The 57,671-nt window shown below is 36.6% G+C and carries 66 protein-coding genes and 1 riboswitch (1 of these 67 running past the window's edge); of the genes, 43 read left to right on the plus strand and 23 right to left on the minus strand.

The window, feature by feature from the left end; all coding sequences use genetic code 11:
• Positions 1–150 precede the first annotated feature (150 nt).
• From ABH968_RS08745 to ABH968_RS08755, 3 genes are all read right to left on the minus strand, one after another.
• Positions 151–381 carry a hypothetical protein gene (locus ABH968_RS08745; protein ID WP_370043664.1) on the minus strand — a complete coding sequence of 77 codons (231 nt, stop codon included), beginning with the start codon at positions 379–381 and terminating at the stop codon, positions 151–153.
• Positions 382–525: 144 nt separating this feature from the next.
• Complete coding sequence (locus ABH968_RS08750; protein ID WP_370043665.1) at positions 526–1,263, minus strand: cyclase family protein; 738 nt, start codon at positions 1,261–1,263, stop codon at positions 526–528.
• Between the two features lie 100 nt (positions 1,264–1,363).
• A riboswitch (SAM riboswitch) is annotated at positions 1,364–1,468 on the minus strand.
• A gap of 147 nt (positions 1,469–1,615) precedes the next feature.
• The gene (locus ABH968_RS08755; RefSeq protein ID WP_370043666.1) at positions 1,616–2,026 is read right to left on the minus strand and encodes a YuzC family spore coat inner layer protein; all 411 of its coding nucleotides are present in this window, start codon (positions 2,024–2,026) and stop codon (positions 1,616–1,618) included.
• 157 nt (positions 2,027–2,183) lie between these two features.
• Between ABH968_RS08755 and ABH968_RS08760 the strand changes: the two genes are divergently transcribed.
• Positions 2,184–2,735: an SMI1/KNR4 family protein gene (locus ABH968_RS08760; protein ID WP_370043667.1), complete on the plus strand. Its 552-nt coding sequence runs from the start codon at positions 2,184–2,186 to the stop codon at positions 2,733–2,735.
• Between the two features lie 63 nt (positions 2,736–2,798).
• Here the strand turns inward: ABH968_RS08760 and ABH968_RS08765 are convergent, their stop codons facing one another.
• Positions 2,799–3,983 carry an MFS transporter gene (locus ABH968_RS08765; protein WP_370043668.1) on the minus strand — a complete coding sequence of 395 codons (1,185 nt, stop codon included), beginning with the start codon at positions 3,981–3,983 and terminating at the stop codon, positions 2,799–2,801.
• 110 nt (positions 3,984–4,093) lie between these two features.
• On the opposite strand from ABH968_RS08765, the gene ABH968_RS08770 reads away from it, so the two are divergent.
• A complete protein-coding gene (locus ABH968_RS08770) occupies positions 4,094–4,477 on the plus strand; it encodes a winged helix-turn-helix transcriptional regulator (protein WP_370043669.1) in 384 nt (127 codons plus the stop codon).
• Between the two features lie 82 nt (positions 4,478–4,559).
• Here ABH968_RS08770 and ABH968_RS08775 read toward each other — a convergent pair whose 3' ends face one another.
• Positions 4,560–5,405 (minus strand): aldo/keto reductase, encoded by an 846-nt coding sequence (locus ABH968_RS08775; RefSeq protein WP_370043671.1) that lies wholly within the window; start codon positions 5,403–5,405, stop codon positions 4,560–4,562.
• Positions 5,406–5,633: 228 nt separating this feature from the next.
• Here ABH968_RS08775 and ABH968_RS08780 point away from each other — a divergent pair, with 228 nt between their 5' ends.
• The 9 genes from ABH968_RS08780 to ABH968_RS08820 all read left to right on the plus strand — a co-directional run bounded on the left by ABH968_RS08780 (position 5,634) and on the right by ABH968_RS08820 (position 13,804).
• On the plus strand, positions 5,634–6,443 hold the full coding sequence (locus ABH968_RS08780; RefSeq protein ID WP_370043672.1) for a GNAT family N-acetyltransferase: 810 nt from the start codon (positions 5,634–5,636) through the stop codon (positions 6,441–6,443).
• A gap of 79 nt (positions 6,444–6,522) precedes the next feature.
• On the plus strand, positions 6,523–6,969 hold the full coding sequence (locus ABH968_RS08785; RefSeq protein WP_370043673.1) for a VOC family protein: 447 nt from the start codon (positions 6,523–6,525) through the stop codon (positions 6,967–6,969).
• Positions 6,970–7,290: 321 nt separating this feature from the next.
• Positions 7,291–7,959, plus strand: coding sequence for a response regulator transcription factor (locus ABH968_RS08790; protein ID WP_370043674.1), 669 nt, complete (start codon positions 7,291–7,293; stop codon positions 7,957–7,959).
• Positions 7,956–9,317 carry a HAMP domain-containing sensor histidine kinase gene (locus ABH968_RS08795; RefSeq protein WP_370043675.1) on the plus strand — a complete coding sequence of 454 codons (1,362 nt, stop codon included), beginning with the start codon at positions 7,956–7,958 and terminating at the stop codon, positions 9,315–9,317. Before ABH968_RS08790 ends, ABH968_RS08795 begins: the two co-directional genes overlap by 4 nt.
• A 429-nt stretch (positions 9,318–9,746) precedes the next feature.
• Positions 9,747–10,658: an ABC transporter ATP-binding protein gene (locus ABH968_RS08800; protein WP_370043676.1), complete on the plus strand. Its 912-nt coding sequence runs from the start codon at positions 9,747–9,749 to the stop codon at positions 10,656–10,658.
• Positions 10,655–11,365: an ABC transporter permease gene (locus tag ABH968_RS08805; RefSeq protein ID WP_370043677.1), complete on the plus strand. Its 711-nt coding sequence runs from the start codon at positions 10,655–10,657 to the stop codon at positions 11,363–11,365. Before ABH968_RS08800 ends, ABH968_RS08805 begins: the two co-directional genes overlap by 4 nt.
• The gene (locus ABH968_RS08810) at positions 11,366–12,100 is read left to right on the plus strand and encodes an ABC transporter permease (protein WP_370043678.1); all 735 of its coding nucleotides are present in this window, start codon (positions 11,366–11,368) and stop codon (positions 12,098–12,100) included.
• Positions 12,101–12,212: 112 nt separating this feature from the next.
• Positions 12,213–13,475: an erythromycin esterase family protein gene (locus ABH968_RS08815; protein ID WP_370043679.1), complete on the plus strand. Its 1,263-nt coding sequence runs from the start codon at positions 12,213–12,215 to the stop codon at positions 13,473–13,475.
• A 170-nt stretch (positions 13,476–13,645) separates the two neighbouring features.
• Positions 13,646–13,804: a DUF1540 domain-containing protein gene (locus tag ABH968_RS08820; protein WP_082172635.1), complete on the plus strand. Its 159-nt coding sequence runs from the start codon at positions 13,646–13,648 to the stop codon at positions 13,802–13,804.
• 46 nt (positions 13,805–13,850) lie between these two features.
• Here the strand turns inward: ABH968_RS08820 and ABH968_RS08825 are convergent, their stop codons facing one another.
• Together ABH968_RS08825 and ABH968_RS08830 are read right to left on the minus strand one after the other, a co-directional pair.
• Positions 13,851–14,096, minus strand: a complete 246-nt coding sequence (locus ABH968_RS08825) for a group-specific protein (protein ID WP_370043681.1) — start codon at positions 14,094–14,096, stop codon at positions 13,851–13,853.
• 80 nt (positions 14,097–14,176) lie between these two features.
• Positions 14,177–15,514 carry an aminotransferase-like domain-containing protein gene (locus ABH968_RS08830; RefSeq protein WP_370043682.1) on the minus strand — a complete coding sequence of 446 codons (1,338 nt, stop codon included), beginning with the start codon at positions 15,512–15,514 and terminating at the stop codon, positions 14,177–14,179.
• A 115-nt stretch (positions 15,515–15,629) separates the two neighbouring features.
• Here ABH968_RS08830 and ABH968_RS08835 point away from each other — a divergent pair, with 115 nt between their 5' ends.
• Together ABH968_RS08835 and ABH968_RS08840 are read left to right on the plus strand one after the other, a co-directional pair.
• Entirely contained in the window at positions 15,630–16,541 is a 912-nt protein-coding gene (locus tag ABH968_RS08835) for a DMT family transporter (RefSeq protein WP_370043683.1), read from the plus strand.
• On the plus strand, positions 16,538–17,401 hold the full coding sequence (locus tag ABH968_RS08840; RefSeq protein ID WP_370043685.1) for a DMT family transporter: 864 nt from the start codon (positions 16,538–16,540) through the stop codon (positions 17,399–17,401). The genes ABH968_RS08835 and ABH968_RS08840 overlap by 4 nt, the downstream gene beginning before the upstream one ends.
• A gap of 82 nt (positions 17,402–17,483) precedes the next feature.
• Here ABH968_RS08840 and ABH968_RS08845 read toward each other — a convergent pair whose 3' ends face one another.
• On the minus strand, positions 17,484–18,578 hold the full coding sequence (locus ABH968_RS08845; RefSeq protein WP_370043686.1) for a sensor histidine kinase: 1,095 nt from the start codon (positions 18,576–18,578) through the stop codon (positions 17,484–17,486).
• Complete coding sequence (locus ABH968_RS08850) at positions 18,569–19,294, minus strand: response regulator transcription factor (protein WP_370043687.1); 726 nt, start codon at positions 19,292–19,294, stop codon at positions 18,569–18,571. Before ABH968_RS08850 ends, ABH968_RS08845 begins: the two co-directional genes overlap by 10 nt.
• A 157-nt stretch (positions 19,295–19,451) precedes the next feature.
• Between ABH968_RS08850 and ABH968_RS08855 the strand changes: the two genes are divergently transcribed.
• From ABH968_RS08855 to ABH968_RS08875, 5 genes are all read left to right on the plus strand, one after another.
• Positions 19,452–20,375: an ABC transporter ATP-binding protein gene (locus ABH968_RS08855; protein ID WP_370043688.1), complete on the plus strand. Its 924-nt coding sequence runs from the start codon at positions 19,452–19,454 to the stop codon at positions 20,373–20,375.
• Positions 20,368–21,066: an ABC transporter permease gene (locus ABH968_RS08860; RefSeq protein WP_370043690.1), complete on the plus strand. Its 699-nt coding sequence runs from the start codon at positions 20,368–20,370 to the stop codon at positions 21,064–21,066. The genes ABH968_RS08855 and ABH968_RS08860 overlap by 8 nt, the downstream gene beginning before the upstream one ends.
• Positions 21,067–21,088: 22 nt before the next feature.
• The gene (locus ABH968_RS08865; protein WP_370043691.1) at positions 21,089–21,961 is read left to right on the plus strand and encodes a DUF4097 family beta strand repeat-containing protein; all 873 of its coding nucleotides are present in this window, start codon (positions 21,089–21,091) and stop codon (positions 21,959–21,961) included.
• A gap of 138 nt (positions 21,962–22,099) precedes the next feature.
• Positions 22,100–22,642: a histidine phosphatase family protein gene (locus tag ABH968_RS08870; protein ID WP_370043692.1), complete on the plus strand. Its 543-nt coding sequence runs from the start codon at positions 22,100–22,102 to the stop codon at positions 22,640–22,642.
• Between the two features lie 69 nt (positions 22,643–22,711).
• Positions 22,712–23,368 carry a uridine kinase family protein gene (locus ABH968_RS08875; RefSeq protein WP_370043693.1) on the plus strand — a complete coding sequence of 219 codons (657 nt, stop codon included), beginning with the start codon at positions 22,712–22,714 and terminating at the stop codon, positions 23,366–23,368.
• 55 nt (positions 23,369–23,423) lie between these two features.
• Here ABH968_RS08875 and ABH968_RS08880 read toward each other — a convergent pair whose 3' ends face one another.
• The 3 genes from ABH968_RS08880 to ABH968_RS08890 form a co-directional block, all read right to left on the minus strand.
• On the minus strand, positions 23,424–24,074 hold the full coding sequence (locus ABH968_RS08880; protein WP_370043695.1) for an SIMPL domain-containing protein: 651 nt from the start codon (positions 24,072–24,074) through the stop codon (positions 23,424–23,426).
• Positions 24,075–24,385: 311 nt separating this feature from the next.
• On the minus strand, positions 24,386–24,688 hold the full coding sequence (locus ABH968_RS08885; protein WP_249074861.1) for a YunC family protein: 303 nt from the start codon (positions 24,686–24,688) through the stop codon (positions 24,386–24,388).
• Between the two features lie 506 nt (positions 24,689–25,194).
• Positions 25,195–25,317 (minus strand): hypothetical protein, encoded by a 123-nt coding sequence (locus tag ABH968_RS08890; RefSeq protein ID WP_256469487.1) that lies wholly within the window; start codon positions 25,315–25,317, stop codon positions 25,195–25,197.
• Positions 25,318–25,623: 306 nt separating this feature from the next.
• Here ABH968_RS08890 and ABH968_RS08895 point away from each other — a divergent pair, with 306 nt between their 5' ends.
• Positions 25,624–26,361: a polysaccharide deacetylase family protein gene (locus tag ABH968_RS08895; RefSeq protein ID WP_370043696.1), complete on the plus strand. Its 738-nt coding sequence runs from the start codon at positions 25,624–25,626 to the stop codon at positions 26,359–26,361.
• A 98-nt stretch (positions 26,362–26,459) separates the two neighbouring features.
• On the opposite strand, the gene ABH968_RS08900 is transcribed toward ABH968_RS08895, so the two are convergent.
• On the minus strand, positions 26,460–26,717 hold the full coding sequence (locus ABH968_RS08900; protein WP_370043697.1) for a hypothetical protein: 258 nt from the start codon (positions 26,715–26,717) through the stop codon (positions 26,460–26,462).
• Positions 26,718–26,824: 107 nt separating this feature from the next.
• Here ABH968_RS08900 and ABH968_RS08905 point away from each other — a divergent pair, with 107 nt between their 5' ends.
• Positions 26,825–27,616 carry a DUF2268 domain-containing putative Zn-dependent protease gene (locus ABH968_RS08905; RefSeq protein WP_370043699.1) on the plus strand — a complete coding sequence of 264 codons (792 nt, stop codon included), beginning with the start codon at positions 26,825–26,827 and terminating at the stop codon, positions 27,614–27,616.
• 332 nt (positions 27,617–27,948) lie between these two features.
• Here ABH968_RS08905 and ABH968_RS08910 read toward each other — a convergent pair whose 3' ends face one another.
• From ABH968_RS08910 to ABH968_RS08920, 3 genes are all read right to left on the minus strand, one after another.
• Complete coding sequence (locus tag ABH968_RS08910; protein WP_370043701.1) at positions 27,949–29,271, minus strand: CitMHS family transporter; 1,323 nt, start codon at positions 29,269–29,271, stop codon at positions 27,949–27,951.
• A gap of 105 nt (positions 29,272–29,376) precedes the next feature.
• Positions 29,377–30,090, minus strand: a complete 714-nt coding sequence (locus tag ABH968_RS08915; protein ID WP_370043703.1) for a response regulator — start codon at positions 30,088–30,090, stop codon at positions 29,377–29,379.
• Positions 30,059–31,597: an ATP-binding protein gene (locus ABH968_RS08920; RefSeq protein WP_370043704.1), complete on the minus strand. Its 1,539-nt coding sequence runs from the start codon at positions 31,595–31,597 to the stop codon at positions 30,059–30,061. Before ABH968_RS08920 ends, ABH968_RS08915 begins: the two co-directional genes overlap by 32 nt.
• A 478-nt stretch (positions 31,598–32,075) precedes the next feature.
• On the opposite strand from ABH968_RS08920, the gene ABH968_RS08925 reads away from it, so the two are divergent.
• Positions 32,076–32,588, plus strand: a complete 513-nt coding sequence (locus tag ABH968_RS08925; protein ID WP_370043705.1) for a DNA-deoxyinosine glycosylase — start codon at positions 32,076–32,078, stop codon at positions 32,586–32,588.
• Between the two features lie 71 nt (positions 32,589–32,659).
• On the opposite strand, the gene ABH968_RS08930 is transcribed toward ABH968_RS08925, so the two are convergent.
• Positions 32,660–33,520, minus strand: coding sequence for an endo alpha-1,4 polygalactosaminidase (locus ABH968_RS08930; RefSeq protein WP_370043707.1), 861 nt, complete (start codon positions 33,518–33,520; stop codon positions 32,660–32,662).
• A 160-nt stretch (positions 33,521–33,680) separates the two neighbouring features.
• On the opposite strand from ABH968_RS08930, the gene ABH968_RS08935 reads away from it, so the two are divergent.
• Complete coding sequence (locus tag ABH968_RS08935) at positions 33,681–34,124, plus strand: hypothetical protein (RefSeq protein WP_370043709.1); 444 nt, start codon at positions 33,681–33,683, stop codon at positions 34,122–34,124.
• Between the two features lie 875 nt (positions 34,125–34,999).
• The gene (gene abc-f, locus ABH968_RS08940) at positions 35,000–36,631 is read left to right on the plus strand and encodes a ribosomal protection-like ABC-F family protein (protein ID WP_370043710.1); all 1,632 of its coding nucleotides are present in this window, start codon (positions 35,000–35,002) and stop codon (positions 36,629–36,631) included.
• 242 nt (positions 36,632–36,873) lie between these two features.
• Here abc-f and ABH968_RS08945 read toward each other — a convergent pair whose 3' ends face one another.
• Positions 36,874–37,365, minus strand: a complete 492-nt coding sequence (locus tag ABH968_RS08945) for an SRPBCC family protein (protein WP_370043711.1) — start codon at positions 37,363–37,365, stop codon at positions 36,874–36,876.
• A 15-nt stretch (positions 37,366–37,380) separates the two neighbouring features.
• The gene (gene pdxR, locus ABH968_RS08950; protein ID WP_370043712.1) at positions 37,381–38,781 is read right to left on the minus strand and encodes a MocR-like pyridoxine biosynthesis transcription factor PdxR; all 1,401 of its coding nucleotides are present in this window, start codon (positions 38,779–38,781) and stop codon (positions 37,381–37,383) included.
• A gap of 115 nt (positions 38,782–38,896) precedes the next feature.
• Between pdxR and ABH968_RS08955 the strand changes: the two genes are divergently transcribed.
• Together ABH968_RS08955 and ABH968_RS08960 are read left to right on the plus strand one after the other, a co-directional pair.
• Complete coding sequence (locus ABH968_RS08955; protein ID WP_370043713.1) at positions 38,897–39,856, plus strand: proline dehydrogenase family protein; 960 nt, start codon at positions 38,897–38,899, stop codon at positions 39,854–39,856.
• 97 nt (positions 39,857–39,953) lie between these two features.
• The gene (locus ABH968_RS08960; RefSeq protein ID WP_370043715.1) at positions 39,954–40,313 is read left to right on the plus strand and encodes a YybH family protein; all 360 of its coding nucleotides are present in this window, start codon (positions 39,954–39,956) and stop codon (positions 40,311–40,313) included.
• Here ABH968_RS08960 and ABH968_RS08965 read toward each other — a convergent pair.
• Entirely contained in the window at positions 40,310–41,104 is a 795-nt protein-coding gene (locus ABH968_RS08965) for a sulfite exporter TauE/SafE family protein (RefSeq protein ID WP_370043717.1), read from the minus strand. The two genes, ABH968_RS08960 and ABH968_RS08965, sit on opposite strands and share 4 nt — an antisense overlap.
• 259 nt (positions 41,105–41,363) lie before the next feature.
• Here ABH968_RS08965 and ABH968_RS08970 point away from each other — a divergent pair, with 259 nt between their 5' ends.
• From ABH968_RS08970 to ABH968_RS09035, 14 genes are all read left to right on the plus strand, one after another.
• Positions 41,364–42,176 (plus strand): alpha/beta fold hydrolase, encoded by an 813-nt coding sequence (locus tag ABH968_RS08970; RefSeq protein WP_370043718.1) that lies wholly within the window; start codon positions 41,364–41,366, stop codon positions 42,174–42,176.
• Between the two features lie 43 nt (positions 42,177–42,219).
• Positions 42,220–42,786 carry a nucleotidyltransferase family protein gene (locus ABH968_RS08975; protein WP_370043719.1) on the plus strand — a complete coding sequence of 189 codons (567 nt, stop codon included), beginning with the start codon at positions 42,220–42,222 and terminating at the stop codon, positions 42,784–42,786.
• A 23-nt stretch (positions 42,787–42,809) separates the two neighbouring features.
• Positions 42,810–43,292 carry a DinB family protein gene (locus ABH968_RS08980; protein WP_370043720.1) on the plus strand — a complete coding sequence of 161 codons (483 nt, stop codon included), beginning with the start codon at positions 42,810–42,812 and terminating at the stop codon, positions 43,290–43,292.
• The gene (locus ABH968_RS08985) at positions 43,274–44,104 is read left to right on the plus strand and encodes an AraC family transcriptional regulator (RefSeq protein WP_370043722.1); all 831 of its coding nucleotides are present in this window, start codon (positions 43,274–43,276) and stop codon (positions 44,102–44,104) included. The genes ABH968_RS08980 and ABH968_RS08985 overlap by 19 nt, the downstream gene beginning before the upstream one ends.
• A 221-nt stretch (positions 44,105–44,325) precedes the next feature.
• Complete coding sequence (locus ABH968_RS08990) at positions 44,326–45,309, plus strand: ABC transporter substrate-binding protein (protein ID WP_370043723.1); 984 nt, start codon at positions 44,326–44,328, stop codon at positions 45,307–45,309.
• Positions 45,310–45,594: 285 nt separating this feature from the next.
• Complete coding sequence (locus tag ABH968_RS08995) at positions 45,595–46,602, plus strand: FecCD family ABC transporter permease (RefSeq protein WP_370043724.1); 1,008 nt, start codon at positions 45,595–45,597, stop codon at positions 46,600–46,602.
• The gene (locus ABH968_RS09000; RefSeq protein WP_370043725.1) at positions 46,595–47,626 is read left to right on the plus strand and encodes a FecCD family ABC transporter permease; all 1,032 of its coding nucleotides are present in this window, start codon (positions 46,595–46,597) and stop codon (positions 47,624–47,626) included. The genes ABH968_RS08995 and ABH968_RS09000 overlap by 8 nt, the downstream gene beginning before the upstream one ends.
• A gap of 29 nt (positions 47,627–47,655) precedes the next feature.
• Entirely contained in the window at positions 47,656–48,438 is a 783-nt protein-coding gene (locus ABH968_RS09005; protein ID WP_370043850.1) for an ABC transporter ATP-binding protein, read from the plus strand.
• The gene (locus tag ABH968_RS09010) at positions 48,435–49,214 is read left to right on the plus strand and encodes an alpha/beta hydrolase (RefSeq protein WP_370043726.1); all 780 of its coding nucleotides are present in this window, start codon (positions 48,435–48,437) and stop codon (positions 49,212–49,214) included. The genes ABH968_RS09005 and ABH968_RS09010 overlap by 4 nt, the downstream gene beginning before the upstream one ends.
• A gap of 634 nt (positions 49,215–49,848) precedes the next feature.
• Positions 49,849–50,079 (plus strand): GNAT family N-acetyltransferase, encoded by a 231-nt coding sequence (locus ABH968_RS09015; RefSeq protein WP_370043851.1) that lies wholly within the window; start codon positions 49,849–49,851, stop codon positions 50,077–50,079.
• A 12-nt stretch (positions 50,080–50,091) separates the two neighbouring features.
• Positions 50,092–50,298: a hypothetical protein gene (locus tag ABH968_RS09020; protein ID WP_370043856.1), complete on the plus strand. Its 207-nt coding sequence runs from the start codon at positions 50,092–50,094 to the stop codon at positions 50,296–50,298.
• A gap of 136 nt (positions 50,299–50,434) precedes the next feature.
• Positions 50,435–50,869 carry a hypothetical protein gene (locus ABH968_RS09025; RefSeq protein WP_370043727.1) on the plus strand — a complete coding sequence of 145 codons (435 nt, stop codon included), beginning with the start codon at positions 50,435–50,437 and terminating at the stop codon, positions 50,867–50,869.
• A gap of 92 nt (positions 50,870–50,961) precedes the next feature.
• Positions 50,962–51,444 carry a hypothetical protein gene (locus ABH968_RS09030; protein WP_370043728.1) on the plus strand — a complete coding sequence of 161 codons (483 nt, stop codon included), beginning with the start codon at positions 50,962–50,964 and terminating at the stop codon, positions 51,442–51,444.
• Positions 51,445–51,593: 149 nt separating this feature from the next.
• Complete coding sequence (locus ABH968_RS09035) at positions 51,594–52,106, plus strand: YfiT family bacillithiol transferase (protein ID WP_370043729.1); 513 nt, start codon at positions 51,594–51,596, stop codon at positions 52,104–52,106.
• Positions 52,107–52,371: 265 nt separating this feature from the next.
• Here ABH968_RS09035 and rpmG read toward each other — a convergent pair whose 3' ends face one another.
• Positions 52,372–52,521, minus strand: a complete 150-nt coding sequence (gene rpmG / locus ABH968_RS09040; protein ID WP_370043730.1) for a 50S ribosomal protein L33 — start codon at positions 52,519–52,521, stop codon at positions 52,372–52,374.
• A 169-nt stretch (positions 52,522–52,690) separates the two neighbouring features.
• Between rpmG and ABH968_RS09045 the strand changes: the two genes are divergently transcribed.
• On the plus strand, positions 52,691–53,884 hold the full coding sequence (locus ABH968_RS09045) for a GTP-binding protein (protein WP_370043731.1): 1,194 nt from the start codon (positions 52,691–52,693) through the stop codon (positions 53,882–53,884).
• A gap of 24 nt (positions 53,885–53,908) precedes the next feature.
• Here ABH968_RS09045 and ABH968_RS09050 read toward each other — a convergent pair whose 3' ends face one another.
• Positions 53,909–54,451: an isoprenylcysteine carboxyl methyltransferase family protein gene (locus ABH968_RS09050; RefSeq protein ID WP_370043732.1), complete on the minus strand. Its 543-nt coding sequence runs from the start codon at positions 54,449–54,451 to the stop codon at positions 53,909–53,911.
• Position 54,452: 1 nt separating this feature from the next.
• Positions 54,453–55,535 carry a type III polyketide synthase gene (locus ABH968_RS09055; protein WP_370043733.1) on the minus strand — a complete coding sequence of 361 codons (1,083 nt, stop codon included), beginning with the start codon at positions 55,533–55,535 and terminating at the stop codon, positions 54,453–54,455.
• Positions 55,536–55,905: 370 nt separating this feature from the next.
• Between ABH968_RS09055 and rsgA the strand changes: the two genes are divergently transcribed.
• The 3 genes from rsgA to ABH968_RS09070 form a co-directional block, all read left to right on the plus strand.
• On the plus strand, positions 55,906–56,973 hold the full coding sequence (gene rsgA, locus ABH968_RS09060; RefSeq protein WP_370043734.1) for a ribosome small subunit-dependent GTPase A: 1,068 nt from the start codon (positions 55,906–55,908) through the stop codon (positions 56,971–56,973).
• A gap of 65 nt (positions 56,974–57,038) precedes the next feature.
• Positions 57,039–57,464 (plus strand): FosM family fosfomycin resistance protein, encoded by a 426-nt coding sequence (fosM, locus tag ABH968_RS09065; RefSeq protein ID WP_370043735.1) that lies wholly within the window; start codon positions 57,039–57,041, stop codon positions 57,462–57,464.
• Positions 57,465–57,519: 55 nt separating this feature from the next.
• Positions 57,520–57,671 carry the start of an HAD hydrolase-like protein gene (locus tag ABH968_RS09070; protein ID WP_370043736.1) on the plus strand. 496 nt of this gene lie beyond the right edge of the window, so 152 of the gene's 648 nt are visible here — the first part of the coding sequence; its start codon is at positions 57,520–57,522; the stop codon falls past the right edge of the window.

Below are 57,671 nucleotides of genomic sequence, written 5' to 3' on the forward strand. Positions count from 1 at the left end.
AACCGCTTTCCAGACAGTAGAGGCGATTTTCTGAGAAGTATTGCTATCTATATGTTTTTTATAGTTATGTTGATGCTTTTTAATATACGCATGCAGTTGATATTCACTTAATCCAAAAGATTGGCGAATGATATCTAATTCTTTTGCGGTCTACTTCAATTCTTTTGTATCATTAGATTTTTTCGCTTTTTGGTAGCAACGTAATTGTTTTCGATAGTGTTTTGATTCTTGCATTAAAGTATATTTTTTTACTGCATAAGACAAAGTTGTATTATAGAGTGTACGGGCAATTTCAAAACGTTTTAATAGAATATCCTTTTGCCATGTATCTATAAGTAACTTGAGTTCAATAATAAAATAATCTTTCTTCCCTTTCGCCATTACCCGTCACTCCTTTGTTTTTTGATTATTCACAATATACAACATGAACATATGTTCTATAAAGAAAAAAGCACTTCATTCCTCCAACCTCTGAAGAAGTGGGCTTCCTGAAGCTCAATTCTGTGAACCAGACCTTTTTATCTTTTAAGGTAATATTGCGAATGAACGCACAGGGAATCCAGAGGCTTTCTCAGGCTTTGGTACAATATTGAAAATAGCAGCACCTTTTGGAGGGAGCTTATCCAAATTTGTCATAAGCTCAATTTGGTAAGTATCTTGCTCAAGCACAAAATATTCGCCATCTAGCTTACCGTTTTTACGAAAATCTGTTGCTGAATCCGTATCAAAGGTTTCGTGGCCAATAGCACTTACTTTTCGTTCGTTGAATAAAAATTGTAATGCTTCTAATCCCCAACCAGGAATATGATTATTACCATCCGCATCCTTGTTACGGAAAGCCTCTTTATCAGGCCAACGTTTACTCCAATCCGTACGCAGCGCAACGAAGGTACCTGCTTTGATTTCCCCATATTCAGCCTCAAAATCATGAATATCTTGAACACTTAATGTGAAGTCGTTATTAATTTCGGCTTCCTTAGATTTATCTATAACGATTAGTGGTAGGACTAGTTCTTTTAGCTCCAATTCCTCTAAATAGCGCGTATCTCGCACAAAATGGATAGGTGGATCGATATGTGTTCCGTATTGCCCAGGGAAAGTGAATTGCTGCGCAAAGAAGCCATCATCATGGGAAAATAATGTTTCAAATTTTGCATCATCAAACATAAAGAAGTGGGGCGAATTAGGACCAAATGTATGTGTTAAATCCACCCATTCTTTCGATTTCAATAGTTGAATAGCTTGTAAAAGTTCGTTTGCCATAATATCTTCCTGCTTTCTTTTAATTATTTTTGGATGCAACAATAAAAAAGAGCCCTCCTTGTAGAAAGAGGACTCTTGTGCAAAGCAACTAAAGTAAGTCTTCTCATCTTCAAGGCTAAATTTCGCCAATTGGAATTAGCACCATACCTATAGGCTGGTTGCTGAGACTTCATAGGGCCAATCCCTCCGTCTCTCTTGATAAGAAAAAGCAATATAAGAATTTTCAGAAATAACGATTACAAGTACTTTAGCATATTTATTTATAGTTTACAAGTTCAATAGGGATACATGGTTAAAATTCATAAAGATGCTAAAGGCAAAAAAAGAGGGCCCTCTTCAAAGGACCAACTCGTCACCAACCCAAAATTAGTGTTAGCTTACAACAGCTACTTTCAGTAAATGTTATACGAAATCCATCTGGTGTATAGGTAGTTTCGAATTTTATAGTAATGCCTGTTGACGCAATTAACTTTTCAACTTCTGTTTTATTTGATTGTTGTGCTGCGTTCATAAGATCATGCGCAAATTGCTCTGATTCATCAATTTTATCCGTAAGTAATTGTGCTTGCTGCATAATAACCTTGATCCGATTCGCAGAAGTCTTCAATTTCTTTGTATTGACAATTGGAAATGGACTTCTATTCGTTGGGTTTGTCGGCATTGCTAGATGGCTAGAAGGGTGTTGAATTGTTGGTTGATTTGCCATTACCCATGCCGGATAATAATTAGGATAGACAAAATACGAATAAGGATTGTAATACAACTAAATTCCTCCTATCCTATAGCTGATACTCTATATTATGTACAACAAAGACTTTCGGTGTTAATGGCTGACGCTTTGAAAAGCCTGAGCGAAAAGGGGCTCAGTTCAATGGCTTAAATCTTGACCAATTTATTCTTCTTCAAAAGGAGTTATTAAGATGGAAATTCGTGCATACATAAAAAATGGTTTTGAAGTTTACTATGAACGTTATAATCAGGTGTCTGAAGAAGGATTTTGTAGGTGGATGTGCCCTGACGTACCTGAAGAAATGAAAGTAGTTGATATCGATGCAGAGTGGTCTATGTGGAGAATGATTCCTTCCACTGTAACAGAGGAAGAAATTCAAACGTTAGAAAAAGAGTTCGGACTTAATTTTCCCGAATGGTATAAAGCTTTTATTTCAACGTATCATCATTATTTTGATGTAATACCTGACCAAAGTATTGAAGAACCTTTAAATAACGTAAGGGATATGTTTAATCCATCATTATGTAGTTTAGGATATCTTCCATTTACATGGGATACAGAGTATGGAAAAATAATTTGTATTGATTTAAATAATAATGCTGATGAAGAAAATTGTGCAATATATGAAATTGAACATGAAATTTTATTTGATGATGATGCCGATATTCAATCGTCATTAGACTATCTGTATCCAAATTTCAAGGCATATTTTGATGATACTTTCCTTGAATCTAATAAATAGCAAAAAGGAAGGGGCATTTTAGACAGCACCTTCCTCGCATTTTTTTACTTATAAGCAACGTACCTATTGTTTGTTTCTATCGAAGATTAACCATAGGAACGTAGTAGCAGCGGCAAGCATCACCATGAAGAATCCGTATATAGGTGTATGCGCTAATGATTGGTGGCGAATGATGAATCCTCCAATGTATGACCCTAGAAAAATGCCAATGTTAAAGGCCGAAATATTTAATGCTGAAGCCATTGAAATAGCTGATGGAATATATTTTTCTGAAAGTTGAACGGCATAAAGTTGTAATCCTGGCACATTCATAAACATAAATAGCCCCATCAAAAAGACCATCATTAATCCAACGATTGATGATTCTAAAAAGAAGCCGATGCCGAGTAGTGCTAATGCTAAGCCGATAAAGATAATAAAAATAGAACGTAAAGGGTTATTATTTGCAAAATGACCACCTAATGTATTACCGATAGCAACACAGATACCAAATACAACTAAGATAATGACAATTGCTTGAGGTGAATAGCCCATATATTGCTCTAATATAGGGGAAACATATGTGTACACTACAAACACGCCACCGTATCCGATTGCTGTAATAAAGAGAATTAATAGCATTCGTATATTCCCTAATACTTTCCCGATATCGCGAATAGATATTGGATTGCCTTTCGATAATTGACTAGGCACAAGCAGAGCATTACTAATTAATCCAATAATACCAATAACGACAATAAAAATGAACGACATTCGCCAGTCAGTAACTTGTCCAATAAAAGTTCCTAATGGGACACCTGTCACAGTTGCTACTGTTAACCCTGTGAACATAATAGCTATTGCACTTGCTCGTTTATTAGGTGCCACAACATCTGCAGCGATAACAGAGGCAATAGACATAAACACGCCATGTGCTAATGCTGAAATAACACGGCCGGCAAGTAGTAATGAGAATGAGGGTGCTAGAGCTGCAAGTAAATTCCCGATAATAAAAAGCACCATGACGAGCAGCAATACATTTTTACGACTAAGGCGCGATGTTAAGGCTGTTAAAAGCGGTGCACCAATAGTTACACCTAGTGCATATATGGATACGGTTAAACCCGCAGTACTTAACGTTATACCGAAATCTTCTGTAATTAATGGTAGAAGTCCGACGCTTATAAATTCTGTAGAGCCAATACCAAAAGCACTGATCGCAAGTGCGAGTAATGTTAGTTTAGCATTCGGCACTTTTGTATTTTTCATTCTATTAATATCTCCTTTGATTTTTTTTATAGTGTATAGTAATATTCATACATACCAGAAAGTTATGTAGGGTACTTTTAGTTACTTTTGAATATTACAGGGGGTTTACAATGAAAAAAGTTTATAATATTGGTGTCGAAGCCACTCTTGAAGTAATTGGGGGTAAATGGAAACCGGTCATTCTTTGTCATCTAACCCACCATGGTAAGATTCGTACGAATGAATTTCGCCGATTAATTCCAGGCATTTCGCAAAAAATGCTAACAAGCCAATTGCGTGAATTAGAGCAGTCTGGATTAATTAATCGCAAGGTTTTCAATCAAGTACCGCCAAAAGTTGAATATTCGCTAACACCTTATGGTCAAGAGATGGACCCTGTGCTGAACATCCTTTGCACTTGGGGTGAAAAACATATCGAAGTGATGCAAGATAAAGGTGAAGATGTACTGTTAATGCAACGTGATGAAGATATCGCGATGATGCATACATCTTAAATAAATTGGAAAGAGACTGTCTAAAAGAGTTTTCTATACTAAGAAAATAAGACAGTCTCTTTCACTTTTACATAGCTATCGTTTACATGACAAAATCAAACTCATCTGGGTTTGGTCCAACACGTTGATCTAGATTCATGGCGTTAATGATCGCCATCTCTTCATCAGTTAGTGTGAAATCAAAAATATCAGCGTTTTGAATCATACGTTCTTTGCGCACAGATTTTGGAATTGTGACGATACCATTTTGAATATCCCAGCGCAAGATAACTTGAGGATTTGATTTCCCGTATTTTTCGGCTATTTTTGAAATAGTTTCATTATCAAGAAGTCCACCTTGCATTAATGGTGCCCAAGCCTCCATTTGGATATTGTGCTCTTCGCAGAATGAACGTACCTCAGTTTGTTGTAATCGTGGATGAAGTTCCACTTGGTTAATAACTGGTTTGATACGAGCTATTTTAAGAAGATCCTGTAAGTGCGAAACTTGGAAGTTACATACCCCAATAGCTTTAATTTTCCCTTGCTCGTATAAATCTTCGAGTGCTCTCCAAGCTTCTGCAAATTTATTTTTACCTGGCCAATGAATGAGATAGAGGTCTAAATAATCTAGCCCTAATTTTTCTAAGCTGTCTTCGTATGCTGCAATTGTCTCTTCATAGCTCAAGCCATCGTTCCATACTTTTGATGTAATAAATAAATCCTCACGTTTTAAACCAGTAGTTGCTAGTGCCTGACTAATACCTTCACCAACACCTGCTTCATTACCATAAATAGCAGCAGTATCGATACTACGGTAACCAACCTCGATCGCATTTTTCACCATTTCTGCTGTGACATCATTCGGTACTTGAAATACGCCTAGACCCATACCAGGCATTTGTAAGCCGTTATTTAATGTAATTTTATCTTGTAAATGATTAATCATTTTTCTGTCCTCCAATTTTCATCTGTTCTTTGTTGCTTTCTTATTATGCTTCCATGCCATTGCAAAAAAAAGTACGCACTTTTTAGTTTCATAGAAACGTGGAGGTTACTTTTGTGGAATATCAATGGTTCGCTGTAAGAAATTTTTATTAGTTTACGTGGTTCAGTCCTCTATATGCGTTACAATTAATGGTAGAAAATTGAATCTTCGAAAAGGGTTGGTGAACGTATGGTAATAACAAAAAACTTTGCAAATCACTTAGAAAAGATCGAAATAAAGATGTTCGAATCAAGGCTGAATGCAATTAAAGAAATTCAGAACAATGCAATGGGAGTGAAGGTTGGTCAATTTGATGGTGCCTATGCTTTCGCCATTAAAAACATTCCCGGTCCCTCTTACAATGTGGTAAAGGGCGATAGTTTTAGTTCGGAGAATACGATAGATAAAATCCTTAGCTTTTATAGAGCAAGAGAAATACCAGCTCGTTTTGATTTAGCCCCTCAATATGCAAATGCTACTTCGCTACAAAAGTTACATAATGCTGGCCTTTTTCAGAGTGATTTTCATGCAACATTATATTGTGAGCTAAATGAAGAGAGGGTAGGGAAAACAAAGAATTCTTCCATTAAAATAAGACAAATCGATGAAGCCGAATTTGATCGTTACGGAAATATCTATGTTGAAGGTTTTGGTATGCCAGCATTTTTAGCAGAAAGTGTCACAGCAAACAATAAAGTTTTGTATGACAAGCCAGGTTGGTCGTTTTATATCGCTTCTCTTGAAGGTGAGGACGTTGGTATTGGCTCCTTGTATATAAATAATGGAACAGCCATTTTAGCCGCATCTGCCATGAAACCAACTGCCAGAAATCAAGGGATTCACCAAGCATTAATACAGTTTCGTATCAACGAAGCTCTTCAACAAAATTGTAGTTTAATGATAGGTCACGCGAAATTTGCATCCATCAGCCAAAATAATATGGAGCGCTGTGGATTAAGAATGGCTTATACAAAAAGTATATGGACAGAAGTAAAATAAACCGTTTCTAGAAGTTGGAAGGGTATTCGCTGCTTGAAATAGAATAAGTAATTGATGCTTTTATAAAGGAGATGGATAGATGAATCGTTTAAATCTAATTACGTTGGGTGTAAAAGATATGGTCGAGTCTCTTAGGTTTTATCGAGAGGGTCTGGGGTTTGAAGTGATTGTTTACGGCGAGGAAACAAATCCGGATGTTATTTTCTTTAATAATGGGGGGACAAAAATCTCACTGTTTCCGCTTGACCGTTTAGTAAAAGATATTAACGAAGCAAACCCACCAGCAATCGGCAATGGCTTTAACGGTATTACACTTGCTTATAACGGAAAGTCTAAAGAAGAAGTTGATCAAGTATTTGATTTAGCTAAAAAGGCAGGAGCGAAAATCGTCAAGGAGCCGGAAACAGTATTCTGGGGTGGTTATAGTGGCTATTTCCAAGATCCAAACGGCTACTATTGGGAAGTTGCCTATGGAGACATGTGGCAGTTTGATGATAATGATATGTTGATTATTACTGATAATTAAAGAGAAAGACGTATTTGGGGGATCCAAATACGTTTTTTGATGGTTAGCTTGTTTTATCGATGGAATTTTAAAGTTATCACCCAACTTTTTGATTTTATTACCTAACTTTTAAAATTTATCGCCCAACTTTTTAGTTTTATTACCAACTTTTAAAATTTATCACCTAACTTTTTAATTTTATCGACATACCCCTAGCCTTAGATGTGATTTATTAAATGAATCTCTCACTTTACAGACAACGATTGAGTACAAATCTATGAAATCGTATAATACAGAATAACATTTATTTCTAAAATCTATCGTAGATTGGGAGGATTACCATTGTATCGCATATTGTACATAGAAGACGAAAAAGAGATTGGTCAATGGGTGACAAAGGATTTAACAGAAAGAGGATATGAGGTTACATGGCTTGAATCTGGAGAAGAGGTCGATCAGCACATAGCTTTTAAGGATATCGCTATATTGGATGTGATGCTGCCAGGCTTAGATGGCTTTTCGATTGGCAAAAGAATTAAGCGGGAAAATAAAGAAATCCCGATTTTAATGCTGTCAGCACGAACTGCTGTAGAGGATAAAATAGAGGGGCTTAACTTTGCGGATGATTATTTGACAAAGCCATTCCACCCAGATGAACTTATAGCTCGTGTTGAGGTTTTACTAAGAAGATATCAGAAAAATGATGATGTGCTAGATCTTCAGCATTTAAAAATTTATACGAGAGATATGCGGATTATCAATAAGCAGACGGATGAAGAAATTCAATTAACAGGTAAGCAATTCTATCTATTACAGTATTTTATTCGCCACTTAAATCAAATTTTAACGAAGGAACAGCTTTATGAAGGTATCTGGGGAGAAAGTTACATAGAAGGCGATAAAACATTGATGGTGCATATTCGATACTTAAGAGAAAAGATAGAAATAAATCCAGCCAAGCCGACGATTATTGAAACCATTCGTGGCATTGGATATAGGGTGAAGCTATGAAATTTTTTCGATCATTATTAGCAAAGTATATGTTTATAATACTGCTCGCTATTTCTATTGTTCAAATAGCCTATCTCGTCATACCTCTTTTTGTTTTAGGGATTGCCCAAAATGGACAAGATGATCTTTCGAATAGAGCAGAGATTGAGAGTAAAGTAGAGGGAAAATGGCATGCAGAGGCTAAAGGTATAAAAAATGTTACAGAGGAAGAAATTGTTCAGCACTTTGAAAATTGGAAAAAACAATACCCTAAAGCATCTATGTTTTGGGTAAGTGAGGATGGTAGATTGCTCACAACATTGAATGTGACGGAGCAGTTGCCATCAAAATGGACACCAGCATTTACTACAAAATTTATAAAAGAGCGTTATGGTGGGGATCCATTTACCGTCATTGCCTTTTTAGGTGAGGATGAATCAAATGGGTTTATCGTTTTTGAGATTACTAAAGAAGTGTTTAAGCCACCAATTAGGAATGTTTATGAAAAATATGGAGCATTTGTATTTTTCGGTGTTATTGCGATTATTTTATTTTACATTATAGTCTCTTTTTTATTTTTCAGAGGGATTAGAAAACGACTATTACACCTTCAAGAAGCGATGGAAATACGTGATGTAGATGGTTTACCTATTGAAACGAAGGTCAAGAAGAAGGACGAAATTGGTCAGCTCGAACAAAGCTTTAATCGTATGGTGTGCGAGCTTAGGGAGAGTAAGAATCGTGAGCAGAAGGAAGAACAGCTACGACGTGAATTGATTGCTAATTTATCACATGACTTACGAACACCATTAACGAAAATACGAGCACAATCATATTCAGTTAGTAAAGAGGTATTATCAGAAGATGGAAAGAAAGCGATTAAGGCAATGGAAACGTCGATTGTTAATATTGATGCTTTAATAGAAAATTTAATGTCTTATACATTGCTGACGGCTAGTAAATATAAATTTGAGGCGAAAGATATCAACGTTATTCGTTTTGTGCGTGAGCAAATGACTACTTGGTATCCAGTGTTTGAAAAGGAAAGCTTTGAAATCGATATTGAGATACATCCATTTGAGAAAAATGAATGGCAAATTGATCCGATTTGGCTTGGGCGTATATTTGATAATTTGTTTCAAAATATTTTACGTCATGCGAATAGTGGGAAATATATTGGCGTAGAAACCGAATCAACGGAACATTATGAGGCATTTATCATAAAGGATCACGGAAACGGAATGAAAAATGAATCCAATGCCAAAGGTGCCGGTATCGGCTTATCTATTGTTGATATTATGGTGAAGGGCATGAACTTAGACTGGGATATTGAGTCGAGCGAATCCGGCACAAAGATTAAAATTAAACATTATAAATAGAATAATTCGTGAAGCATGTTAAAGCATGCTTCATTTCAGTAATTGTCCAAACAGTATGCCAGCAAAGCTTATGGCATGCTGTTTTTTTGATTCATAATCCATGCAGATTCATATGGAAAAGCATAGAGCCTTACCATAGCGTGGGATTTCCGTTCCGACTGGGCGCTTTCCTGGGGGCGTCCGATGAGCCGCTTCACTCGCGTTGCTCGCTCCAGGGTCTCGGGCCAACACGATGTTGGTCACGAAGGCGTTATCACAGGACGTGATGTTTTTAGCCTTCGTTCCTCTATTGCTGATCCCCAAGGAGTCGACCAGTCTCCAATCCAATCCAATCAACTTATATAAAGAGTCTTTTTTAAACAAAATTTAAACTTGGGCCATACCTGTTTTTAACCTTCATTGCTTATGATAATTACAGAGGTGAGGACAATGGAATATATCGTACAAACAGAAAATTTATCAAAGAGCTTTGGTAAAGAGCAAGCTGTATCAAATATAAATTTAAAAATACGCAAAGGTGAAATATATGGATTTTTAGGACCTAATGGAGCGGGAAAAACTACGACGATTCGTATGCTTCTTGGACTAATGAAGCCATCTTCTGGGACAATTAAAATCTTCCAAAAAGATTTAACGAAAGAACGAATTAATATTTTAGCAAAGGTTGGTTCATTAGTAGAGAACCCTTCTTATTATCCACATTTAACGGCTTATGAAAATTTAGAAGCGTTAAGAAAAATTTTAGGTGTACCGAAGTCACGCATCGATGAAGTATTAGAAATTGTTCGTTTGAAGGATGCTGCAGATAAAAAAGTCAAAGGCTTTTCTCTTGGGATGAAGCAGCGTTTAGGTATAGCTGCATCTTTACTACATAATCCTGAATTACTTATTTTAGATGAGCCAACGAATGGTCTTGATCCATCGGGTATTATTGAAATTCGAAATTTAATTAAACGACTTCCTTCAGAGTATGGAATGACGATTATTATTTCAAGCCATCTATTATCTGAAATTGATCAAATGGCTACACAAGTAGGCATTGTGACAAAGGGGAAAATGATTTTCCAAGATTCAATTGAAGCAATGCGTAGATTTGCCCAGCCAAAGGTAGTAATTAAAGTGAGCGATAGTGAAAAGGGCTGGCGTTCACTGGTTGCACATGGCATTAAGGCAGAACATAAGGATGACCTCATTTTATTCGATGAATGCTCAGATGAAAAAGTAGCGCATATTGTACAAATCCTTGTACAAGAAGGTATTTCGGTTTATCGAGTAGAGGAAGAGAAACGATCATTAGAGGAAATTTTCCTTCAAATGACAACAGGAGAGCAAGCGCTATGATAGGAAAACTGTTAACTTCTGACTTTTTGAAAATTAAACGCAAAGGATTATGGTTTTTAACAGCATTAGGACCAATAGGTGTTGTTGCTCTACAAATGGTGAATTACGGTGTAAGGAAGGACTATTTGTTAGAGCAAAGCGAGGACGATTGGGGCTACTATTTATTAAACGTTCATTCATTTACACCACTTGCTATCGTGTTAGGGATTGCTATTTTAACTTCATTTATGGCGAGCATTGAAAATGAAACGAACGCTTGGAAGCAATTAATTGCACTACCTGTGTCTAAATTAACAGTGTATTTATCAAAATTCACTGTTCTAGCAATTTTACTGTTCTTGTCTTCTACGATTTTAATGCTATTGACACTAACTTATGGAGTCTTTTTAAATTTAGGGGATAGCATACCGTATGCGGAACTTGCTAAATTTGCTTATTATCCATATTTAGCTTCGTTGCCAATATTGGCACTTCAGCTTTGGATTGCAAGCGTTTGTCATAATCAGGGGATACCAATTACAGTAGGTATTTTCGGCGTGATTTTTGCCTATTCCTCATATGTGTTGCCTGATTGGATGATTTGGAAATGGCCATCGTTAATGAATCAATGGGATGAGCCCGTTATTAATGTCATGCTTGGAGTAGGCATTGGTATTTTACTGTATATTATCGGAATGATAGATTTCGCTAGAAGGGATGTAAAGTAAATGTGGTCTATACTGAGCGCTGAATGGTTTAAATTACGAAAATCTAAAATGGTGCCAATAATTTTAGCAGGGCCCATAATCGGACTTTTTATCGGGTTAACATCGAATTTTAGTGATATGGCAGATTCTGAAATTAATGAATGGTATAGCTCATTAATTTCTATGAATTTATTGTATGCACTATTATTCCTACCTTTAATTTCAGGAGTATTTGCGAGTCTTATTTGTAGATATGAACACCAATCTGGTGGCTGGAAACAACTTTTAGCACTACCTGTGACAAGAGGGAAAGTGTTTGTTGCAAAGTATGTATTAATTATGCTTCTTGTGATGGCGATGCAGATACTATATTTATGTTCTATATATGTAGTAGGTATTATGAAAGGCTACTCAGATCCTTTCCCAATGGAAATTGTGTGGAAAAGTATTCTTGGCGGATGGTTAGCGACAATGCCATTAGTCGCGTTGCAGCTTTGGATGTCCATTATGTTTAAAAGTTTTGCTGCTCCATTTGCAGTAAACGTTATTTTCACTTTACCGTCTATATTAGCAGTCAATTCTGCACGTTTTGGACCTTATTATCCATGGGGGCAGCCCTTCTTGATGATGAATATAGGTGGCAATACAGGTGATGTATTCTTCGTGCCTTGGGATCAATTATTAACAGTTGTAGGAGGAGGGTTCTTACTGTTTTTCCTTGGAGGATATTTATATTTCCAACGAAAAGCTGTATAAAATGAATCTTTAATTAGTGGGAATTTACTTCCCCCCACTGATTATTAGTCTTCACCGATCGGGCGATTACTGCCTGTTATAAGGGATAAACTTTTAAGGGAGATTTTTATAAATGGTATTTGTTAAAAAGAGCTTTTTATTAATTTCAGCATTATTTCTTTTGTTATCTCTATTGGGATGCGGCAAGGGAGAAGCCATTAAAGATGCTTCAAAATATACATCCGCGGTTGAAAATATCGACATTCCAAATGATGTGAAAGTAATAGGTTTTGGAGAAGCAACACATGGGAACGTTGAATTCCAAACATTAAAGAAGGATGTATTTCAGGCTCTAATTAAAAATGAAAATGTCCGTGTTTTTGTATTAGAAGGGGATTTTGGTGGCGCTCAGCAAATTAATCAGTTTATTTTAAATGGTACTGGCACAGCTGAGGAAGCGGTAAAAGCTTTGGATTATGGTATCTACAAAACGGAGCAAATGATTGAGTTTGTACAATGGATGCATGATTATAATATGACTGCCGATGAGAAAGATAAAATTTATTTTTACGGTAACGATATGCAACGCTATGATTATAGTAAAAAAGGGTTACTAGATTATTACGAAGTGGTCAATAGTGAAGGTGCTAAGAAATATAAGGCACAGCTAAAAGATGTGACGAATAACACAATGAGAGATTTATCAACTAGTCAGCTAGAGGAGCTTGACAAAAATATTGATGCAATCATAAAAGATTTACAAACAAATAAAGACTCTTATGAAAAGCAATCGTCGAAAGAAGCTTATTTATTTGCTGCTCAATATGCACAAATTATGAAGCAGCGAACGCAATTATTTTTAAATGACAGTAATTATATGAATCTTCGTGATGAATATTTAGCGAACAACTTACAATGGATTGTTGATTTTGAAGCGGCTCAAGGTCATGATAAAGTACTAATGTCTGCTCATAATGGACATATAGAGAAAACTTCTGCAAATGTGGCAGGATACAAATCTATGGGCCAATACTTAGACGAAGTGTATAAAGATGCATACTTTGCTATTGGGATTGACTTTGTTAACAATACGTTTCAGGCACAAAATGGGTCTGGCGAAAGAAAAAATTATACGATTGAGCATCATAATGCTTTAGTAGACGCCTTTAGTGAGGTCAAGGACAATATTTTCTATGTTGACTTTAAAAAGGCTAATGAATCTCAGGAGTTAGCTGACATCGTAGCAAAAGAACAAAGAATGGGCAATATCGGAGATGATTTTAGCTTTTGGTACAAGTTCACACAGATGCTTTATACAATTAAAATGACACCTGCTGAGGCATATGATGGCATGATAATTGTTCAAGAGGCAACACCGACAAAAGTTATTGAATAATGCGCGAAAAAAATGCTATTACCTTCATGTAGGTAATAGCATTTTTGGGAATTATGGATGAGTTTCTTTACCAGAAGCCAGTAAACATCCATATACTTCTGTTTCATTACACCTTCTGTATTGAATACTTCAATTTTGTTAATGATAAAAAAAGAGGAGGTGTGGAAACAATGGCACAAGAAATTCTTTGTGAAGTCAATAACTGTACATTTTGGAACTCTGGAAACAGATGTGGTGCAGAAAAAATCTATGTTGTAAGTCAAAAGGGACAACAGGCATCTAATAGTGAAGAAACAGATTGCAAAACTTTTAATCCTGAAACACATTAAATTTTTTGAGGGTAACCATATTAATGGTTACCCTTTTCCCATATCTTTATAAATAGACATCGACTTTTACCTTGCTAAATAAAAGCGCATGAGCATTTTTCACTTTTTCCTCTACATAATCTAATGAATACTTTCCATAGGAATCTGTTAAATCGCCAATGGCACGAGGTAAATTATCAATAACAGGAATCAATGTTTCTAAGTGAGTAAGTTCTTCACCTTTATTCATTTCATCAGTAATTTCATGAGCAAGATGTTGAATCTTTCTTAGTCTCATTTTTTCCGAATGCATATAATCCTCCTTATTGAACCAAATGATGATGTCTAACTATATGTCTAGCACCAAATTTTCATGAATGAATCCTGTCCTATTTAAAAGTAGTTATTAGGACTTCTAAGGGCGTGAGCAATTCCCTTTATACCGACATCAATTTTTTGGTCAGCAACATTCGAAACATTTAGTTTTAAAATTCGTTCTCGGTAAAAACCATTTAAATAATTACGATCAATTGTATCTAAATAAATGTCCTGCTGTGCTAAATGCTTTATAAGCATATTTGTATTGACCTCCCTTGGCAATACGATATGACTATGCATGCAACTTTCTGTAGATGCTGGATATTTTGGCAAATAAGTTTTAATGGATTGTTGAAGTATATTGGCACGTATTGTATAGGATTCGCTCACTTTCTTTTGGTAGCGTTCAAACATACCACTTTTTAAATATAGCTCTAGCGCAGCTTGTGAAATCATGGAACTATCAATATCTGTGGTATTTTTATGTTTCTGAAAAATATCAATGAATGCATTTGGTAATATAGCAAGTCCAATACGTAAGCCTGGAAACATAATTTTAGAGAAGCTTTTTAAATATATAACATGCTCCTCAGTATCATCTGTAAATATTGGATCATTTTTTGTATTTTGATCGAAATCCGCTAAATAATCATCTTCAACGATATAAACATTATATTTATAGGCAAGCTTTCGAATATCATCCTTCTCTTTTTTACTAAAGGAAGTACCTAGAGGATTGTGCAGGCGTGGCATTGTATAAAAAAACTTAATGTCATGCTTCTTAAAAATAATTTCTAACTCTGCTAAATCTAGTCCTTTTAATGTTCTTTTAATGCCCATTACTGGTATTTGATATGTTTTTAAATAATCCATGTATAGATGGTAGCTAGGTTGTTCTACTAGAATTGTTGTCCGATTATTAGGAAATGGCATAACACTTAACAAGAAGAGAGACTGCTGTACACCAGAAGTGATAAAGATATTATCTTCCTTTGTGAATATTTGATACGATTCTAACAATTTTTTTGCTTCTATAATTAGCGATGGTAATCCTTTTGCTGTGCCATATCGAAATAAGTCTGCTTGATATGTCTCAATAGCTTTATTAATACAATGCTGAAAATCCTTGTAGGGGAATGCATGCCAACTAGGTGATGATGTCGCAAAATCTATACAATTGTACTCTTGTGGCTTATCTGGGAGTTGATTGTCAACAACATAGTAACCACTTTTGGATAGAGCATAGATAAGATGCTGATCTTCCAGTTTCCTTAAGGCGGTCAAAATGGTGCTTTTACTACAAGAAAATTCTTGTGATAAATTACGAATAGAGGGGAGCTTTGCACCAGACTGTAGGGCACCTGTTTGTATTTGGTTCAATAGCTTGGAATAGATTAATTCATATTTAAGCATATACATCCTCCTACGCATCTGTATCGGTACAGATGTGTATTTTTTATATCGTGCGAGTCTTTACTTTTTATTACTATAGCTTTACCGGCCGGAATGAAGAGAAGGAGTACATTATATGACAGTGAAAAGAAAGGCGTATTTGGCAGCAATTATTTATGCTTTTGTCATTGGGCTTTCATTTATGTTTGTTAAAGTTACATTGACAGTGGCAAGCCCTATTGATACACTTGCACATCGATTTACTATCGCACTTATTGGTATTGTCTTTTGTATAGTCATTACACAGAATAAGTTAAAAATTAATAAACGAGATGTAGCCAAAATTCTACCTTTGGCCCTATTATATCCGATAGCATTTTTTACTTTTCAGGTGCTTGGGCTCGCAAGAATTTCCTCCACAGAGGCTGGCATTATTCAAGCGACAATTCCTATTTTTACATTAGTGCTTGCAAGTGTACTTTTAAAGGAAAAAGCTACACGTGAACAACTTATTTTCATTAGTTTATCAGTATTTGGTGTTATCTATATGCTTTTTATGAACAATGGAAGTGCTAGCTCAGGAAATTTAATCGGTAGTGGATTTATATTACTGTCAGCTTGCGCGGCTTCGCTATATAACGTTTTAGCAAGAAAGCTTACAAAACAATATTCATTACTGACATTAACATATGTGATGACATTATGTGGGTTTGTCATTTTTAATGGAGTAGCAATTGGAAATCACTTAATAAATGGTACGCTTCTTCAATTTTTCAGACCATTTGTTCATGTAGATTTTGTTTTAGCTATTTTATATTTAGGCATTCTATCCTCCCTCGTTACTTCTTACTTGTCAAATTATACTTTATCGATATTGGAAGCTTCCAAAATGAGTGTTTTTAGTAATTTTGCTACGCTTATTACAATACTTTCGGGTGTGATTTTTTTACAGGAAACATTTCATTTCTATCATTTGATTGGTGGGCTAGTCATTATTATTGGCGTAATAGGAACCAATTATTTTGGGCATAGGAGGGGAGCACAATGAGTAAATATATCCTTTTACTTTTAATAAGCTGTATTTGGGGTTCTCAATTTTTCTTCATAGCACTAGTAACGAATGATGTTGGAGCAGTTACCCTATCCTTGCTAAAAGCTATCATTGGTGCTCTTTGTTTATCCTTCATTAGTTTATTTTTAAAAATAGAAAACAGCTCGACCGATTTCAAATTGTATGTTGGCATTGCTTTTTTTGAAGTAGTGTTACCATTTATCCTTATTGCACAAGGACAAAAATATGTATCGAGCAGCATTGCATCTATGCTTATAGCGACAGTACCAATCATCACTTTAATTCTTTTCGTCCTTTTCTTTAAAAAGAAAGTAAGTCAGTTTCAATTTTTCAGTATTTTTTTAGGTTTTTTAGGAATGGTTATTCTATCATGGCCGACACAAGCAATGAGCGGCTCAGGAACAGTATTTGGAAATGCACTCCTCTTATTGGCGGCAATTAGTTTTGCACTGTCATTAATTTTAATGGAAAAATTAGATAATCGTTCGCCAGTTATTCATATGCGAAATGTATTATGGATTGCTACAATCATATTGTTACCAGTAGCCTTTATCTTTGAACAACCATTACATTTGGATATAGATAGGCTACAAATAGCCTCGATTGTTATTTTAGGTATTTTCCACGCGGGGATTGTTTACATGCTATATAACCTATTAATTAAAAAAGAGGGAGCATTATTTGCTTCCTTTAGTAATTACATGGTTCCTGTAGTTGGTGTACTGATGGGGTATTTTATTTTAAACGAATCGTTAGCATTGCAGCATATGATAGGAATATTTATTATTCTTTGTGCGCTTTTGTTGTCAAATAAACAGGCTTTCAAAAGTGACTAGGCAAGGGGAAAAAGCTTGGTTATTTGGAGTTTTTAGTATAAAAAAATCACCTCTTAGATGTTAGCTTCTAAGAGGTGGATTTCTATTTTTTAGGTAATGTAATTATAAAAGTAGTCCCATCAGAAGGTTCACTCTGTACTGAGATAGTGCCGTTATGAGCTTGAACGAGCTTATAAACGATCGCCATGCCCAGTCCAGTACCTTCCGAGGAGGCATCTGTTGTTGTTCCGCGATAATATTGCTGAAAAATATTTTCTTGCATGTGTGTGGACATACCTACACCGTTATCCACAATGTGAATTTCTACATGCTCTGTCCTATCAAAAATCTGTGTATAAATATTTGTGTTAGGTGGATTGTGGATAATGGAATTCATAAGAATGTTTTGTAATATGCGTTGCATGAATTTCGTATCAAAGTCAATGTTTATAACAGTTGTATCAGTTTTAAAGTGCAAGATATAGTCATTTGCCTGTGGATTGTTGCTTATAGTAGCAACGATTCTTTTTGTAAAATCTACAATATCCTGATTGGTTTTATGTAAGGGTAACTTTCCATCTGTATTATTAAACTGAATGAAGAGACTTAAATCTTGAATAAGTTCCTCCATATGCTTGCCTTTATCTGCAATCTCTTGGATAAAAGAACGAGCTTCATCCTTAGACCAATCGTATTGTTCGTTTAATAATAGAGTAGAGTAGCCTGTAATATACGTTAATGGTGTTTTTAAATCATGCGAAATACCGGCAATCCATTCTTGTTTTGCTTGTTCAACCTTTTCACGTTCTGTTTCAGCGGCTTTTAATTTTCCTGATAAGGTTTGTAGGTGTTGAAGTACCTCTTGATATAACATATAACGCATACGGAGCTTTCCTTTACGTGTATAGACTTTTGATAGTCCAACAGGCTGTTTGTAGTTTTCCTGTGAAAGCTGATGAATCCAAGACATTATAAAACCAAGGGGACCCCCGAAATACCAACCAAATACAGCAATACAAACAATGGTACTAAACCCGAAAATCCATGCGACTAGTAGACTCTGGTAATCTTCACTAACAGATTTTTTAAAGAGTGGGAGAATACCTTCGAGTCCGATAACAATACAAATTCCGCTCAATAGTATCCACAGAATAATCCCCAGTGCAAGATGCAACGTAAATCGAGTGTTTATTCGCATAGTGAATCCTCTTTCGGTGGAATGAATTTATACCCAATGCCCCTTAAATTCACAATTATTTTAGGTTTACGCGTATCATCTCCGAGTTTTTTCCTTAGCTTTGATATATGAATTGTTACGGTTTTCTCCTCACCATATACATCATTTCCCCACACGAATTCATAGAGCTGTGAAGTGGTGAAAATACGATTTGGATTTTTACAGAAGAAATGTAGTAGTTCTAACTCTTTAGCTGTACACTCGACAGACTGATTGTTAACGGTTAATGTTGCAGATTCAGGATTTAGAGCAAAGTAACCGAAATCAAATTTTGTACTCTGCTGTTGCTGAGAACTTTCATTCATTTTTTGACGTCGAAGGATGACCTTTATTCGAGCAACGACCTCTAAAGGATTAAAAGGCTTTGTAATATAATCATCTCCGCCAATACCCAATCCCGTTAATTTATCAAAATCAGTAGAGCGAGCACTGACAAAAATAATGGGTGTATTTGTATACTTGCGTATTTCTGTGCAAAGTTCAAAACCGCTTATATCTGGGAGCATTATATCAAGCAAAATAATATCGTAATGATTTTCTTTTACAAGCTGTAGTGTACCTTTGCCCGTTGAAGAAGTATCAATATTTATAAAGTTTTCTTTTATTAAGGTAATTTCTAGTAATTTTAATATACCGATTTCATCATCTACGATTAGGATTTTTTCAACAGTTTCCATTTTTATCCCTCATTTCAATTTCATCATAACAGCTTCTGATCTTTATATCCTTACTCTCTTGAAAAAATTACTGTCATTTTCCATCGAGTTTACTTTGATTTTACTTTCACTTATTAAGCTTAATGTAACGAATTCAAAATGGTAAGGAGCACACAACATGGAAACCGTTATTCAACTACATCAATTAAGTAAGAGCTTTAAAGGAATCGAAACCGTCTCGAACGTCAATATGAACGTTAAGAAGGGGGAGATTTATGGGTTTCTAGGTCCGAATGGGGCTGGAAAAACAACGATTATGAAGATGATTTTAAACTTAGTAAAACCAACTTCAGGTGAAATTAAAATATTGAATCAATCCATTTCTACTACTTCCTATCAATACTTGAGCAAAATAGGCAGTATTATCGAGTACCCTGAATTTTACGACAGGCTAACAGCGAAGGAGAATTTAGAGCTTCACTGTGAGTATATTGGGGTTTATGAAAAAGGAGCCGTTGAGGAGGCATTAGAAATAGTAGGTCTTAATGGTGTTGAACATAAAAAAATATATGAATTTTCGCTAGGGATGAAGCAAAGATTAGGCATCGCACGTGCCATTGTTGCCAAACCGGAAATTCTTATTTTAGATGAGCCAATTAATGGTCTTGATCCAATCGGTATTAAAGATATTCGGGAGCTCCTACTACATCTAAAGGAGAAGCTTGGAATCACCATATTAATATCCAGTCATATCGTGTCAGAAATTGAATCAATAGCAGATACAATTGGCATCCTTCATCATGGGGAATTATTGAAAGAGGTAAGGATGGACGATATTCGAAAAGAGAACATGGAGTATCTGGAGATACAAATAGACGATGTGAAAAAAGCGATTCATGTGCTAGAGAACAAGTTAGGAATTCAAAAATATGAAATTGTCGGTCAGCATTGTATTCGGATTTTTGAACATGACATTTCCCAATCTCAAATTAATAAAGAACTTATATTAAATAACATTGCTGTCAATGGCATTGAAAAACAGCAACAGCATTTAGAAGAGTATTTCTTAAATCTTATTAATGGAGGGAATCAAATTGCGTAAACTATTAAGACTTGAATGGAAAAAGAATAGTATGTCTAGCTATTTTAAAGGCTTAATCATTTGTATTATTGGAATTTTTGCGGCAGTTGCACTTATGGCAGTCGGTTCTGGAGATGAAAAGATGTTTCTAGATTATACAGATTTTATGTCTTTAACAAATATTTTAATTCGCATTGTTTTTATCATTTTTGCGAGTGTAATTCTATCTCGTTTAGTTATTGACGAATACAAAAATAAGACGGTTCAATTATTATTTACGTATCCATTAAAAAGGAAAAAAATTATTTTTGCTAAGCTAACTTTAGTTTTCGGATTTTGTTTCTTTAGCATTATCATTGCGACCTTAATGATTAATATCGCGGTTTACTTTTTAAATCCAATGATGAATTTGTTTGAAGCTCCTGTTGAGATACAGGCGATGGCAGCTACTATACCATCTACGTTTATCAATGCTTTTATGATGGCTGGGGTAAGCTTAATTCCTTTGTACTTTGGTATGCGAAAAAAATCAACAGCTTCGACAATAACGTCAGCTGTCTTAATTGGATTTTTGATTAATGCAACGGTTTCAAATGGGGATACATCTACTAGTTTATCTCAATTTATCATTGTCCCAACAACAATGTGTCTATTAGGACTTATTATCGGCTATCTGTCCTATTATAAAGTCGACAAAGTAGATTTAACCTAAAAATGAGAAATGAGGATGTAAAGTGAAAAAAGCAATCATAGCCTTAATATTCGTTATTGGGGTAGGAGGAATACTCTTCACCCTTAAAATTAATGGAGAAAAGAGCATCACTGAAGAACAGTCCTTTGATGTTAAGCAAATTGAAGAACTAGAAATAAACATAGAGTCTTGGAATATAGCATTAGAAAATACAGAATCTGATAAACTAACGATTGAATTTGAAGGTAAGCAACAACAAAAGCAGCAAAGCAATCCTGTTGAAATTGAGAAAGTTGGAAATAAAGTAAGGGTATTTCAACAAGACAATGAAGAAGGGCTTATGAAAAACTTTAGCTTTGGAAAAAAAGATACTATTCACATTTCGATCCCTAAAAATGCAGTGAGTAAGATTGCATTAAAAAATAGTTATGGTGATATCAAAATTAACAACATTGAAACGGAAGAACTTTTGATTTCAACGGATTCTGGCGCTAAAATCATTAAAGGATTATCGGCTGATAAAGGTACAATTACATCAAAAGATGGTGAATTGAGTATCGTAGACAGTTCTTTAAATGAATTAACAATAACCGCTACAAACGGTGATAGCTATATTACTAGAGTCAACAGTTCGAAAACGAAAATTACTTCGACTAGCGGTGAAGTCTTAATGAAAGAAATCATCGAAGGAAAAGCACTATTTGTAGAAACTGCTTCAGGAGATATTACAATATCATACAAAGAGGCACCAAAATCATTAGAGCTTATAGCGAACAGTGAATCATCTGACATAAGCGTTAATTTAGAAGGTTATCAGAAGGAAGAACATACGGATCAATTAAAGAAAGGTAAGATTGGTGATGCATCAAACAAGTTGGAACTACTTAGTAAAGGCGGTATAATAACTGTAAAATAAATGCAGAGACCATGTTTCTTAACAGGTATCATGCTGTATCAAGTCTATATTTAAAAGAACATGAATCACAACAAAATGCAGACGTTGTAGGTAATAACAATGATATCAGTTCTCCATATTTCCTCTAGGAGGTTAGAAATGGCTAAACATATATATGTAATAAGACATTGCGAAGCCAAGGGACAGTCGCCGGATGCTTTTTTAACAGAACAGGGCTTTCACCAGGCTGAAATTTTAGCCGAGTTTTTCACTGACAAACAAATTGATCGAATTATTGCTAGTCCCTTTTTACGAGCAATTCAAACTATAGAACCGCTAAGTAAGAGGGAAAATATAAATGTTGAAATTGACGAACGCCTTTCAGAACGCATATTAAGCACAAATGATTTACCAGATTGGTATGAAAAACTTCGAGCAACTTTTACCGATATGGAGTTAAAGTTTGAGGGTGGAGAGTCAAGTAATGAAGCGATGGAACGTATCGTTAACGTAGCTGAGGAAACTTTCAAAAGTGAGTCTGAACATACAATTATCGTTAGTCATGGAAATATAATTACCTTATTGTTGAAAAATTATAATAGCGATGTTGACTTTCAATTTTGGACTCAACTAAGTAACCCAGATGTTTTTCAGCTAAGTATTAAGGATCATGAAGTGATTCTAGAACGTGTATGGGAATGATTAAAAATCGAATGGAATTTTGTGTAAATGTATTTTGTGATAAAAGGAAGCGGTAGTGGGGGGAGAGAGATGGATAGGTTATTGCAAGAGATCGTTACTTGGGCCAACAAGGAAGATAAACCAATCGTCATTGGTATTTCAGGACATGGTGCAGCAGGAAAAACAACGTTTGCCAATAAGCTTATTAACTGTTTAAACCAAAGTGAAGTGAATTATATTAATACAGACCCGTATATTGTTAGTTCGGATATACGCAAGCATACAATTATCAACTATACTTTTCGAAACGCACAGCATCATTTTAAAATGACCGCTTGCCATCCAGCGGCACATCATTTACCTTCTTTGGAAAGAGATATTCAGATGGTTAGAGAAGGTCTGGATTTATTGACAATTGATACGCATTATATGAAAAGTGCGTTAATTTCTTCAAAAACTAAAGTAACCATTGTTGAGGGAATGAGTGTAGCATTTATTAATCCGAAGTTATTTAATTTAAAAATTTATTTTTATACAGATGGTGAGACGGAATTAAAGAGAAGGTCGGGCCGTGATGTACTTGAAAGGGGAGCCGATATCAATTATTTAAAGCAGTCGCATGAAGAACGTAGAATTCAATATGAATTGTTTATGCATTCGTATAGTCAGCATTTTGATATTATTGTAAAAACCTCTGATGAAGTAATATGTCTAGAAAGAAATACGTTTGAATTTAACTACAGATAATCGCTACAAGCTTCAATAACTTTAAGAGCCTTCATGTTTTAGGCAGAAGACTCATTTAATATTGAAACTTCACTCGGACAGTCGCATTAATAGTCATTTGACCTTGTTCAATAGGTGTAGAAATGGTGGAATCAACCGTCGACATGGATCTATACAGGACTGGTTCAATTTCATGTTCCTCAATGATTTCGATTGGCTGAGGCTGGATGGGCAAACGCATCGTCTCGGCAATTGTTTTAGCTTTCATTTGGGCATTATGAAGAGCTAAACTTAGTGCCTGCTGGTAATAGGCATCCGTATTTTCAATGTTAAAGTGGATAGAAGAAATGCGGTTTGCACCATTTTGCACAGCTGTATCAAGGACTAGGCCAACCTGATTTGTCTCAGTTACTTTAACGGTAATGGCATTTGTCACTTCATAGCCTTTAAAAACTTGTTTACTGTTCTCAAATTCATAATGAGGTGCAATATTGTAGCTCGCCGTTTGGATATGTTCTTTTGGGATATGAAGAGCTAAAATGGATTGGATAACACGATTCATAATCATCGCATTTTCCTGCTGTGCATCTTGTGCATTTTTCCCTTGTGTACTTACCTCTACTTGAAGCTGGACATAGCTTGCTTTAGCCATTACTTTTCCATTTCCGGTCACAACTATAACACGGGGGACATGAGGAGTTTGCTGACCGACATTTGTATAATACATAGAATACCACCTTTCGAAAGGCTCATACTATGCTTGTGATAAGATGAAAATCATTCAATATAAATTTTATAATGAAGAAAAAGCGTCCAGTTTAACTTCTTTCAGCAGAAATCTCCCACCTCTATAGGCGGTGGGATGAATGCAATTTTAAGGCGGGTGTCCAAACATCCGCTGAAAGAAGTTAAAGCCTCCGGCGGATGTCGCGGAATCGGAAAGGAGTTCTTTGTGCAAGCACAAAGCCGATTCCGGACGCAATTATGCCGAGGCATAATTGATTGCCTTGACGCTTTATTTATGCACAAAAATATCTGTTACACCATTTTTAATAACGCCTCTACACCAGACATTCCTTCAGTAATACCAAGTTGATGCGCTTCATATGTCACGGATTCTAATGGAGCCGTCAATAGCTCATCAATTGTTTTCACACCAACTGCCCGACCAGCAATAATTTTTCGGTCTGCTAAGCGATCATTTAATAGGCCAACATCTAAAGCACCACACATAATGTAGCCTGTATCATTTGAAATTGTCAGCAGTGTTGTTTTTGGTAATTGAACAATTATCGCAGTGAAAAAATGGCCTTTAATCATAATAGGCTCAATTGTTACCATCCGAAATCACTCCTTTTCTCTATATACATATGGTAATAGATTAAAAGGTGTTCGACATTTTCACTAAAAATTATTTGTTACCTAAAATAAAACGAACGGTACAAATGTATTCTTTGTTAGCACTGCGCTTTCGCACAGATATAATTGCTGTAATTTCTTTTTATCACTATAAATTACAGTGACAAGCAGAAGATACATGCAGTGAAGTGGTTGATTGGAGTGGAGACTGGGCGACTCCTTGGGGATCAGCAATAGAGGAACGAAGGCTAAAATCATCACGTCCTGTGATAACGCCTTCGTGACCAACATCGTGTTGGCCCGAGACCCTGCAGCGCAGCGAAGCGGCTCATCGGACGCCCCCAGGAAAGCGCCCAGTCGGAACGGAAATCAACCACTCGTTTTGCCGAAAGGTACATTTTTAAAATTACAATTTTATTTTTATTGACACAATAGTTCCCAACAAAATAAAAGAATCAACCCGTTTTAAAGTTGATTCTTCTTTTTAATTATTTTGTATAAGAAAGCATAGCTGTTTGCTTGAAATTTTTTAATGCAACCGTTGCCTCGTTTTTAGTTTTATACTCGAACATACGATAAGTATTTTGTTCAAAAACTGTAATAATCCACATAATGAAAAATCCCCTTTGTTGTTTTGTACTATAACAATCGGTGAAAAAATTAATTTTTTCTCTCGTTGTTATATATCAGTTATGTCTATCATTTTACATCAATCAGTGAAAAAATAAAGTACTACGAGAGTGTTTTCACATTTCGTTCAAAATATAACAGGGAATTTATAAAATTTTTATGCATGAATTAATTTTTGAAATAATTAAGAGGAGGAAACGGCCAAACCTTCACAAGTATAATTCATTATAATTCGTAAATAGTAAGTTGACGGAGTTATGTGAATTTGAATTTGGGAGGTGATGCTTATGACACGTAAATATGTATTGGTTTTATCCCTTTGTTTTTTAATCATATCGGTATTTTCTACAGAGCTGACAACGTATGCGGATAAAGGTCGACCTTATTATGAGGAGACAGGGGAAGTTGTGTGGGACATTAACACAAAAGACAAAATAATTGCTCTAACCTTTGACGATGGACCTCATCCCAAGTATACGGCAGCTATTTTAGATTTATTGGCAAAGTATGATGCAAAGGCGACGTTTTTTATTATTGGAAAAAATGCAGAAAAATATCCAGACCTTGTTTTACGATCTTATTCAGAAGGGCATGAGCTGGCCAATCATACGTATTCACATCCGTTTAAAGCTTCCGTAGCTGAATTACAGGCACAACTGCGTAAGACAAAGGCAATAATTTATGGTATTACTGGATTTGCACCAATTTTGTTCCGTCCTGTAGGTGGTTACTATAATGATCAAATGATCAATGCCGCTGTAAAGGATGGATACAAAGTAGTTATGTGGTCTTGGCATCAGGATACTCAAGATTGGAAACAGCCAGGTGTTAACAAAATTGTCCAAAAAGTGATGAATGGGTCGAAGCCTGGAGATGTTATTTTGTTCCATGATGGAGGCGGCGATCGTACGCAGACTATTAAGGCACTGGAAGAAATCTTACCAGAACTTAAAAAACAAGGTTATACATTTGTCACAATATCCGAGTTGATTAAAAGCAAACAGCAACAAGAGCAAGTGCAATAAGGAAAATAAGCCATCTCAACAGATTGAAATGGCTTATTTTTTTCCATGACAGAAGGTTATCATAGCGCAGCGGATATGCATAAATTAAAATTTCAATATTACCAAAATAATAGTGGTGCTAGTGCAATTCCGGCAATTAATCCAAATGCGATTCCAAAGCCAAAGCCTGCTCCTCGTCCTCCCCAACCCCAATAACCTAAACCATAACCGCCAAATCGTCTATCAGGTTGAATCCACACCTGTCTTCTATCCACCCTAGTTATTTCTCCATAATGTACTCTGCCACATGTTTCTGTAATTCTTACACGTTTCCCATGATAATTACAACAAAGATTATAAGTATCAGCTGGATTCACAAACTATCCCTCCTTTCGACTTCCTTACAAGCTAATATATGCGGTTGCAATCATTATCACTAGCCGATTGTCTACTTCGGACATAAGCTATAGTAAGGAGGGAATGTATGTCAGTAATACCAACAGATGAGTGGCTCAATGAATTAATAGCTAGTCAAAGGCTTAATGAAAGTAAAAATCCTGAGGACCTACAACGTTCTATTTTTTGCGATCGTTTAGTAGAGATTTTTATTGGTGGATCTCCAGATGAAATACAATTTGAACTACAGCAGCAAGGGCTTTTTAATTCACATGAAAAAATAGACATTAACAAGTTAAAAAAACAAAACGTTTGGGAAGTAGTACAGAAGGAATTTATCTATTTAAAGGAGAGATGGAGCGGTCCCAATATACCAATCTATATCTTCCCGATAACGCAGGAGCAAACAATAACGAATAAAAACGGTGTTGCCTATCCAAATGCTATGTTTTTATATATAGGAGAGCTTGAAAAGCAAGAGCTTAAATCTTTATTTGCACATGAGTATAATCATGTTTGTCGTCTGCAATATTTAAATAAATCTCTAAACGAAGTGACTCTGTTAGATTCTTTAATTTTAGAGGGATTAGCAGAATGTGCAGTGGAGAATATTTACGGTGAAAAATGGTTAGCACCATGGTTGAGGTCCTACTCATTAGATAAAATGTTAGAAATTTGGAAGGAGCATTTTTTGCCTCAAATCAATATTCAGGGTTTAAACAATCACGCTGAATTTTTATATGGTGGAAAGCTTCCTCAATGGATTGGGTATTGCATTGGTTATGAAATAGTAAGGTCATATATAAAAAATCATTCATCCAATAACCTGCATATAAAAAGCTCGAAGGAAATACTTACTGGCTCTGATTTTTCAATATAATCAATACCTATGTAAAAGGTTCATCACCGAAAGTTGGGGATGGCATTTTGTTAAGACGTATGTAATGAGGATAAGTTGATTGGAGTGGAGGCTGGGGACTCCTTGGGGATCAGCAATAGAGGAACGAAGGCTAAAAGCATCACGTCCTGTGATAACGCCTTCGTGATCAACATCGGTGCCGCTGCCGCTTCGCTTTCGCACAGACAAAACCCAGTTGTTGCCCCGACGCCCCCAGGAAAGCGCCCAGCCGGAACGGAAATCAACCCCACGCTAAGAGGATAGAAAGATAACCAGTTACCGATCAATGCTCGACAACTGGTATTCTAGTTAATTTAGATAGCAATAATTCCTAATGCTACAGCAATAAATAGTAAAGTAATGCTCAATCCCCACATCCAGAAGAAAGAGTATTTTAAGTGTTTCCCCATTTCTAAGCCTGATAAGCCTAAAGCTAACCAAACAGCAGGGGCAAGTGGCGATACAAATGTACCTACAATATTACCAATAATCATTGCATAGGCAGTTGAAAGAGAATCAATATCGAAAGATAAGCCAATCTGTTCAACTACAGGGAATAAAGCGAAGTAATATGCATCCGTACTTAGTAATAAATCAAATGGTACTCCCAATACCCCGATAATGATATGTAAATAAGATAATAGGAATGATGGTAAAATATTTACAGCATTATTGGCAATAGCAGTTAACATTCCTGTACCATTGAGTATACCTAAAAATAATCCAGCAGCAATTATTATGGATGCCATCGTTAAGGCATTCGGAGCATGTGCTTGTACACGTGCCATTTGTTCTTTAGGAGAACGATAGTTGATTGGCAAGGCGATGGCCACGCCAATTAAAAAGGCTAATCCTGCTGGTAAAATACCTGCAACTAAAATTCCAATAACAAGAACAGTAACAATTGCATTGATCCACAATAGTTTTGGTCGTTGTAAACTTGTGTCTACTTCGGATGAAACAACACCTTGTGTCATAGCATGATCATCATTTGTGAAGTCAAGGGTACCGTATTGTTTTAGAATACGGCGCTTTTCTCTAAAACCAAGGAACACAGCTAAAGCTATCATTAACGCGACACCAATGATTTGAATAGTGATTAAAGGATACCAAAGTTCAGTTACATCCGTTTCTAAAACTGAAGCAACACGACCTAATGGACCACCCCAAGGAATCATATTAATTACTGCTGCAGCTCCTCCAACTAGTAACAGCAATAGATATGGATTCATCCGTAAACGTAAATATAAAGGCAATAATGCTGGGATTGTAATTAAAAATGTTGAAGCTCCAGAACCATCTAGTTGCGCCACAACAGCAATTATCACTGTTATCACTGCAACAACAATAATATTCCCTTTTGAAAGCGCAATCATTTTATTGATCAATGGCTCAAATAATCCTACATCCTGCATAATACCAAAGAAAATAATTGCAAAGATAAACATAACAGCTACGTTCATCACAGAGCTTAATCCAGAACTAAAGAATTCTCCTAATTCATCGAAATTAAAGCCAGCTATAAATGCTGCTACAATAGGTGGTATAACCATTGCTACAAGTGGTGATACTCGACCACTAATAAGTAGAGCAACAATAATAATAATTGTTAAAAATCCTATTATACTTAGACTCAAAAACATTTCCTCCCTTTTTGTTCAATCATTCAGATTATTTAAAAAGTATCATAGTGCTAAAGAGAGGAAAATAATATAGTCATATGTTAAATAAAGAACATACTATTAGTTTTGTTCATAAGTTCCATGATATACATATTTTCGTTCAGGTCTTCCAACGGTTCCATAAATTAGTTTTGTCTGTAAAAACTGCTCGCCTACTAAGTATTCTAAATAACGGCGAGCTGTTGAACGACTAGAACCGATGAGTTCGCTTAATTGTGAGGCTGTGAGCTCCTGGGTTTTGAGATCTTCAAAAATGCTTTTAACAATTTGTAATGTATGCAAATCAATACCTTTTACAAACGTTTCTTCATCTACTATTTTATTGTTTGATTCACTATAGAATAATGAATCAAGGTCATTTTGAGTGACATTTTTGCTATTTTGAAATAAACGAGGTTCCTGCAAATATTTTTGAAATGCGCGTTGAAGCCGTTGCTCTTCAAAGGGTTTTATTAAATAATCTAAAATTCCTAAGTCTACTATATCCTTTATTAAACTTATTTCAGTTGCTGCTGAGATTACGATAATTTTTATAGATGGATAGAGGTGACGTATATGGCTTACTAATGAGCTACCTTCAACATCAGGAATATACAAATCTGTTAATATAATTTCTGGTAAACTAGAAGTCACTTTCAGCTTTTCAATCGTTTCTTTTCCTGTGCGTAAATTTTCAGTGACGATAAATCCTTCTATATTATGAACATAATCTGCATGAATTTTTGCTACTCTAAAGTCATCTTCAATAATCCATACACTTTTTAATGTTGTCATTCTCAATGTCTCCTTTAGGGACTATAATTAAAAAACATGCTCCTGATAAATCACCTGAATCCAATAAAATTTCCCCATTTATCTCCTGAAGGGCTCTCTTGCTTATAGCAAGTCCATGTCCGCGATCTAACCCTTCTTTAGTAGATACACCCTTTGTAAAAATTTTATCGTAAATATTGTTATCAATACCTGGTCCATTGTCTTGAATCTCAAATAAGTAATGGTTTTTATAATTGTTGATCGATAGTTGAATCACTTTTTCTGATGATTCCCAGCTTTTTAAAGTCTCAATAGCGTTTTGAAGTACATTACCAAGAGCTGTTAGGATAGCATTTTCTTGCTGTTTAGATAATTCAATAGATGAAGAAATTTCGCTTAGCTCGAGTTTGATGCCTAGTTCCGCGGCTTCTGCAATTTTCCCCTGAATTAATGCAAGTAGAAGAGGGGTTGTTACATTGCTATTTAAAAAAGCTTGATTTTTAAGTTGTATGTTTCGTTCTTCTTTAATAAATTCAATTGCTTCGTTGTATTGTTTATGAACAAGTAAACCTAAAATGATATGAAGCTTATTCGCAAATTCATGAGTATATGCTCGTTGAACATTTGCATACTGCTTCATCTGTTTTAATTCATCAATGACTTTTTGAATATCTACTTTCTTTCTAAAGGTGTACAATGAACCGATTTTCCTTTTCTTTTCAACTAAAGGCGTTTTATTTAAAATGATAATATGCTCATCAAGTGGTAGCTCTAAATTATGAATGCTTTTCTCTGCAACAATTTTAGGCGTAAAAATATGCTCAATTTTTGTACCCATCCAATCTGATAGAGATTTATTGTGAGCTGAATCTAGCATTTCATAAGCACTTTTATTAATGGTCGTAATTTGATTAAAGTGATCGACAGCCAGTATACCCTCTGCTGTTGTTTCTAAAATGACCTTGTTTTGTTGATATAATTTAGCAATTTGAATAGGTTCCATATTAAACAATAATTTTTTTATATAAATGGAAATAGCTATTGCACCTAATATTCCTATTAACAGAATAATAATGGTGTAGCTGATCCATTTGTGAATGTAGCTTTCGATGATTGTGTCGATATTTTCTGTTAAAAAACCGACAGATACAACACCAATAATTTTATTGTCTAATATGATGGGGGCTTTACCTCGAATAGATTCACCTAATGACCCCATAGTTTTAGAAATATAAGCTTGTCTATCTAACAATGCGGCATCATTGTCTCCGCCAACCATTTTTTCTCCAATTTTATCTTTTAAAGGATGTGAATAACGAATTCCTTCAGAATTTCCAACGACAATAAATGCTGCGTCAAATTCTTTTCTTAAAGGCTCGACGATTGGTTGAATGATTTCACTTGGCTTTTCTTTATCAAATGCGGTAATGATTTCTTCCATAGATGCGAGGGTTTTTGCAATATTTAATGCTTCCATTCCCATCTGTTTTTCTGTCGTATCTCGGATATGTTCTTGCAAAAGATACATAAACATTCCACATATTAAAAGGATCAAAATACTTATTAAAAAAATCATTTTAACTGTAAGAGATTGGAACCAACTTCTCATATTTCACCTCTATGTAGTTTGATACTCGGAATTAATTTTTCTTCGTATAGGCACTTTAAAAAATAAGTGACAGTATGCTAACAAAAACATCTAAAAAAGGGTGCATTTGAATTAGTCTATCATAAATATCCAACAAATAGAGAAAGGCCCTCAAGCTTGATTTATTTTAAAATAATGGGAAAACTATCACCAAAAGATGTGGATGACATTTGTTAAAACGTATGTTTTGTATGTAGGTTGATTTCCGTTCCGGATGGACGCCCCCAGGAAAGCGCCCATCTGGAACGGAAATCAACCCACTGTATAGGGATGAACCTTGATTTTTGGTATTTGATACATGCCCTTCAATGACATTGACACAAAATTTCCGCTACAATATTAGGAAGGAGTGATTGTAATGTCGGAAGAACTTAAAAATGTATTACCACCAGTTATTGATTTATCAACGAAGGTGTTAATTGTCGGCTCAATGCCAGGAAAGCAATCATTAGAGAAGCAGCAATATTATGGTAACCCACGCAATCACTTTTGGCCGATTATTGGAGGAATATTAGAGGTAGATGTACCTCAGGATTATGGGCAAAGATTAAAATTGCTAAAGGATCATCATATTGGTCTCTGGGATACAATAGAATCGTGCGAGCGTAAAGGAAGCTTAGATGCAGCCATTCGTAATGAAAAACCGAATGATTTTAAAACGCTTTTTGAACACTATCCTAATATTGAGTTAGTGCTTTTTAATGGCGCAAAGGCATTCGAAGTTTTTAAAAAACATATTGGCCTTGAGGTTTTAGATGGTCGAGCATATCAGAAAATGCCTTCGACTAGCCCAATACCAGGTAAAAATATTAAATCTTTTGAAGAAAAGCTTGAGGATTGGCGAGTAATGCAATCTTATTTGCCGAGATAAGTACATTACAAAGAAATCCCCTCCGAGGAGTGTTACTTAACGGAGAGGATTATAAGCCATGAGGGTGGACATTACTGCCATGTGTTGTAGTATGATCCTGCCGCGCTATAAAAGAATTTAAAATGATATTTTTCAGCTAAGGTACGACTTTTTTCTTCATCGTTAAATCCAATTGTCATCACCTGTGTACCGGATTTTTCTCGTATCTGTACTAATTGCTGCATCATATTCAACGACCATTCATCTTCTCCGACTACATCATACGAAAAATTTTCCCACATAATAAAATCGACATATGGAGCTGTATAATCAGCTAATGTTTGAAAACCCCAATTTTGAGCAACAGACAGGTCGTTATATTGCTGCTTTATTTTTTTTATAAAGGCAAGCATTGCTTCATTTTGCGCGCCCTGTTCTTTTTCAGGTAAGTAGGACTCGATATTGCCAACAGTATCTAAAAACACACCATCCAAGCCTTTTTGAACAATTTGTTTTTGAATTTCTTCTAGCAAAAGCTCTTGATAGTGTTTAGATGTCATATCCATTAGATACGAATCCCACTCAGAGAAATACATCTTTTCTCCACGCTCGTCTTTATAAAAATCCTCTTCTTTCAATCGGCTATAGAACTCTGAATTCCATTTGTCTGCTTCCATTGCGTTAATATAGCCATAAATTAATGTTCCGTTTTTTTGAGCCTGCTTAATATACTTCTGCTGCATTTCGATAGGCTCCACAATGACTAAATCTACTTTAGCCATTTCCTTGCCAATCTTATCGTTCCCTGCATCTAAATAATATTTGTACTTCTTAACAGCTGCTAGCTTGTCTTGAATACTTGTTGATACTGCAGAAGAATTTGTAGAGTTAAAAAATAGCCATATCCCAAAGGACAGTAGGATTGTAGTGATTAGTAAAAATATTTTTCGCATAAGAACTCCTTTTCTTGGAAAACATACCTTTTATTATACAATGTCAACCATGAAAATACGAATGCAGTTTGGGACGACTAAATACTAAGCTAATAGGCAATTGCTCAACGGTTATTAGCCCTCTTACATATATTGAATTATGTAAAAGGAGGAGTTTGTCATGTACAATCCATATGAAGAAATTATGCCGCTTCCAGAACCTGGTTTCGAACCATCATTCGGACTGCCTGGTGTTGGAGCACAACCATCGTTTGGACCGCCTGGTTTTGGACCGCCACCATCGTTTGGACCGCCTGGTTTTGGCCCACCACCATCGTTCGGACCGCCTAGTTTCGGCCCACCACCAGCAGGTCAAATGCCTCTTGGTCCACCACCTAGCTTTGCGCCATCACTTCCACCATTCGGAATAGGTTCAAGTGGTATTCAATCATGCTTATTTAGAAATACGTATATATGGATGTTTAATGGATCAGGCTTTTGGTTCTTCCTAACTGCTGTAGGAAGAGAGTTTGTTGCAGGGTTCCGATGGAGTAGCAGAAGTGGTTGGCGCTTCCAAACCATCGCAAGAAGAAATATTCGCTCGTATGAATGTTCGAGATGGTAATTAAGAGTATTAAGAAGCCGTGTTAAATGGTTCATTTAGTTGTAAACTATTATGTCTATGAAATAAAGGTGTCATTATAAATAAAATATAGCTATTCAGCAAAACGAGGGGTTGATTTCCGTTCCGACTGGGCGCTTTCGATGAGCCGCTTCACTCGCGATGGTCGCTCCGGGGTATCATCTGTGACGCTAATCCCCAAGAGGTCGCCCAGCCTCACTCCAATCAACCACTTCACACAGCATGTCATTCTAATTCACGAAGATTGCCTTTGCCGTTTTTTAACACCATGAACCAATAAGAATTCCCTAATTAGCATGATGTTACTTGGTGTATAACTATTTACCAGTTTTATTGTTTTTATTTTAAAGACAACGATGTTACAATTATTGTAATTAATGATGAAGGGACGATGGGTGGCTAATGATTAACTAATCTTATTTTTTACACATGAAATTTTATCTTCGTTTAATAGGTGTTCAAACACCTATTAAATGAAGATAAAGCCTCCGGCGGATGTCACGGATTTTCAAAGGAATGAATTGTGCGGGCACAATTCAAAATCCGGACGCAATTACGCCAAGGCGAAATTGATATTTCATCACTGAATCAAAAATAGGATTAGTCTGCCCATTTTCCATAACGCGCACTTCGTATCGGCGAAGCTTTGTCGATTTGAGGTTGTACTATACTTACAGGTGCTTCATTTTCCATCTGAACGTTTTATTTAGAAGCAGATAGGAAGTAGCTTGCTTAGTAATGGAACACAAACAAAGCTATGTTCATAAGCTTATTTGTGTATGATATTTTTGCGACTAATCCTTCCAAAATACTTGGAGGGATTTTTTTGTCCCTCCGAATGGAGAGGAATGAATGTTATGAAGGAACTTTTAAAATTACAAGACGTACATTTTGAAGTAAAGGATATAAAAATTTTTGAACATGTAACAGCAACCGTAAAAGAAGGCGAAGTAATTGGCATTATTGGTAGAAATGGTGCTGGAAAATCAACATTATTGCAGTTGATTGCAGGCTTGATAGTGCCAACTGCTGGACAGTTACGTTGGGTGCAGTCTGCTAAAGTTGCCTTTGTGGAACAGGAAATCGCACATTTTGATACGCTGGAGGTAACTGCGGGCGAGGCTGATTTGCTTGCTAAATGGCAAGTGCCGAATGTGTTATTTTCAGCCTTAAGTGGCGGGGAGAAACTAAAAATGCGTCTTGCTGATGGTTTTGCACAAAAGACTCAATTACTTTTATTAGATGAACCTACAAATCATTTAGATGAGCAAAGCACCACATTGCTCATTGAACAAATAAAAAGTTACGATGGCGCAATCATTGTTGTTTCACATGACCGCTATTTTTTAGACGAGATTGCAACAAAAATTTGGGCTTTAGAAGAAGGAAAACTTATAGAGCATAGCGGCAATTATTCTAGTTATATGGCCGCTAGAGAACAGCGAAGACTAACACAGCAACGCGTTTATGAAAAACAACAAAAAAACATCGAACGCATAGAAGCGCAGATGCAGGAGCTAACATCATGGTCACAGAAGGCACATGCCCAGTCTACAAAGCAGGAGGGCTTTAAGGAATTTTATCGTGTAAAAGCAAAACGTATGGACTCGCAAGTTAAATCCAAGAAAAAACGATTAGAGAAGGAGCTTGAAAAGGCTAAGGTTGATGCTGTAGAACCTGAAGAAAAGATTCGTTTTTCTTTAAATACAAATCAACGGGTAGGGAAGCGTTTTTTAGAGACAAAGCATTTAACGAAGTGCTTTGAGCAGCGTGTTTTATTTAAAGATGTAAACGTAATTGCTCAATTTGGTGACAAGATTGCCATTACTGGATCGAATGGTAGTGGCAAAACAACTTTATTAAAGGTGCTCTTAGGACAGATAAAGGCAGAAGGAGAGGTTTGGAAATCTCCTGCCGCGAATATCGGCTATTTAACGCAGGAAGTATTTGACTTACCACTGGATCAGACACCTGAGCAATACTTCAATAAGGAAACCTTTGAGGAACAAGGGAAGGTTCGAAATTTAATGAAGCATTTAGGCTTTACGCCAGCACATTGGACTGCACCAATAGGCGAAATGAGCATGGGCGAGCGGGTAAAATGTAAACTAATGGCTTACATTTTAGAGGATAAAAACGTGCTTATTTTAGATGAACCGACGAATCACCTTGACTTGCCTTCAAGGGAGCAATTAGAAAAAACGCTAGCGCAATATAAGGGAACTTTACTTGTTGTCTCACATGATAGATATTTTCTTGAGAAGGTAACAGATAGTGTGTGGGAGCTTAGAAATCAACGTATTGAGAAAAAGTGGAGAAATAACGCGCCTTCTCAAGTCGATGATAAAGCTACTCTTCGTTTAAAGCTTGAAAATGAAAGACAAGAGATACTTGGTAAGCTTAGTTTTCTTACAGCGAAGGATAAGGATTACGCTATGCTTGATCAAAAGTTTAATGAATTGACGAAGCGAATTAATGAGCTTAAATAACTACAAGAGTTTTTAGGTAGGGAAAGAAAGGAGTGACCTTACACGATTAGTTCTGAGATGAACCTGATCACTTCGGGGCGCGCGAAAGCGAAGCGGCAAATGTTTTCTGTGCGAAAGCAAGTAGCTTGAAACGTAAATCACCTTCATTTAAATATAACGTTACCTTGACCATTTTGTTTTTCAACACTATGAAAACTCCTAGAGCATGTATCTCTGCCCTAGGAGTTTTATTCGTGATATGCTTAAATCTTTTCAACGTCATCCACAAGTTGCTTATACTTTGCAAACCATTTTTGCCATTCTTCCATTGGAAATTCTTCATGTACAGTTCCATTTAATAAATCCAAAAGCAGGTCTAAGCATATATGCCAGCCGGCTAAATCTTTAGGCGTATGGTCAGTTAGCTCACCAATCGTTTCAAGTAATACTAATATGGAGCCATTGCCAGTGGGGGAGAGTTCAAATCTTACTGTATCGTTGCCCCAATCAAATTCGAGTACTTCCTTCTCGGCATAGTCTGTAATCGCTATTTCCTTATAAGCATTTGTTCCATCATTCATATTAAAATGGATTTTGCCGTTTTTTTGAAGATCAATGATTTCTAAATTATTCATCCATTTTTGAAGCTTTTCATTCTCCGTTAATACTGCCCAAACAGCATCAACTGAATGTGACAGCGGACGGTTGAATTTCACGACATAGTTATTTTGTTGTTTTTGAATAGTAGCGAGCATAAAGATCCTCCTTATTTACTTTACCTCATCATAAACTGTTTGAAATAGTCTTGTCACACCTTCTGCTATTTCATTCTTCTTTAAATGTCCATAACCTAAAATAATTCGATTAGTATATTTCCCTTTCTCTATCGTGTGATCCTCTACAGGGTATACCCTTACATCAAATTGTTCGATTTGAAACAATAATTCTTTAGAAAAATGAATATCCTCCAGTTCAACAATTAAATGCATGCCAGTAGAGTAACCTAAAACTTTCACTTTATTTGAAAAAGTTGTATGTAAACATTGGATAAGGAAATCTCGCTGGCTTTTATAAAATTTCTTCATTTTTGCAATATGTCGTTCCAAGTAGCCTTCCTTAATAAAACGAGCGAGAATAAGCTGATCTAATGATGGTGTGTGTAAATCAGTAAACCATTTCAGCTGCCGACATTTCTCAATTAGATGAGTTGGAAGAACTATATAACCTATTCGTAATGCTGGAGAGAGGATCTTACTAAAGGAGCCGATATAGAGTACACGTTCTGGATCTAGGCCTTGTAGAGAGCTGACAGGTGAACCTTCATAGCGAAACTCACTATCATAATCATCTTCAACTAAAAAACAATTATTCCTTCTAACGAAATTGATTAATTGAATTCTGCGCTGTATTGGTAGCGTGCCTCCTAGTGGGAATTGATGAGATGGAGTCAGGAAGACAAATTTAGGCTGCAAATTTTCTGGTATTAAGGATGTCTTCATCCCATCTACATCTACAGGTATTGGATAAATAGAGGCACCTGAAGATTTAAAAATTGTTTGAATATCATTCGTAATAGGATCTTCCATGATGACGGTATCCTTAGGCGTTAAAAGCAACCTAGAAACAAGTGTCATTGCTTGTGTAGCGCCTGATGTAATAACAATTTGTTCTGGATGACAGTCAACACCTCTAGTTCTCAATAAGTAGTGTGCGAGCGTTTGTCTTAATTCTAGACGACCTTCTGGGGAGTCATATCCAAAGTTAGTTGATTCAATATCGTTCCACAGTTGATGTGATAATTTTGCCCAAGTTTTACGTGGAAATAAGTCTAATGCAGGAATGCCTGAGCGAAAATTAATCATATTATTTTTAGGCTTCTTTTCACTGACTTCATTTAATAAAAATGATGAATCATGCTGTGTTAAAAAGGCCCCCTCTGCAACAAATGTACCTGATCCTCTTCTTGCTAATAAAAACCCCTCTGCTAACAATTGATCGTAAGTGTCCAATATAACGTTTCTCGAAACCTTTAGCTCTGTAGAAAGTTCACGGGTTGATGGTAGTTTTTCGCCTGCTTGAAGATGTCCATTTAAAATTTTTTCCCGAATTTGCTGATATACTTGCCGATTTAAAGGAATATCTGAAGAACGGTCGATCGGTATCCATAACAACTTTGTCTCGCCTCCTATTTAAAAGTGGTACCTTGAAAAAAACTATAAAGTGGTTCTTATTCTACCAATTTTATCATGTTAAAGTACTGGTAAATAGCTAAGAGGAGGAATGAAAATGAAAAAAGCAGAAGAATTGGTGGTTCAAGCATTAAAATCTGCAGCGAGAGATAAACAAATGAAACATGCCGTTCAACAGTCAATGGAACTCTATCCGTTAATATGGAAGGCGGCGAAACGGTATGTTACAGGTGAAAAGAGACGGGATGCCCTCACGATGGCTCTAGAATTCATCGCCAAGGATTATCAAATATCCATTGAATTTATTGGGGAAAATACAACGGATTTGTTGGAATGCCAAAAGGCCAAAGAAGAATTTTTGCAACTTATTGAGAGCATGGGTGCCTCGTCAATGAAACAAACCGTTTCGTTGGATTTATCTCATATTGGTCTTTCTGTCAATGCAGAACTTGCTTATAAACACTTGGAAGAGCTAGCTCGAAAAGCAAATCAATATGAAATTACTTTGATGATTAGTATGGAGGAGTCTTCAAAGACAAGCGATATACTCGATATTTATAAAAAAATAGCTAGTCAATTTTCTAATGTCGGGATTACGGTACAAGTACATCTCTATCGTACAGAGGAAGATATACAGCAGCTCATTCAATACCCAGGGAAAATAAGACTTGTTAAAGGTGCTTTCCAGGAACCAATTGATGTTGCACTGGAAAGATCAGAAGAATTGAATGAACGTTATCTTCTATATGCTGAGCAGTTGATTAATGCCAATCATAAAATCTCGATAGCTACGCATGATGATGTATTGATTCAAGAAATGGAACAAAGACAATATTTTAATCAACCTAATGTTGAAATAGAGATGCTTTATGGCATACGTTCAGATTTGATTCATCAATTAAAAGCGAAGGGATATCGTTGTAAGGTTTATCTTCCGTATGGAAGCGAATGGTATTTATATTTATGTCATCGTCTTGCTGAATATCCGGAGAATCTATTTTTGGCTGTAGCAGACATTATTAATCCATCCATGTTAACTAGAAGTGAAGGTTATTAAACAAATACATCAAACTAAGTTCTTATGTCCTTGGTATTATTAGACCCTTATGGAGAGCAGAATTTCAGCTAATATTGGTTGATAAGGGGGGGCGACCGTGCCGTATCAACAAGCTTTAGAGAACTATATTGCAGCTACAAATTCGCATGATTTTAATAACGTAAAGGAAATTTTGCATCCGCAAGCAGTGTATTGGTTTTCGGATAAAACGTGCGTGACCATAGAAGAAATAGGTGCTTATTTAAATAATGCTTGGAATTTGATAAAGGAAGAGATATATTCAGCTACTAATGTCCAGTGGCTTACGGTTGATGAACAATCAGCTACCTGCATTTATACATACCACTATGAGGGCTATCATAACGGAAAATTTGTATCAGGTAGCGGAAGGGCAATGAATATTTTTACTGTCCTAAACAATGAATGGAAGTTAATTCATGAACATTTAAGTAGTTAAATGATTTTTATTGCTACTTGAATAAGTAGTAATGTAATGATGATTATTAGTAGTATTTTAGCTGCTTTTATCGGAATTTTCGGTAGAATTAAAAGTCCGAGTTGGGAGCCGATAATGGAGCCTATTGCCATCGCTATTGCATATTGCCATTGAATAAAGCCCGTTTGGTAAAATACTAAAAATGCCCCTGTACAGCTCCCGAATATAAGTACACGTGTGAGCTGTACAGCCTTTATGTAGGAGTTATGATAGCGTAAATAATGCAGTATGCTGAAGGTTGAAGAGCCGGGTCCAAAGCCGCCATCATAAACTGCAATTAAAAATGGCTGCCATAATTTATTACTGTGTTTAGTGTCATTTTCTTCTGAGCTAACAGTCCATTCTTTATTTTTCAACGTTATAAATAGGGCGAAAATAAGTAGCATACATGCAATAATATTCATTGTTTTTTCTGAGATGGATACTGTTAGGAGTGCTCCACAAACGCCTCCGGCAATGGCTACAGCAACATATTTCATAATAGCTGCTAGACGAAGCTCTTTATGATAAAGAAGATAAAAGATGCTCGACAACGCTGCAATGCCCGATGAAAATTTATTCGTAGCAATGCCTGTTTGAATAGGTATACCAACAAGCATCATAGCAGGGATCGTAATTAGCCCAGCACCTCCAGCAAGTGTACCGATAAAAGCAGCAATAACTCCGATACCGACGAGCGTCAGTGAAAGCTTTGTATAAAAAAGTCCTATTGCAATGGCAACGGTCACAATGAAAATAAAAGATTTCTTCATAAGCGGCTCCTTTAATGTTGTTAGTTAAAGGGTAATGGTAAACAATTTATAAATCTAATATATTATTTTTCGTTTTGTATAAATGATATTTATACAAAGTACAACTGATTTTTTCTTTTTAAATACAGTCTCCTTAAAGCTTCAACCTCTCCTAATTTATTATGCTTACGTTCATCTGCATAACCCCTTTGAAATTGAAAAATAAATAGTTATTATTGTAAGTAATGGAAGTCATTGTTGAGCGAAGGGGATAGTAGCAATGAAACAAAATATATATCAATGGGGAGACTCACAAAATCCAACTTTAATCTTTTTACATGGGCTAGGGAGTACGGGCTTAGCATTTGGAGAACTAGCAAAACATTTACCAGAGTATCATACCGTATCCTTTGATTTACCTGGACACGGCTATGCAAAAGCCTTGGAAGAAGAAAAGGCTTATTTTCCGTCCAATTTGATTGAAGACATAGAAGAAACAATAAATCAGCAGTTAGGTAATACATCTCATTATTTAATTGGTCATTCTTTTGGGGCTGATTTGGCATTGCATTATGCCGCTAAATACCCTAAACGAATTAAGGGAATTATTTTGTTAGATGGCGGTTATTTGTCACCGCAAGATTTAGGGATGACATTAGAAAACGAATTACAAAGTATAGAGCAATTTTGCGATGAAGTAAGATTCTCATCTTGGGACGTATTTTTTGAATCGGAAAAAGAAGAGCTTTCACGATGGTCGGAAGAGCTTGAAGAAGCATCAAGGGCTCAAGTTAAGGAGCAGGATGGAGAAATTAGACTAACGATTTCTACTTTTACAGGACAATCCATAATAAAAGGTATTTATGCGGAACCAGTCACAGATATAGTAGAACGGGTGCTTTGCCCGACTCTATTGATACGGGCAACAAAACCAAGCGAATTAGAATCTACTAGAAAGAAGAGTATTCAAATTTTGCAAACTAGCATTAAAAACTTGGATATTGAACCGATCGCTGATGCAGGCCATGATATTTTTCGTGAAGCACCTAAGGATGTTGCTAAAAAGATAAGAACATGGCTTGTGGATCATTAATTAGGAAGCAGTGCAAGCATTGGTATGACAAATTCAGAGGTGAATGAAACTGATAAAAACAGAAGAAGAGTTAAAAAGCTTAATTGCAGCAGATGAATGGATGATGCACATTTTAACTACTGTAGAGAAGCTACAATTACCTGATTCATGGATATGTGCTGGATTTATTCGTACAAAGGTGTGGGATTTTCTACATAAAAAAGAATACAGAACATCATTAGCCGATATTGATGTGATATATTTTGATAAAGTAAATCCCTCAGAAAAATATGAGAAGCAGTATGAACAAGAATTGACGAAGTATTTACCAAATGAGCCTTGGTCTGTGAAAAATCAAGCAAGGATGCATGTAATAAATAATAGTGAGCCTTATCAATCCTCTATTGATGGCATTGCGCATTTTCCGGAAATACCAACAGCTATAGGTGTGAGGCTTACTAATGGAATACTTGAAATAGCTGCACCTCATGGTATCAAGCACTTAGTTTCTGGGATTGTCGCTCCTACACCATATTATCAAAAAGGCTCTCAAAGGCATGAGGTTTATATGAATAGAGTTCGTAACAAGCAGTGGGAATTATGTTGGCCGAAGCTACAGATTGTCTACTAAAATGAAGCGAAGGAGCTAAAGACTTGTATCACGATAAACATCATATAATTTCGCATTATGAAAGATCTATCGTGTTTGTGGAAAGTTTAGCAAACATAACCGAAGAACAATGGCGTATGCCTATAGAACCTGGAAAATGGACAGTAGCAGAGGTAATTGGGCATCTTACTCCATGGGATAAATTCGTAGTAAAACAACGTCTACCATTTCTTTTTACAGAAGAAAGCTTACCAAAAGGGCCAGATGTAGAAGAGATGAATGCTAATGCAGCAAGGAATAGTCGTGCTCAAAGTAAAGAAGAAACGATAACTAATTTTATCAATCAGAGACATCAGCTAATTGACGCACTTTATCAAATCGTTGATAAGCAATGGCTACAGCCTTTTACAATAGGTGTTTCAGAATTAACACTTTACGGTTACTTTGCTAGTTTAGTAGATCATGATGTGCATCATTTTTCACAAATCCAGAATATAGGAGCTATAAAGTGGACATCAAGCATTTAATCGATTATTATGCACATGCATCTGTAAGTTTTACGGATGTTTTTACAAATAAAATGGAGCCAGGGCAAATAGATATTGGTCGAACAACAGCCCCTGGGAAGTGTGGTTTGGTTGTGCCGCTTGCTGGTAGTGCTATATTTAGCTTTAACGGTATCCCTTATGCAATGGAGCCGGGTATGGTCGTACATGCAGGGTCACAAATGCCAATCGAAATTAAAGTTACTAGCGATAAGAAATGGGAGTATGCAGTTGTGCATTATCATATCCCTCCCGAAGAAATACCTCAATATTCATTATCAGATCAGCACTTTTTAATCAATACAGGCTATCATACAAAAATTATTGACTATGTACAGCAGCTAATAGAAAGCCAAGCAATGCCAGGTAATATGTCAATATTCAAAGCAAAGACTCTATTTATGAATCTTTTGGAAGCCATTCTTATTTCGGCAAAAGTGAAGGTGCTCGATACAGCTAGTGAACAGATGGAGCAAGCTTTACAGTATATACATGAGAATTATGCTAAACAACTTTCTGTTTCAGAAATTGCTTCTGAATTTGACGTGGAGCGTCGTAGGTTTGCCTATCTGTTTGAACAGCATACTGGGATGAATCCTAGCGTCTACTTAACGGAATATCGCATACGACGGTCGAAGGAGTTACTAAAATATGACGATTCACCAGTAGCGGAAATAGCTGAATGTGTAGGCTATGCAGATTGCTTTTATTTTAGTCGAGTATTTAAAAAATGTACTGGAATGTCCCCGACAGCTTATCGGAAATTAATGATTGAGGAAGCTAAATACGTATAAAAAGTTGTTTCTTGACAAAAGAAGCAGCTTTTTTTGTTGTTCAAAAATAGGCAAAAGTCCATGTGATTCATGAAATTGTCCATTCACAACTGCTTTTCTCTTTGTTAGGATAGTATCCATAAATGATAATGAATATCAATTAAAGCCATATATTCTATTGACTTATAAATGAAAATGATTATCATTATCAATATAATTATGTTTGTTAGGAGAGAATATCTATGAATAAATATTTTAAAATGTGTGCACCTGCTCTATTAGCTTTATCCTTGGCTGCCTGTGGTACGGATAAAGCAGAAGAGTCTACTGCATCTACAAATAATGCCGCAGCAACTAGTGCAACAGAAACGCAAACAAATCAAGCAAAAACACAGACGATTACATACTTAGGCGAAAAATATGAAATTGCCGCAGATGTCAAAAACATAGTAGCTGCAAGTTTAGAGTCTATGGAAGATGCGGCAATGCTCGGTATTAAGCCTGTTGGCGTGCTTGATATCGGTGGGAAAATTCCATCATATCTTGCTTCTAAATTTGAAGGTGCTGAGCTTGTTGGAAATAAAATGACACCGAATACTGAAGCCATTCTTAAACTTGATCCAGATGTTATTCTAGGTTCCTCAAAATACCCTGAGGAAATGGCTGAAAAACTCAATAAAATTCAAACGATGATTCCATATTCACATGTCTCTACAAATTGGAAAGAGAACTTAATATTACTTGCACAACTTTCAGGTAAAGAAGACGAGGCTAAAAAAATTATTGCTGATTATGAAGCGAAGGTTGCTGATTCTCAAGTGAAATCTAAAGAGCAGTTAGCGGACAAGCAAGTTCTAGTTATTCGAGTACGTGGTGGCATCATGTATATCTATCCTGCAGGCGTTTACTTAAACCCTGTTCTATATGAAGATTTAGGGGCTCCAATACCAGAGGTTTTAAAAACTGCAAAGGCACAGGCTGAACTATCTCTTGAAACATTAGCAGAGGTTAATCCTGATGCTATTTTCCTTCAATTCGAGGAATCAGAAAATGCCGATGCACCAAAAGCATTAGAAGAGCTACAAAAGAATCCAATCTTTGCAAGCTTAAAGGCATCACAAAATAATCAGGTTTTCGTGAATGCCATTGAACCTTTAGCACAAGGTGGTACGGCATGGTCTAAGGTAAAATTCTTAGACATCGCAGCTGAAAAATTACTTAAATAGTTTAGAGAGGCTGGTAGTAGATTTGGTGGCATCACCAGGCTATTACCAGCTTTTTATAAGATAGAGTTTAACTTCTTTCAGCGGGTGTCCAAACATCCGCTGAAATAGAGGAACTTAGTCTAAGAGCGCCACGTCCTGTGGCAACGACTGAGTGACCAACTTCGTGTTGGCCTAAAGCCTCCGGCGGATGTCACGGAATCGGAAAGGAGTGCTTTGTGCAAGCACAAAGCCGATTCCGGACGCAATTATGCCGAGGCATAATTGATATAGAAAAAGGTGTGGAAGTTGAAAAAAACAAACATTGTGGCATTTTCAATATTAGCAGTTTCTCCATTCCTAATTGCGATTGTGGCATTAGTCTCCGTTATGTACGGCACAAAAGACATTAGCGCAATAACGGTGTGGCAGGCGATTACAGCATTCGATCCTTCAAATGTTGACCACCAAATTATACGAACTGGGCGTATTCCTAGAATTGCCGCAGTTTTATTGGTTGGAGCATTTTTAGCAGTAGCGGGGGCAGTGATGCAAGGTATTACACGAAATTATTTAGCCTCTCCATCATTAATGGGCGTTAATGATGGATCTGCATTTATGATTACGATAGCAATTGTATTTTTCCCAGGGCTTCCAAATTACCAAATGATCTTACTTTCAATGCTCGGTTCAGCATTAGGAGCAGGTATTGTATTTGGTTTTGGCTCTTTAATTCGAAATGGTTTATCACCAGTAAGGCTCGCCATTATTGGGACGGTCATTGGTACGTTTTTAAGTAGTATTGCTACAGCCATTGCGATGTATTTCCAAGTATCACAAACGGTAAGTGTTTGGTATAACACAAAGGTACATATGGTGGACATGGATATGGTCATGCTATCTATTCCATTTGGCCTAGTCGGTTTAGTTCTTGCATTATTATCAGCAAAAGCTATTACGATAACTTCACTAGGAGAAGATATCGCTATTGGACTTGGGCAAAAAACTAAATCAGTGAAAATTATTAGCATGCTTGCTGTTGTATGTTTAACAGGTACGGCTGTTGCACTTGTAGGGAAGATTGCATTTGTAGGGTTAGTCATTCCTCATATTACACGTTTCCTTGTTGGAGTTGATTACCGCTTTATCATTCCATGTGCAGCTGTAGTAGGGGCGTTTTTCTTAGCGCTTTGTGATGTACTTAGTCGCTTTGTTAATTACCCATTCGAAACTCCAATCGGCGTATTAACGGCATTGGTTGGTGTCCCATTCTTCTTATATTTAGTTCGCAAACACGGAGGTGAAAAACGTGCGTAAGAAAACCTCAAGTGTATTCGTTTTGACTGTTTCAATACTCATGTTATTTATTTTTGGTGCTACCTATCTCCATCTTACAAATGGTGTCTTTGATATGTCGGTGATGGATGTCTTAAAAACATTGTTACGCATTGATCCAAATCCAAAATTTGATCTTGTCATTTTTGAATTCCGTTTACCACGTATTGCCATTGCAGCATTAGTCGGTGTTGGCCTAGGGATGGCAGGGGTTGTGCTACAAGGTATTACGCGAAATGGCCTAGCAGACCCTGGAATTTTAGGAATTAATGCTGGTGCTGGTGCAGCAGTGGTCATATTTATGTTTTTCTTCCAATTACGTCTCACATCTGCAGATATGAGTAGCTGGTTCTCCATTTTGATGATGCCGATTTTTGGATTCGTCGGTGGTGCGATGGCAGCAGTGTTGATTTTCTCGGTTGCCATGAAGAACGGCCATTTAGATATGCAACGGCTAATTTTAACAGGGATTGCGATTAATAGTGGCTTTGGGGCATTGTCACTGTTTTTATCATTAAAAATGAATGCTCAGGATTATGAAGCTGCCGCAGTTTGGATGGCAGGCTCTATTTATAATGCAAATTGGATTTTTGTCGTGACTATGTTGCCGTGGCTTATTTTATTAGGCTTTTATGTTCATCGGAAATCGTATTTGCTCGATTATTTTCAATTAGAAGAGGATAGCATTACTAGCTTAGGGATAGCAGTGGAAAAAGAGAAAATGAAGCTGTTATTGGCAAGCGTCGGCTTAGTCAGTGCTTGTGTATCGGTATCAGGTAGTATCGGTTTTATTGGATTAATGGCACCACATATTGCTAAACAGCTTGTTGGTATTCAACATCGTTACGTCATGCCAGTCAGTGCGTTGATAGGTGCGGGATTGCTTATTTTAGCTGATTTTATAGGAAAAACAGTATTTGCGCCGTCTGAGCTGGCAGTTGGTATTGTTGTCTCGATAATTGGGATTCCGTACTTCTTATATTTATTAGTGAAATCGAAGGCATAGGAGGAAAAAGTGTGCAAACTGCATTTAGAATGGAAAATTTATCTTCTGGCTATGAGCAGGTTCGTGTGTTTGAAGGCTTGAATTTAACAATTGAAGAAGGAAAGGTTACGACCATTATAGGTCCCAATGGATGTGGAAAATCTACACTATTAAAAACAATTGGTCGTATATTAAAGAAGCAACAGGGCACGGTTTATTTACAGGATCAAAACATGCAAAATTTATCGACAAAGGAAATTGCGAAAAAGCTAGCAATCTTGTCCCAGACGCCTGTTGCACCAGGTCAGTTGAAGGTTGAGGAGCTCATTGCTTATGGTCGTTATCCACATCGAAATAACGTTAATCGCTTAACAAAAAAGGATGAGGAAATGATTGAATGGGCTTTAAATGTGACAAATACGATGGAGTACCGAAATCGAGAGCTTGCTCAGCTTTCAGGAGGTCAACGCCAGCGTGTATGGCTTGCAATGGCCTTAGCGCAAGAAACAAATATTTTGCTATTAGACGAACCTACAACATATTTAGATATGGCACATCAGTTAGAGGTGCTAGAAATTGTGAAAAACTTAAACGAACAGCATCGTTGTACGATTGTTATGGTATTGCACGATATTAATCACGCGGCACGATATTCAGATCATTTAATTGCAATGAGGCAGGGGGCTGTAACGAAAACTGGAACACCTGAGGAAATTTTATGTGCAGATGTTATGCGGAACGTGTTCAATATTAATGCACGTATTATGGAAGATCCAGTTACGAAAACACCAGTATGTTATGGCTATGATGTTATGAAGGAGGCCGACAAATGATTGAGGAGAAAATCGTGAAAACACTTGATTATGTGACGCAGCAAATTGTATCGAAGTTTACGGATTATACGTATACGGTAAATATTTATGTACCGAACGGAGAAGTACCAGAAGAAGGTTTTCCGGTCTTATACGTATTAGATGGATCATCATATTTCCATCTTGTAAAGGAAGCGGTTCGCATACAAAGTCGTAATTCACCTAAAACAGGAGTCTTACCAGCCGTTGTCATTGGCATTGGGCATGGTGCTGACATGCATGAACGACGATTTTATGATTTTACAGGACAAGCAGAAACGTATACTTATCCTGCAAGATTTAAAGGTAAGGGCCATGAGAAACATGGAGGAGCAGAGAACTTTAATAGATTTTTAGAGGAGGAGTTAAAGCCAAGTATTCGGGCTCAATTCCCTGTAAATATGCAACATGAAGCACTGTTCGGGCATTCATTAGCAGGTTATTTTGTTCTTTGGCAATTATTTCATCATCAATCAAGCTTCCAACGTTATATAGCGATTAGCCCTTCTATTTGGTGGAATGGGCATGAACTATTAGATTATGCGTCAAAATTTTTAAAAGAGCTTCCATTTGCTTATGAAAAATTATTCATCGGTGTGGGAGAACTGGAAACCTTTATGGTTGATGATGCGCAACAAATTGCGAGTAAATTACAGAAAATCATGAATATCTCCTTCTATGAAGCGTTGGAGGAAAATCATGCTTCAATCGTTCCAACTGTTATGAGTAGAGCAATACGTTTTGTGAACAAAAAATAAATAGTAGTGACCGCATTATCTTATGGTAATGCGGTTTATTTTTAATCAAAAGGAGTACTGACAAATGAACATTATTTTGGCTCATCACCAAAAGTTGTGGATGACATTTGTTAAAACGTATGCTATTTATAAGTTGATTGGAGTGGAGACTGGGCGACTCCTTGGGGATTAGCGATAGAGGAACGAAGGCTAAAAGCATCACATCCTGTGATAACGCCTTCGTGACCAACATCGTGTTGGCCCGAGACCCTGCAGCGCAGCGAAGCGGCTCATCGGACGCCCCCAGGAAAGCGCCCAGTCGGAACGGAAATCAACCACAGGTTATGGGGAGGAACTATTATTTGAAGAAAGGAGAGCACGCCTTCATAGGATATATCGATGAACAACCTGTTGCGATGGTAAGATTTACACTTAGTGCTCAGGGGATATATCTTCATTCAGCAGAAGGCTCCCTCCTCGGAAGATGTTGAGATGAATGCGGATGTAGTTCCTTTTAAGTGGGTGTCCAAACACTGAATGAAGATAAAGCCTCCGGCGGATGTCACGGATTTTGAAAGGAATGAATTGTGCGGGCACAATTCAAAATCCGGACGCAATTACGCCAAGGCGAAATTGATTTTTTAGATTATCTGTAATTCCAGAAAAGCAAGGACAAGGATTGGCTAAAGCATTAATTGCTGAGCTTGAACAATTCGCATGGGCGAAAGGAAAAACGATTAGCAAATGTAAAGTACGTATGAGTGTACCAAGAAATATTGAGTTATATCGCTCATTAGGTTATGTTGTCGTAAAAGAGGGCAAGACAGAAAATCGTAACGGTTTCTCTCTTTCTGTAGCGACAATGGAAAAACAGCTTACGAATTAGGGGGGATTGCTCTTGAGAAAAAAGCTTGGCTGTTTACATGCACATCATTCAAATATTGAGTATATAGAACAGGCATTTCAAAACATTGAGAACGTAGAACTAGTCCATTTTGTGGATCCAGGTCTTATACAGCAAGTTTCAAAAGGGGCTGACGGGTTAGCTTTTAAGGTGAAAGAGCAACTTAAATGGATGGAAAGCTGTAATATGGATGCCATTTAACTTCTTTCAGCGGCTGTCCAAACATTCGCTGAAAGAAGTTAAAGCCTCCGGCGGATGTCACGGAATCGGAAAGGAGTTCTTTGCGCAAGCACAAAGCCGATTCCGTACGCAATTATGCCGAGGCATAATTGATTAAATGTGTACTAATTATATTGCATTGTTAGAGGAAGAACAGCTGAAACTTTCTCTCCCAATTATTAAAATAGATGAGCCGTTCTTTGAAATAATATGTGAAGAAAAACAGCCTCAAACGATTCTTTTTACAAATTCGGAGACTGTGGAAGGAACGTTGAAAAGACTGCAGCAATACGCTGAGCAGCATGAAAAAACTTTAGATGTAGTAGCAAAAGTTATCGACAATACTTTTGAACTGATTATGCAGGGGAAAAAGGAAGCGTATAATAGCGCTATTAGACAAACTCTTCATCATCTAGCAGAGGAGCAACGGCATATTTCAGTTGCGCAACTTTCAATGGTTGAGGCTGCACGGCAATTCGAAAAAGAGTCAACGTTAACGATTACTCATCCGCTAAAGTCGTTAGCTAAATTTGTAATGAGAGCTATAGAATAATAGTTTGTGCGTAGTTTTCGGAATACTCTGTAACAATTTGTGCGAAAAATTCGTTTCATAGGAAATAGCCATAACTTATAGGGAGTGTAGTAATGGGGAGATGGGTACTAATTGTAACGGTGTTGTTATTGTTGGTAGGCTGTTCAATGAATGAGAAAGCGGTTGCTCTGCCAAATGATTTACCTGATTTTGTGCAGGAAAATGACTTTAAATCAATTGATTGGGACAAAAAGGCAGTAGAATTTGGAGAGAGAGGTATTATTGGTAATGAGGATAAATCAGGTGTTATCGGGTCCAATATACCGAGTTTAAACACTCAAAAATGGATGTGGCATCTTTGGGGAATTGAAGAAGGTCATAATACCAAGTTAACAATTGTCGGGTATCATAAAGATTCTAAAACGGTGTATCCCATCTTGGTAGATGGTTGGACTATAGGGCTTGGTGGACCTGTTAATGGTGCAGATGCTCATACACCTTCAAATGTAAAAATCCCAAAACCTGGTGAATGGGCAATTTTACTTTATACGAATGGGAGCTATTTTGATACGTTAATTTACGATATTAATGAATAGAGAATGAATATTTCACACAATTACCCTCGTTTTGTAAGCTAAAATTCTTACAAAATGAGGGTTTTACTTAAAAAATTTAATGCAAATAGCGTGAAAAATATAAAATTGGTAATATGAAAAGTAAGAAAATAGAAATGGAGGAGAGCTACATGACCGATTTACGATATCCAATTGGACAATTTCAATTTCCGGAAGTAGTTACAGCGCAGCAAGTAAAGGAATGGATTGCGGATATTCGTCTATTACCGAAACAACTTGCAGATGCTCTTAATGGAGCAAACGAACAAGCATTAACAAAATCCTACCGAGAAAATGGCTGGACGGTTACGGAGCTTGTCCACCATATTGCAGATAGTCATATGAATAGCTATATCCGTTTTAAGCTAGCTTTGACGGAGGATATTCCAACGATAAAGCCTTACAATGAGGAAGATTGGGCTAAGCTTCCCGATTCAGAAATGCCTGCCTCAACATCGTATAAAATGATTGAGAGCTTACATGAACGTTGGGTTTATTTGCTAACAAGCTTAACAGAAGAGCAATTACAACGAGCATTTAATCATCCGGATTCAGGATTAATGACACTAAAAAAAGCTGTAGCCTTATATGCTTGGCACGGAAAGCATCATCTTGCTCATATTAAAAATGCTTTGGCGAAATAAATGCTCAAGTAAATAAGGTATTGGATCAATCAATGGATTTTGAAAAGCAGTTGAATCATAAATTACACTTGCTTAATGATTTGGACCACAAATTGAACGAGCTAACTATAGAAATAAATACTGATAAAACTGTATAAAGTATGTTGTTGAAGGCTGTTTCAAAAGCAAGAAAAGGACTTTTGAAACAGCCATTTTTTATGTTATTAGAGAATTCTACATAGTTGTAGAGCAATCATAACATGCCTTGTTCAGACTAGGTATAATATTATTTCGTTTCTCGGTGCAATGTAATTCTTTTGAAGCGCGGGGAATATTTCTTAAGCTCTAGCCTTTCAGGATTAGTTCGTTTATTTTTTGTAGTGATATAGTTTTTATCACCTGTTTCTGTACAAGCTAATGTCACTTGTATACGCATAAAATAACCTCCTTTTAAATCGTAAAAATTACGCTTTATACATTATTATTTTTATTGAAATATGTCAATATCGTATTTCTGCAAAGTTTTTAGCGTTGCATTTTGTAGGATTCTATGTTTTAATTACAAACTATAAATAGTAATCATTACGATTTAAGGAGTTGTGAAAATGACAAGAAAAATTCCAGTTACAGTTTTAAGTGGTTATTTAGGTTCTGGTAAAACAACAATGATGAATCACATTCTACAAAATGAAAAAGATATGCGTGTAGCTGTAATCGTCAATGATATGAGTGAAATTAATATTGATGCAGAGTTAATTGCAAAGGGAAGCGGTATTTCACGTACAGAGGAAAAATTTGTAGAGTTATCGAATGGTTGTATTTGCTGCACGTTACGCGAGGATTTATTGCAGGAGGTGGAGCGTCTCGCGAGGCTCGGTACTATTGATTATATTTTAATTGAGTCGACAGGTATTAGCGAGCCAATACCCGTTGCCCAAACGTTTAGCTATTTAGACGAGGAGCTAGGTATTGATTTAACAAAGTTTTGCCAGCTTGATACGATGGTGACTGTTGTAGATGCGAATCGCTTTTGGCATGATTTTCAGTCAGGGGAAAGTCTATTAGAGCGTAAGGAGGCGGTCGGTGAATTAGATGAACGGGATGTTGCTGATTTACTCATTGAGCAAATCGAGTTTTGTGATGTCCTTGTATTAAACAAATGTGATTTAGTATCAGGTGAAGAGCTCGAAAGATTAGAGAGTATATTACGTGCTTTACAACCCGAAGCAAAGCTAATTCGTTCAATTAACGGCATTATAGAACCATCAGAGATTTTAAATACTGGACGCTTTGATTTTGAACGAGTATCGGAATCGGCTGGTTGGTTAAAGGAATTAGAGCTTGGTCATGAAAATCATACACCTGAAACGGAGGAGTACGGCATTTCTTCGTTCACCTATATTCGTAGAAGACCCTTTCATCCAATGCGTTTTGTAGATTGGTGTGACCAGATGCCAGAAACGATTGTTCGAGCAAAGGGGATTATTTGGAGTGCAAAGCATCAAGATGTTGCATTGTTGCTATCACAGGCAGGCTCATCGGCAAAAATAGAGCCCGTTTCTTATTGGGTAGCTGCTTTACCAAAGGAACAGCAGCAGGATGTTTTTTTGCAAAGCCCCGAGGTACTAGAGGATTGGGATGAGGAATTCGGAGATCGCATGACACAGCTTGTTATAATTGGTGTTGAATTAGATAAAGATTCGATTATAAAAGAATTGGACACATGCTTATTAACGGAAGAGGAGTCTAATAATTCATGTGAGGGTTTACAAGATCCGTTCAATTGGGAATGGCATTAAAGATAAAAACAAAGAAGATTTCGGCTAGGATTCCGAAATCTTCTTTTGAAATATATGATTATAATTTGTAGCATCTCGCAAAGCTTTTTCCTCAATTGGAATGCGTACGGATAGCATTGTCACATTTAAAAGTGTAAAGCAAAATGCTGTGAAATATGCTTGAAACATTAAAGGCAGAAGAATAATTTCTAAGCAAACCACAGCGTAATTTGGGTGACGCATAAATGTGTAAGGGCCTTTCCGTACAACTTTTGCATCGGGTAATATGAGTATTTTTGTGTTCCAAAAAGACCCTAATGAACGAATACACCAAATGCGTAATGCTTGAACGGCAATAAATAATATGAACAATAACGGAAATAAAGGCGATAAACTTTTATGATTAGTAACTACTTCAATAATTAAAAACAGGAAAAAACCGGCGTGCAAAGAAACCATATATGGATAATGAGAGGAACCAACTTCATAAGCCCCTTGTGAAAGCATCCATTTTTCATTGCGTTTTGCAATGAAAACTTCTGTCAATCTTTGTAGAATGACGAGGATCAAAATAATATAAATAATCATGCTACTCCCTCCATTTAAGTAATACAGCTTCAGCACAGAAGCCGGGGCCGAGAGCGACGAGCAAACCAGTATCCTCTACTTGTCCTTCGTTTAACATAAATTGCTCCAATACATATAGCACCGTAGGAGATGACATATTTCCATGATATTTTAATATTTCCCGAGAAATGTCGGTTTTTTGGGGAGCTAGATAAAGAGTATCTTCATAAGCTTTTAACACTTTTTTACCGCCAGGATGTGCAATGAAATGGTTAAGCTGTTCACTATATAGTTCATGTTCCAATAAAAATTGTTCAATGAATGGCCCGAGCCAATTGGTGATTATGGCAGGTATACTTTTCTGAAAAACGACATGGAGACCATTGTTTTTAATATTCCAGCCCATAACATTCTCTGAATCTGGCATCCATTTAGAGCCAGTCCCGATAATAGAAGGTATTGATTTTTTTACTGCGATATTCACTTCATCTCCACAGACGAGTATACATGCTGCTCCATCTGCAAAAAGAGAGGCACCGATTAAATTACTTTTTGAAAAATCATTTGGCTGAAAGGTTAAACTACAAAGCTCGACACAAACGACAAGAACTTTTGCTTCTGGATGGGCACGACAAAAATCATAGGCTCTACTAACACCTGCCGCACCCCCAGCACAGCCAAGTCCCCAAAGAGGAATGCGTTTAAGCCTGTCTGAAAAAGGAAGTTTATTCATAACCCGTGCATCAATACTTGGTGTGGAGAAGCCTGTAGTACTCACGAAAATGATGGCATCAATGTCTTTAGGAGAAATCGGCGATTGTAAAAACGCTTCATTTTGTAAACATGCTTGAATGACGTCAACGCTATATTGTGTAGCTAGCTCAATATATAAATCGTTACGTTCCTCAAAGGAATGATCAGTACGATGCCATTCTGGTGGTACACAAAAATGACGTGTTGCAATACCACCATTCTCAAAAACTTTTAAGTAACGTTCTAATTTAGGGATTTTTGCATGAAAAAGCTCCTTCGTTAGCTCCTCTGCGTTTGTCTGCTGTAATGTGTACGGTGGTTGGTATGTACTGATAGAAATGATTTTTGACAATTCAACATCTCCTTCGCAAATAGTGGTCTTGTTTATTGTATGCAGGGGGGGAGGGGGTACATGCTTGTTAGATTATAATTGACAATTTCAGAATATTTTGCTACATTGATATTAACTAAATCGGAAGTAGGTGATGTGACATGATGAATAGATCCGTTTTTAACGAACTGCAATTCGGTTTGTTCAATTTCACACGCCTAAAATATATAAATTGACCACGCAGTGTATTTAAATCACAATTGTGGTGATTTATATATTCTCTTAAATGTGCCTGTGAACCTTGTAACTGCCGAATTGCGCAGAGACAAGGTTTTTTGTGTTTTATTTTCAATTGATGACAAATGATATGCACATTTAGGAGGAAAACAAATTGAATTTAACAACTTTAGGATTTTCAACATATTTTGAAGAGCAAATGACTGGGTTTAAACAGGAGGCTAAGCTAGAGAACTGCGTGCCTGCTAGGGTTACCTTAGAGCATAAGCATTCTTATCGTGTACTGGCTGAAGAAGGAGAATGGCTGGCAACGATTGCTGGACATTACGCGTATACATCATTAGCACGTGAGGATTTCCCGGCGGTTGGAGATTGGGTGCTTGTTGAGAAAATGTCGGGTGAGGAAAAGGCGATTATTCATAAATTGTTTACACGAAAATCAGTCTTTTCCCGCAAGGCCGCGGGGCTGGAAATACAAGAGCAGATTGTAGCATCGAACGTTGATATCGTGCTTCTCGTTATGAGCTTAAATGCAGACTTTAATATTCGTCGTTTAGAACGCTATTTAGTAGCTGCGTGGGATTCGGGTGCGAAGCCAATCGTTGTATTGACGAAGGCTGATCTCTGTGAAGATGTTTCTAGTAAAATACGTGAGGTTGAGTCTGTAGCGTTTGGTGTGGATGTTTTTGTGACTAGTGCTTTGTCAGGCGAGGGCTTAGAAGATATTCGTGCGCTATTTACGGAAGGTGTGACAGGAGCATTGCTTGGCTCTTCTGGCGCCGGGAAATCCACATTGACAAATGCTCTTAGTGGTGAGGAGCTTATGAAGGTTTCGGATATTCGAGAAGATGACGCGAAGGGGCGCCATACAACAACACATCGTGAGTTAGTTTTATTGTCAGGTGGCGGCTGTTTAATTGATACGCCTGGAATGCGCGAGCTACAGTTATGGGATCAAAGTGATAGCTTATCCTCCAGTTTTCGGGATATTGAGGAACTTTCTGCGGCCTGTCGTTACAGGGATTGTACACATAAGAAGGAGCCGCATTGTGCTGTACAGCAAGCAATTACAGAAGGTGTACTTGAACAATCACGTCTTCAAAGCTACTTTAAATTGCAAAGAGAGCTTGCGTTTATCGAACGCAAAACAAATGCTCAAGCAAGACTAAATGAGCAACGCAAATGGAAGCAAATTGCGAAAGGCTTAAAGAAAGGCAAATAATCAAATTAAACTTGATATAAGAGTGAGCGATTTATCAGCGATTTCATAGTTGGAGGGGCACACGCATGACAATCCAGAATATTAATCATCTATTATTTTCGGTTTCAAATTTAGAGCAATCCATCGCATTCTATGAAAAGGTTTTTGACGCAAAATTATTAGTGAAAGGTAGAAGTACAGCCTATTTTGATGTAAATGGGCTGTGGCTTGCCCTGAATGTAGAAAAGGATATTCCACGCAATGAAATACATCAATCCTATACACATATAGCGTTTTCTATCCATGAGGATGATTTTGACGACATGTATGAAAAGTTAGTCCAGTATAATGTCAATATTCTGGAAGGAAGACAAAGAGATATAAGAGATAAAAAATCGATTTATTTTACAGATCCAGACGGTCATAAATTCGAATGTCATACAGGGGCTTTACAGGATCGATTGGATTACTATAAGAAGGAAAAAACGCATATGGAGTTTTTTGATGTCTAATGGCTGCAACACTCCTTCTAATGAAAACGTTGATATTATTAGAAGGGGTGATTTTATGAAAAAAGCTATTATTTTTGATATGGATGGTACTTTATTTCAGACAAATCTAATATTAGAGCCAGCATTATCGGCAACGTTCGATGTGTTACGTGCAAAAGGCTTGTGGCAGGGTGAAACACCAATAGAGAAATACCGCGAAATTATGGG

The sequence above is a fragment of the Lysinibacillus sp. RC79 genome, assembly GCF_041262405.1.
In the GTDB taxonomy this organism is placed as follows: domain Bacteria; phylum Bacillota; class Bacilli; order Bacillales_A; family Planococcaceae; genus Lysinibacillus.

Coding starts and splice junctions, on each gene's coding strand:
- ABH968_RS08745 (WP_370043664.1), bottom strand. CDS start 381: ATGGCGAAAGGGAAGAAAGATTATTTTATTATTGAACTCAAGTTACTT.
- ABH968_RS08750 (WP_370043665.1), bottom strand. CDS start 1,263: ATGGCAAACGAACTTTTACAAGCTATTCAACTATTGAAATCGAAAGAA.
- ABH968_RS08760 (WP_370043667.1), top strand. CDS start 2,184: ATGGAAATTCGTGCATACATAAAAAATGGTTTTGAAGTTTACTATGAA.
- ABH968_RS08765 (WP_370043668.1), bottom strand. CDS start 3,983: ATGAAAAATACAAAAGTGCCGAATGCTAAACTAACATTACTCGCACTT.
- ABH968_RS08770 (WP_370043669.1), top strand. CDS start 4,094: ATGAAAAAAGTTTATAATATTGGTGTCGAAGCCACTCTTGAAGTAATT.
- ABH968_RS08775 (WP_370043671.1), bottom strand. CDS start 5,405: ATGATTAATCATTTACAAGATAAAATTACATTAAATAACGGCTTACAA.
- ABH968_RS08780 (WP_370043672.1), top strand. CDS start 5,634: ATGGTAATAACAAAAAACTTTGCAAATCACTTAGAAAAGATCGAAATA.
- ABH968_RS08785 (WP_370043673.1), top strand. CDS start 6,523: ATGAATCGTTTAAATCTAATTACGTTGGGTGTAAAAGATATGGTCGAG.
- ABH968_RS08795 (WP_370043675.1), top strand. CDS start 7,956: ATGAAATTTTTTCGATCATTATTAGCAAAGTATATGTTTATAATACTG.
- ABH968_RS08800 (WP_370043676.1), top strand. CDS start 9,747: ATGGAATATATCGTACAAACAGAAAATTTATCAAAGAGCTTTGGTAAA.
- ABH968_RS08805 (WP_370043677.1), top strand. CDS start 10,655: ATGATAGGAAAACTGTTAACTTCTGACTTTTTGAAAATTAAACGCAAA.
- ABH968_RS08810 (WP_370043678.1), top strand. CDS start 11,366: ATGTGGTCTATACTGAGCGCTGAATGGTTTAAATTACGAAAATCTAAA.
- ABH968_RS08815 (WP_370043679.1), top strand. CDS start 12,213: ATGGTATTTGTTAAAAAGAGCTTTTTATTAATTTCAGCATTATTTCTT.
- ABH968_RS08820 (WP_082172635.1), top strand. CDS start 13,646: ATGGCACAAGAAATTCTTTGTGAAGTCAATAACTGTACATTTTGGAAC.
- ABH968_RS08825 (WP_370043681.1), bottom strand. CDS start 14,096: ATGCATTCGGAAAAAATGAGACTAAGAAAGATTCAACATCTTGCTCAT.
- ABH968_RS08830 (WP_370043682.1), bottom strand. CDS start 15,514: ATGCTTAAATATGAATTAATCTATTCCAAGCTATTGAACCAAATACAA.
- ABH968_RS08835 (WP_370043683.1), top strand. CDS start 15,630: ATGACAGTGAAAAGAAAGGCGTATTTGGCAGCAATTATTTATGCTTTT.
- ABH968_RS08840 (WP_370043685.1), top strand. CDS start 16,538: ATGAGTAAATATATCCTTTTACTTTTAATAAGCTGTATTTGGGGTTCT.
- ABH968_RS08845 (WP_370043686.1), bottom strand. CDS start 18,578: ATGCGAATAAACACTCGATTTACGTTGCATCTTGCACTGGGGATTATT.
- ABH968_RS08850 (WP_370043687.1), bottom strand. CDS start 19,294: ATGGAAACTGTTGAAAAAATCCTAATCGTAGATGATGAAATCGGTATA.
- ABH968_RS08855 (WP_370043688.1), top strand. CDS start 19,452: ATGGAAACCGTTATTCAACTACATCAATTAAGTAAGAGCTTTAAAGGA.
- ABH968_RS08870 (WP_370043692.1), top strand. CDS start 22,100: ATGGCTAAACATATATATGTAATAAGACATTGCGAAGCCAAGGGACAG.
- ABH968_RS08875 (WP_370043693.1), top strand. CDS start 22,712: ATGGATAGGTTATTGCAAGAGATCGTTACTTGGGCCAACAAGGAAGAT.
- ABH968_RS08880 (WP_370043695.1), bottom strand. CDS start 24,074: ATGTATTATACAAATGTCGGTCAGCAAACTCCTCATGTCCCCCGTGTT.
- ABH968_RS08885 (WP_249074861.1), bottom strand. CDS start 24,688: ATGGTAACAATTGAGCCTATTATGATTAAAGGCCATTTTTTCACTGCG.
- ABH968_RS08890 (WP_256469487.1), bottom strand. CDS start 25,317: ATGTGGATTATTACAGTTTTTGAACAAAATACTTATCGTATGTTCGAG.
- ABH968_RS08895 (WP_370043696.1), top strand. CDS start 25,624: ATGACACGTAAATATGTATTGGTTTTATCCCTTTGTTTTTTAATCATA.
- ABH968_RS08905 (WP_370043699.1), top strand. CDS start 26,825: ATGTCAGTAATACCAACAGATGAGTGGCTCAATGAATTAATAGCTAGT.
- ABH968_RS08915 (WP_370043703.1), bottom strand. CDS start 30,090: ATGACAACATTAAAAAGTGTATGGATTATTGAAGATGACTTTAGAGTA.
- ABH968_RS08920 (WP_370043704.1), bottom strand. CDS start 31,597: ATGTATCTTTTGCAAGAACATATCCGAGATACGACAGAAAAACAGATG.
- ABH968_RS08925 (WP_370043705.1), top strand. CDS start 32,076: ATGTCGGAAGAACTTAAAAATGTATTACCACCAGTTATTGATTTATCA.
- ABH968_RS08930 (WP_370043707.1), bottom strand. CDS start 33,520: ATGCGAAAAATATTTTTACTAATCACTACAATCCTACTGTCCTTTGGG.
- ABH968_RS08935 (WP_370043709.1), top strand. CDS start 33,681: ATGTACAATCCATATGAAGAAATTATGCCGCTTCCAGAACCTGGTTTC.
- abc-f (WP_370043710.1), top strand. CDS start 35,000: ATGAAGGAACTTTTAAAATTACAAGACGTACATTTTGAAGTAAAGGAT.
- ABH968_RS08945 (WP_370043711.1), bottom strand. CDS start 37,365: ATGCTCGCTACTATTCAAAAACAACAAAATAACTATGTCGTGAAATTC.
- ABH968_RS08955 (WP_370043713.1), top strand. CDS start 38,897: ATGAAAAAAGCAGAAGAATTGGTGGTTCAAGCATTAAAATCTGCAGCG.
- ABH968_RS08965 (WP_370043717.1), bottom strand. CDS start 41,104: ATGAAGAAATCTTTTATTTTCATTGTGACCGTTGCCATTGCAATAGGA.
- ABH968_RS08970 (WP_370043718.1), top strand. CDS start 41,364: ATGAAACAAAATATATATCAATGGGGAGACTCACAAAATCCAACTTTA.
- ABH968_RS08975 (WP_370043719.1), top strand. CDS start 42,220: ATGAAACTGATAAAAACAGAAGAAGAGTTAAAAAGCTTAATTGCAGCA.
- ABH968_RS08990 (WP_370043723.1), top strand. CDS start 44,326: ATGAATAAATATTTTAAAATGTGTGCACCTGCTCTATTAGCTTTATCC.
- ABH968_RS09005 (WP_370043850.1), top strand. CDS start 47,656: ATGGAAAATTTATCTTCTGGCTATGAGCAGGTTCGTGTGTTTGAAGGC.
- ABH968_RS09010 (WP_370043726.1), top strand. CDS start 48,435: ATGATTGAGGAGAAAATCGTGAAAACACTTGATTATGTGACGCAGCAA.
- ABH968_RS09025 (WP_370043727.1), top strand. CDS start 50,435: ATGTGTACTAATTATATTGCATTGTTAGAGGAAGAACAGCTGAAACTT.
- ABH968_RS09030 (WP_370043728.1), top strand. CDS start 50,962: ATGGGGAGATGGGTACTAATTGTAACGGTGTTGTTATTGTTGGTAGGC.
- ABH968_RS09035 (WP_370043729.1), top strand. CDS start 51,594: ATGACCGATTTACGATATCCAATTGGACAATTTCAATTTCCGGAAGTA.
- rpmG (WP_370043730.1), bottom strand. CDS start 52,521: ATGCGTATACAAGTGACATTAGCTTGTACAGAAACAGGTGATAAAAAC.
- ABH968_RS09045 (WP_370043731.1), top strand. CDS start 52,691: ATGACAAGAAAAATTCCAGTTACAGTTTTAAGTGGTTATTTAGGTTCT.
- ABH968_RS09050 (WP_370043732.1), bottom strand. CDS start 54,451: ATGATTATTTATATTATTTTGATCCTCGTCATTCTACAAAGATTGACA.
- fosM (WP_370043735.1), top strand. CDS start 57,039: ATGACAATCCAGAATATTAATCATCTATTATTTTCGGTTTCAAATTTA.